Origin of the sequence: Chryseobacterium camelliae (genome assembly GCF_030818575.1) — a bacterium.
GTDB lineage: Bacteria > Bacteroidota > Bacteroidia > Flavobacteriales > Weeksellaceae > Chryseobacterium > Chryseobacterium camelliae_A.
In genome coordinates this window covers 2,075,792-2,133,462 of sequence record NZ_JAUTAL010000001.1, presented here as the reverse complement: position 1 = coordinate 2,133,462, position 57,671 = coordinate 2,075,792, and the positions used below count along the sequence as shown (strand labels likewise).

General features: G+C 42.6%; 45 protein-coding genes, 2 tRNA genes, 3 rRNA genes and 1 pseudogene (2 of these 51 running past the window's edge). 34 read left to right on the top strand and 17 right to left on the bottom strand.

From position 1 onward, the window contains the following. The 6 genes from QE404_RS09660 to QE404_RS09635 form a co-directional block, all read right to left on the bottom strand. Positions 1 to 890: the 5' portion of a helix-turn-helix domain-containing protein gene (locus tag QE404_RS09660; protein WP_307449892.1), read on the bottom strand. It extends 4 nt beyond the left edge of the window; only the first 890 of its 894 coding nucleotides appear in the window; its start codon is at positions 888 to 890; its stop codon lies off the left edge, out of view. A 147-nt stretch (positions 891 to 1,037) separates the two neighbouring features. Then, positions 1,038 to 2,153, bottom strand: a complete 1,116-nt coding sequence (locus QE404_RS09655) for an alanine/ornithine racemase family PLP-dependent enzyme (RefSeq protein ID WP_307449890.1) — start codon at positions 2,151 to 2,153, stop codon at positions 1,038 to 1,040. Position 2,154: 1 nt separating this feature from the next. After that, entirely contained in the window at positions 2,155 to 2,601 is a 447-nt protein-coding gene (locus QE404_RS09650) for a GNAT family N-acetyltransferase (RefSeq protein WP_307449887.1), read from the bottom strand. A gap of 9 nt (positions 2,602 to 2,610) precedes the next feature. Further along, positions 2,611 to 3,516, bottom strand: a complete 906-nt coding sequence (locus QE404_RS09645) for a universal stress protein (protein WP_307449884.1) — start codon at positions 3,514 to 3,516, stop codon at positions 2,611 to 2,613. 162 nt (positions 3,517 to 3,678) lie between these two features. Next, positions 3,679 to 3,981, bottom strand: coding sequence for a hypothetical protein (locus QE404_RS09640; protein WP_307449881.1), 303 nt, complete (start codon positions 3,979 to 3,981; stop codon positions 3,679 to 3,681). Between the two features lie 106 nt (positions 3,982 to 4,087). After that, positions 4,088 to 6,574, bottom strand: coding sequence for a hypothetical protein (locus QE404_RS09635; protein ID WP_307449878.1), 2,487 nt, complete (start codon positions 6,572 to 6,574; stop codon positions 4,088 to 4,090). A gap of 276 nt (positions 6,575 to 6,850) precedes the next feature. Between QE404_RS09635 and QE404_RS09630 the strand changes: the two genes are divergently transcribed. From QE404_RS09630 to rrf, 15 genes are all read left to right on the top strand, one after another. After that, complete coding sequence (locus QE404_RS09630; protein ID WP_307449875.1) at positions 6,851 to 7,372, top strand: DUF1440 domain-containing protein; 522 nt, start codon at positions 6,851 to 6,853, stop codon at positions 7,370 to 7,372. 288 nt (positions 7,373 to 7,660) lie between these two features. Next, positions 7,661 to 8,665 carry an SDR family NAD(P)-dependent oxidoreductase gene (locus QE404_RS09625; RefSeq protein ID WP_307449872.1) on the top strand — a complete coding sequence of 335 codons (1,005 nt, stop codon included), beginning with the start codon at positions 7,661 to 7,663 and terminating at the stop codon, positions 8,663 to 8,665. A gap of 17 nt (positions 8,666 to 8,682) precedes the next feature. Further along, entirely contained in the window at positions 8,683 to 9,072 is a 390-nt protein-coding gene (locus QE404_RS09620; protein WP_307449869.1) for a DoxX family protein, read from the top strand. Positions 9,073 to 9,238: 166 nt separating this feature from the next. Further along, positions 9,239 to 9,565, top strand: a complete 327-nt coding sequence (locus QE404_RS09615) for a nucleotide pyrophosphohydrolase (protein WP_307449866.1) — start codon at positions 9,239 to 9,241, stop codon at positions 9,563 to 9,565. A gap of 10 nt (positions 9,566 to 9,575) precedes the next feature. Continuing rightward, complete coding sequence (locus QE404_RS09610; RefSeq protein ID WP_307449863.1) at positions 9,576 to 11,744, top strand: DNA/RNA helicase domain-containing protein; 2,169 nt, start codon at positions 9,576 to 9,578, stop codon at positions 11,742 to 11,744. 389 nt (positions 11,745 to 12,133) lie between these two features. Then, positions 12,134 to 12,979, top strand: a complete 846-nt coding sequence (locus QE404_RS09605; RefSeq protein ID WP_307449861.1) for a helix-turn-helix domain-containing protein — start codon at positions 12,134 to 12,136, stop codon at positions 12,977 to 12,979. Between the two features lie 85 nt (positions 12,980 to 13,064). Further along, positions 13,065 to 14,249, top strand: a complete 1,185-nt coding sequence (locus QE404_RS09600) for an FAD-dependent oxidoreductase (RefSeq protein ID WP_307449858.1) — start codon at positions 13,065 to 13,067, stop codon at positions 14,247 to 14,249. A gap of 191 nt (positions 14,250 to 14,440) precedes the next feature. Further along, positions 14,441 to 15,469 (top strand): hypothetical protein, encoded by a 1,029-nt coding sequence (locus QE404_RS09595; protein ID WP_307449856.1) that lies wholly within the window; start codon positions 14,441 to 14,443, stop codon positions 15,467 to 15,469. Between the two features lie 3 nt (positions 15,470 to 15,472). Continuing rightward, positions 15,473 to 16,420, top strand: a complete 948-nt coding sequence (locus QE404_RS09590) for a hypothetical protein (protein WP_307449854.1) — start codon at positions 15,473 to 15,475, stop codon at positions 16,418 to 16,420. After that, the gene (locus QE404_RS09585; protein ID WP_307453847.1) at positions 16,417 to 17,661 is read left to right on the top strand and encodes a hypothetical protein; all 1,245 of its coding nucleotides are present in this window, start codon (positions 16,417 to 16,419) and stop codon (positions 17,659 to 17,661) included. The genes QE404_RS09590 and QE404_RS09585 overlap by 4 nt, the downstream gene beginning before the upstream one ends. A gap of 624 nt (positions 17,662 to 18,285) precedes the next feature. Next, positions 18,286 to 19,802: ribosomal RNA gene (locus tag QE404_RS09580) — 16S ribosomal RNA — on the top strand. Between the two features lie 273 nt (positions 19,803 to 20,075). Beyond that, a tRNA-Ile gene (locus QE404_RS09575) sits at positions 20,076 to 20,149 on the top strand. 98 nt (positions 20,150 to 20,247) lie between these two features. Beyond that, positions 20,248 to 20,321 (top strand) — tRNA-Ala (locus QE404_RS09570). Positions 20,322 to 20,526: 205 nt separating this feature from the next. Beyond that, a 23S ribosomal RNA gene (locus QE404_RS09565) occupies positions 20,527 to 23,278 on the top strand. A gap of 178 nt (positions 23,279 to 23,456) precedes the next feature. Next, positions 23,457 to 23,565, top strand: a 5S ribosomal RNA gene (gene rrf / locus QE404_RS09560). The 16S, 23S and 5S rRNA genes sit together here with 2 tRNA genes alongside, the layout of an rRNA operon. Before the next feature lie 331 nt (positions 23,566 to 23,896). Here rrf and QE404_RS09555 read toward each other — a convergent pair. After that, the gene (locus tag QE404_RS09555; RefSeq protein WP_307449850.1) at positions 23,897 to 24,367 is read right to left on the bottom strand and encodes an Lrp/AsnC family transcriptional regulator; all 471 of its coding nucleotides are present in this window, start codon (positions 24,365 to 24,367) and stop codon (positions 23,897 to 23,899) included. Between the two features lie 128 nt (positions 24,368 to 24,495). On the opposite strand from QE404_RS09555, the gene QE404_RS09550 reads away from it, so the two are divergent. Both QE404_RS09550 and QE404_RS09545 read left to right on the top strand, forming a co-directional pair. Then, a complete protein-coding gene (locus QE404_RS09550) occupies positions 24,496 to 25,905 on the top strand; it encodes an MFS transporter (RefSeq protein WP_307453844.1) in 1,410 nt (469 codons plus the stop codon). 49 nt (positions 25,906 to 25,954) lie between these two features. Beyond that, the gene (locus QE404_RS09545; RefSeq protein ID WP_307449845.1) at positions 25,955 to 26,713 is read left to right on the top strand and encodes a metallophosphoesterase; all 759 of its coding nucleotides are present in this window, start codon (positions 25,955 to 25,957) and stop codon (positions 26,711 to 26,713) included. Between the two features lie 58 nt (positions 26,714 to 26,771). Here the strand turns inward: QE404_RS09545 and QE404_RS09540 are convergent, their stop codons facing one another. From QE404_RS09540 to QE404_RS09525, 4 genes and pseudogenes are all read right to left on the bottom strand, one after another. Next, positions 26,772 to 29,033, bottom strand: coding sequence for a glycoside hydrolase family 3 C-terminal domain-containing protein (locus QE404_RS09540; RefSeq protein ID WP_307449843.1), 2,262 nt, complete (start codon positions 29,031 to 29,033; stop codon positions 26,772 to 26,774). A 160-nt stretch (positions 29,034 to 29,193) separates the two neighbouring features. Beyond that, on the bottom strand, positions 29,194 to 30,003 hold the full coding sequence (gene metQ / locus QE404_RS09535; protein WP_307449840.1) for a methionine ABC transporter substrate-binding lipoprotein MetQ: 810 nt from the start codon (positions 30,001 to 30,003) through the stop codon (positions 29,194 to 29,196). Positions 30,004 to 30,141: 138 nt separating this feature from the next. Further along, positions 30,142 to 30,799 (bottom strand): annotated as a pseudogene (gene metI, locus QE404_RS09530) (methionine ABC transporter permease MetI). Beyond that, a complete protein-coding gene (locus QE404_RS09525; RefSeq protein WP_307449835.1) occupies positions 30,792 to 31,820 on the bottom strand; it encodes a methionine ABC transporter ATP-binding protein in 1,029 nt (342 codons plus the stop codon). Before QE404_RS09525 ends, metI begins: the two are co-directional and overlap by 8 nt. Before the next feature lie 451 nt (positions 31,821 to 32,271). Here QE404_RS09525 and QE404_RS09520 point away from each other — a divergent pair, with 451 nt between their 5' ends. The 11 genes from QE404_RS09520 to QE404_RS09470 all read left to right on the top strand — a co-directional run bounded on the left by QE404_RS09520 (position 32,272) and on the right by QE404_RS09470 (position 46,128). Beyond that, complete coding sequence (locus QE404_RS09520) at positions 32,272 to 32,568, top strand: GNAT family N-acetyltransferase (protein WP_307449833.1); 297 nt, start codon at positions 32,272 to 32,274, stop codon at positions 32,566 to 32,568. A 47-nt stretch (positions 32,569 to 32,615) separates the two neighbouring features. After that, a complete protein-coding gene (locus tag QE404_RS09515; RefSeq protein ID WP_307449829.1) occupies positions 32,616 to 33,644 on the top strand; it encodes a pirin family protein in 1,029 nt (342 codons plus the stop codon). A gap of 129 nt (positions 33,645 to 33,773) precedes the next feature. Continuing rightward, positions 33,774 to 35,897 (top strand): type IA DNA topoisomerase, encoded by a 2,124-nt coding sequence (locus QE404_RS09510; protein ID WP_307449827.1) that lies wholly within the window; start codon positions 33,774 to 33,776, stop codon positions 35,895 to 35,897. 1,115 nt (positions 35,898 to 37,012) lie between these two features. After that, on the top strand, positions 37,013 to 38,587 hold the full coding sequence (locus QE404_RS09505) for an alpha/beta fold hydrolase (RefSeq protein ID WP_307449824.1): 1,575 nt from the start codon (positions 37,013 to 37,015) through the stop codon (positions 38,585 to 38,587). 219 nt (positions 38,588 to 38,806) lie between these two features. Then, the gene (locus tag QE404_RS09500; protein ID WP_307449821.1) at positions 38,807 to 39,229 is read left to right on the top strand and encodes a PaaI family thioesterase; all 423 of its coding nucleotides are present in this window, start codon (positions 38,807 to 38,809) and stop codon (positions 39,227 to 39,229) included. Positions 39,230 to 39,302: 73 nt separating this feature from the next. Beyond that, on the top strand, positions 39,303 to 39,647 hold the full coding sequence (locus QE404_RS09495; RefSeq protein ID WP_307449819.1) for a phage holin family protein: 345 nt from the start codon (positions 39,303 to 39,305) through the stop codon (positions 39,645 to 39,647). Between the two features lie 287 nt (positions 39,648 to 39,934). Further along, a complete protein-coding gene (locus QE404_RS09490) occupies positions 39,935 to 41,929 on the top strand; it encodes a S9 family peptidase (RefSeq protein WP_307449816.1) in 1,995 nt (664 codons plus the stop codon). 81 nt (positions 41,930 to 42,010) lie between these two features. Beyond that, on the top strand, positions 42,011 to 42,616 hold the full coding sequence (locus QE404_RS09485) for a DNA-deoxyinosine glycosylase (protein ID WP_307449812.1): 606 nt from the start codon (positions 42,011 to 42,013) through the stop codon (positions 42,614 to 42,616). A 306-nt stretch (positions 42,617 to 42,922) separates the two neighbouring features. Then, complete coding sequence (gene queA, locus QE404_RS09480) at positions 42,923 to 43,972, top strand: tRNA preQ1(34) S-adenosylmethionine ribosyltransferase-isomerase QueA (RefSeq protein ID WP_307449809.1); 1,050 nt, start codon at positions 42,923 to 42,925, stop codon at positions 43,970 to 43,972. A gap of 105 nt (positions 43,973 to 44,077) precedes the next feature. Next, a complete protein-coding gene (rlmN, locus tag QE404_RS09475) occupies positions 44,078 to 45,112 on the top strand; it encodes a 23S rRNA (adenine(2503)-C(2))-methyltransferase RlmN (RefSeq protein WP_307449806.1) in 1,035 nt (344 codons plus the stop codon). A 77-nt stretch (positions 45,113 to 45,189) separates the two neighbouring features. Continuing rightward, positions 45,190 to 46,128, top strand: coding sequence for a sterol desaturase family protein (locus QE404_RS09470; RefSeq protein WP_307449803.1), 939 nt, complete (start codon positions 45,190 to 45,192; stop codon positions 46,126 to 46,128). Between the two features lie 11 nt (positions 46,129 to 46,139). On the opposite strand, the gene QE404_RS09465 is transcribed toward QE404_RS09470, so the two are convergent. Genes QE404_RS09465 through QE404_RS09455 form a run of 3 tightly spaced genes read right to left on the bottom strand, consistent with a single transcriptional unit; the run spans position 46,140 to position 47,584 of the window. Next, positions 46,140 to 46,649 carry a hypothetical protein gene (locus QE404_RS09465; RefSeq protein WP_307449801.1) on the bottom strand — a complete coding sequence of 170 codons (510 nt, stop codon included), beginning with the start codon at positions 46,647 to 46,649 and terminating at the stop codon, positions 46,140 to 46,142. Between the two features lie 5 nt (positions 46,650 to 46,654). Beyond that, on the bottom strand, positions 46,655 to 47,101 hold the full coding sequence (locus tag QE404_RS09460) for a hypothetical protein (RefSeq protein WP_307449798.1): 447 nt from the start codon (positions 47,099 to 47,101) through the stop codon (positions 46,655 to 46,657). 3 nt (positions 47,102 to 47,104) lie between these two features. After that, the gene (locus QE404_RS09455; protein WP_307449796.1) at positions 47,105 to 47,584 is read right to left on the bottom strand and encodes a hypothetical protein; all 480 of its coding nucleotides are present in this window, start codon (positions 47,582 to 47,584) and stop codon (positions 47,105 to 47,107) included. 222 nt (positions 47,585 to 47,806) lie between these two features. Here QE404_RS09455 and QE404_RS09450 point away from each other — a divergent pair, with 222 nt between their 5' ends. The 4 genes from QE404_RS09450 to QE404_RS09435 all read left to right on the top strand — a co-directional run bounded on the left by QE404_RS09450 (position 47,807) and on the right by QE404_RS09435 (position 52,573). Further along, positions 47,807 to 49,816, top strand: coding sequence for a sensor histidine kinase (locus tag QE404_RS09450; protein ID WP_307453842.1), 2,010 nt, complete (start codon positions 47,807 to 47,809; stop codon positions 49,814 to 49,816). 2 nt (positions 49,817 to 49,818) lie between these two features. Beyond that, positions 49,819 to 50,556, top strand: a complete 738-nt coding sequence (locus QE404_RS09445; RefSeq protein WP_307449790.1) for a LytR/AlgR family response regulator transcription factor — start codon at positions 49,819 to 49,821, stop codon at positions 50,554 to 50,556. Between the two features lie 89 nt (positions 50,557 to 50,645). After that, positions 50,646 to 51,524 carry a hypothetical protein gene (locus QE404_RS09440; RefSeq protein ID WP_307449786.1) on the top strand — a complete coding sequence of 293 codons (879 nt, stop codon included), beginning with the start codon at positions 50,646 to 50,648 and terminating at the stop codon, positions 51,522 to 51,524. Positions 51,525 to 51,595: 71 nt separating this feature from the next. Then, complete coding sequence (locus QE404_RS09435) at positions 51,596 to 52,573, top strand: polyprenyl synthetase family protein (protein ID WP_307449784.1); 978 nt, start codon at positions 51,596 to 51,598, stop codon at positions 52,571 to 52,573. An 87-nt stretch (positions 52,574 to 52,660) separates the two neighbouring features. Here QE404_RS09435 and QE404_RS09430 read toward each other — a convergent pair whose 3' ends face one another. Continuing rightward, positions 52,661 to 52,954 carry a hypothetical protein gene (locus tag QE404_RS09430; protein ID WP_307453840.1) on the bottom strand — a complete coding sequence of 98 codons (294 nt, stop codon included), beginning with the start codon at positions 52,952 to 52,954 and terminating at the stop codon, positions 52,661 to 52,663. A gap of 138 nt (positions 52,955 to 53,092) precedes the next feature. Here QE404_RS09430 and QE404_RS09425 point away from each other — a divergent pair, with 138 nt between their 5' ends. After that, a complete protein-coding gene (locus tag QE404_RS09425; protein WP_307449778.1) occupies positions 53,093 to 55,525 on the top strand; it encodes an alpha-ketoacid dehydrogenase subunit alpha/beta in 2,433 nt (810 codons plus the stop codon). A gap of 160 nt (positions 55,526 to 55,685) precedes the next feature. On the opposite strand, the gene QE404_RS09420 is transcribed toward QE404_RS09425, so the two are convergent. Further along, positions 55,686 to 56,075, bottom strand: coding sequence for a winged helix-turn-helix transcriptional regulator (locus QE404_RS09420; RefSeq protein ID WP_307449775.1), 390 nt, complete (start codon positions 56,073 to 56,075; stop codon positions 55,686 to 55,688). 173 nt (positions 56,076 to 56,248) lie between these two features. On the opposite strand from QE404_RS09420, the gene QE404_RS09415 reads away from it, so the two are divergent. Continuing rightward, positions 56,249 to 57,310, top strand: coding sequence for an NADH:flavin oxidoreductase (locus QE404_RS09415; RefSeq protein WP_307449773.1), 1,062 nt, complete (start codon positions 56,249 to 56,251; stop codon positions 57,308 to 57,310). 111 nt (positions 57,311 to 57,421) lie between these two features. Here the strand turns inward: QE404_RS09415 and QE404_RS09410 are convergent, their stop codons facing one another. After that, positions 57,422 to 57,671, bottom strand: partial view of a C1 family peptidase gene (locus tag QE404_RS09410; protein ID WP_307449770.1) — the 3' end only. 956 nt of this gene lie beyond the right edge of the window; only the last 250 of its 1,206 coding nucleotides appear in the window; its start codon lies beyond the right edge, outside the window; its stop codon occupies positions 57,422 to 57,424.

Here is a 57,671-nt window from a genome sequence, read left to right as displayed (position 1 = left end):
GTGTTTATCACAGTCCGGCTTTCTTTTTTTCTGTATTCATTAGGCGAATATTTTTTTTCTGCTTTAAAATATTTTCCGAAATGTGACCTGTCACTGAATCCAAGGCCGTAGGCAATTTCTGCAATGGAGAGGGTCGTATGGAGCAGCAGCCGTTCCGCTTCCAGGATTACACGGTTTTTAATTAGTTGCCCAGCTGTCATATCGAGGCGCTCCCGTATGACGGCGTTAAGGTAATTTGGGGTGATGCTGAGTTTTTCCGCATATTCGGAAGTGCTTTTCAGTTCCCTGAAATTCAGGTTAACCAATTCTGAAAACTTGTCTGCCAGTTCTTTCTTGCGATCCGGAGCTTCCTGAATAGGATGGACAGGACGTGTATTCCGGATGTATTTCAGCATCATCACTTTAAGCTGGAGGCATGCTATCTCTTTGAACAGGCTGTTTCGGGAAGAATATTCTTTTTTCAGGGCCTCGAAGCTCTGCCACAGGTCTTTCCTTTTTTCAGCGGTAAGTCCTGTGATACTAGGGAAAAGATCTTCCAGTGCCGTATCGCTTTTAATAAGTCTGTTGCCGGTGTAAATGTAATTGTAAAACGATTTCGTGAACAGGATAACACTGCCTTCACAGGCTTCGGTGCCGGTAAAGCTGTACGCCTGATGGTAGTTGATGAAAAAAAAGCTGTTGGGGCGGATTTCAAAAATCTGGTGGTCGATCTGAAGGCTGCCTTGTCCTTTGCTGAACATCAGCACCGCATAAAACTTGTTTTTAAAATGGCTGCCATCTATGGCTTTACAGAGAAATTCTGAAACTGTAAGAAGCACAAGCTCCCCCCTGAGTATTGAATGAGTACCCAGTTGATTTAAAGTGAAGGTCCTGATATCCTGGTTCAGCATACTATGGCGTGCATGAATGATGTATAAAGATAGGCAGAATCTTTTATGAACGGGCCAATCAGCACCATTTATGGTTTGACTGTTACCTAAACATCCGAGATTATATGATGGAAAAAATAGTGATGAATACTAAAGATCAGTTACTGATCAATTCCTGAATTCCAATATTTTAAGCTCGTTGCCTGCCACGTGGTGAACGACTTTTTTATCCACATAATCGGAATTCATCGCCCTGAGCACGGCCATGTAATTCATGGTGAATTCGAGGGTATCTCCCACCTTAAATCTTGAAGCATTGTTTCCGAGGTCTAAAATCATCATATCCGAGCTGGCACCAATGATCTCTACTTCCGGGTCGACCGGACGGATGTTTTTCTGGTCAATATCCAACAGCCCGACATCTGCAATGGCTCTTACTGTAGTTTTTCCGATGTCTTTTTTGTTATATACCGGCGTATCTCCGGTAAGGTTGGTCCCGGCCGTTCCGGCCGGAACCACCGGCTTTTCCCTGATCTCAATAATTTCTACCGTCAGGGTAAACACATCCTGATACATCCCGCTGATCACAGAATCTCTGTAAACATCCGTTCCGAAGAAGAGTGTTTCACCGATCCTGAAATGATTGATGCCTTCAGGAACCTGGTTTTTAAAAAGCAGGGGGATCGTCACGGAAGATCCGGCAGATACGTAAGGGATTTTCCTGCCGTACATGTGTTCCACGATTTCTTTGTACCGGTTCAGCTTGAAAAGCTTCTTTTCATCAGGGAGGATGCCGTTCAGGCAGTTGAGGTTCGTTCCGATGCCGACGATTTCTATATTCGGCAGGTTTAAAATTTCCCCGAAAAACTTGGGCAGGTCTTTGGCCATGATGCCTTCGCGCAGCTCACCCATTTCCACCATGATGACGATCTTATGTATTTTCTGCTGCTGTACGGCTTCTTCAGACAGGGCTTTTATGGTATTCAGTTCCGTATTGAAGCTAACATCGGCAAACTGTACGATACAGGCGGCCAATCTCCGTGCGGGAGGTTTGATGTATATCGTTCGGGTATCCGGAGAAAGGTCTTTAATTGTTTTAAGGTTGCTCAGCCTGGAGTCACAGAGGTCTTTACCGGTCATCTGCAGGACGACTTTCAGGAATTCCTCATGGCCGCACAATAATTTGGCTACAATAGCCCAGTGGATTTCATGATCGGCAAAGAGCTTTTCCAGATATTGATAATTATGAAAAAGTTTATGGGAGTTTAAGGTAATGTATGACATATTATTTTTTTAAGCGCATTTCAAGGTATTTGCTGGTAAAGCCCAGCTTTTCATAGAGGTGCCTGGCCGGGTTATCCGGTTCGCAATGGAGCGCGATGTCTCCGTCTGCGGTTTCAATGGCTTTCTGCATCAGCTGTTTTCCGATGCCCTTACCGCGCTGTTTTTTGTCTGTGGCAATGTAGACGAGGATGTATTCAGGGATATACCCCTGCATTCCGGTTTTGTTGAGGACTACGCAACCGGTCATTTCGCCGGTGACTGAATCTTCAGCCGTAATGATGATGCCTCCCGGGCTGTGGTTTTTTCCCAGGGCATAGTCTATGGCTTTTTGTATGTCGGGTTCAGGATCACCGTATTGTTCCAGGTGTCGGAACAGGAAATTGGCGATCTGTTTCTGGGTGTTGTCTGCTGCTTGCTGTCGTTCGTTGTAAATATATAGTTTTGTCATTATCATTTTTTATCCCGGAATAGGAAGCGTAATATCATAAGGAGTATCCTGTCCGGTATCTTTTCTTTGTTCTGTCTTAGGTTTGTAAAATAGAAGGGCCACATCTGTGGTGTTAATAATTTTTCTTAAAAAGTTTTCCGCAAAAAGGGCTTTCCAGCTCTGTTCGTCCTGATAATTCAGGATAATGATATCGGCTTTTGCCGCTTTTGAGAACGTAGCAATCACGGTGGCTTTATCCGGAGCTTCAAAAAACTCTGCGGTGTAGTCTGCCGATCTTTCATACAGCTTCTTTTTTAGGCCTATAAACTCTTTTTTCAGTTCATCGGAAGTTTCCGTATCACCAATGCCCAAGAGTTCTATCGTGCTGTCATTCCTTTCGGCGATAGATAAGGCAAAGTCCAGTTTGTCATCCAGGTTATGGGTAACCCTTACCGGAAAGACCATCTTTTTAAACCGGTATTTTTTAAAGCTTTTCGGGACCATCAGCACAGAGGTGTTCGCTTCAGACAATATGCTGTACGAGTTGGAGCCCAGGATAAACTGTTTGATTTTCTGTTCTCCAGAAGTTCCTACAACAGTAAGGTCGGTATTATCTTCTGCAATCAGGTCATTGATGCTCTGGATGAGGCTTCCATGCCGGATTTCTGTTTTGATGTTAAGTGTGCTGCATCTTTCAGCAAGTCCCTTCTGTATTTCAGCCAGGTTGTTTTCAGCCAGGCTGATGCTTTCCTGTGTTACCTCATTGCCTATGACCTGCTTGTAGCTTCTGTCGATCAGGTAAAACTGGTCTACGACATGAAGTACGGTAAGTGCAGCCTCATGCCGTACGGCAATATGGAAGGCCATTTCAACAGCATTTCCTGATTTTTCGGAAAAGTCTGTGGCAACAATTATATTTTTGATTTTGGTGGGCATAGATTTCATGATCGTTGAGTGGTGCAAAGTTATAAGGGTTAAATACTAAACTGTGTGAGAAAACCGTGCTAAAGTGGTCTGTTTTACTGTTGTGTGATATCTAAAAACCAGATCGGTATTTTACTATTATGAATAAAACCCTTTCGGTAGATGCATAATATGCTAATGTACTTTGGTAATGGTTCCGTGGCCAATCAGATCAGGACCTTCAAAGAAATCGAAGTCCTGGCCTTCATATAAGCTGCTGATGATCTCCTCTGCATTCAGAAGGGCAATTTCCGCCTGTACGGTATCTCCGAGGAAAACGAGTTCTGTATCCGGGTAAGTCTGTACGCAGGTAATCATGTCCTGCTGAGGAGGGAACTGTATGGCCGGCCGGTAGCCAGAGGATACCGGTGTGCTTCTGCCACCCTTGCTTTCGGGGGCAAAACTGAGCTGAGCTGTAAAATGGGATTTTATTTTCATTGTAATGGGTAGTTTTTTCCGGTGAAGGGACCGGGATTTTTAAAAACATGAAGATGACAAAAATCACAACTGCTGCCTGTAAAATCAGCAGCAGTGATTAAAATTATCAGATCACATATTTTTTAATGCCTTCCATAATGCCCTGCCACAGCATATTAAAGAAACTTCTCTCAGGATCTCTTTTCTTTTCGATCAGGACATATTCCGGTTCGCCGGTGGATTCATTTTTCACAAACCAGTTGGCTACCGTGGACAAAAGTTTTCTTTCATTGCCTTTTTTGTTGAGGAGGTTCACATACATATCGCTGTATTTAAAATAGAACTTCCCGGCAATCCCGGCATTGCTTCCGTAATAGTCGAATTTAATATAGTCTATTTTACCGTCGAGCGTTACATTGAGGTACGGACGCACAAAAAGGTTTACATTGTCTGCGGACAGCTTGCTGATTTTCCCGTCAATGGTAAACTGATCCTGTGGATTGCTTACGTCGAACTTCCAGTGCACATCGGTGCTGGCATTATTGTAAAAGGCAAAATTCACATCAGCCTTTACCGTGGTAGGCCTTCCTTTGATTTTCGCATTGTTCACATCACTGATTTTACCATTGAAATCATTGAAGGTGATTTTTCCGGGAATATTATTGTTCTCCGCATTCTCCTCGTATTCAAGGTTTGAATTGGTGATGTTGATGCTTTTAACGAAGAGCGGGATTTTAACGCCTCTCAGCTTTTTGCTGAACAGGTATCGTGGGCTGTTATCATCCGGTGGGGCAAGGTCATGGTAAATATTGCAGTGGATGCCATCGATGTTCACCTGGCTGATATCAATGACCGGGTTCTTAAACAGTTCCGACTGGCGGTCGGTAATTCCGATCTTTCTGGCACGGATGGTATACAGGTCGGTTTCCTTTGCGATCACTCTGCTGAACGCAGCCCTAGAATATTTTGGAAGATAGGCCAGGTTGCGGATCTCGGTATAATTTCCTGAATTTTTCACGTCGCCTACCTTTAATGAATAGTATTTTCCTGCATCTAAATTGATATTGCGTGCCGTAATCAGGTGTCTGGCCGCTTTAAAGGGCAGTCCGTTTTTCAGGTATTCCTTACCGGAAGTTACTTTATCCAGCCTTGCATCCAGCTGCGCTACCGCAAGATGGGTTTTTCCCTGTTTAACTTGAGTGATTTTCGCTTTTGATATGTTAATAAAGCCTAACTGTGCCGTAAAATCAGGATCTGCCGAATTTTTTTGGCTCTTTTTAGCTGCCTTGCGTATGGCAGATACGATTTTAATGTCCGGCGACTGAATGTCTATTCCGCCTAAAAGGATGTTGAGTTTTTGCCCTACATATTTTGTACGGTTGTTAAGAATCCTGATTTTATCTGTACGGATGTTGAACAGGTCTTTGTCTGTACTCTTGCCTAAGGCAAGCATTTCAAACTGCTCTATCAGGATGTCTGCATTGTTGGATGAGATCCGTTTGATTTTAAGGGCCTGGTGCGGACTGGCTTTGAAGTAAATGTTATCCGCCTCAATATCATGGTTGGTAAAGCGGAACGGTATTTTTTCCTTGACCGTATTTTTATCAAAGACAATATTGCTGAGCTTGAAGTTGAAATTGTCAACCGAAGCGGTTCTATCCTGATTGGCTTGCAATACCATGATTTTCCCTTTCTGGAAATCGATGTTTTTCATCCCGATTTTCATTTCTATTTCTTTCGGGTTCTTCTCTTTTTCCACCGTGTTTTTTCCTGTGGACATTACTTTAAGATCCGGCCGGTTGAAGATGACATCAGAAACAATCAGGGAATCCTGATTGATCATAAAATCTTTGGCGAGTAGACGTTCAGATGAAAAATCGAATACGTTTTTAGCGTTGTACTGCTGAGGCTTCCGGGTCGGTTTCAGATGAAACTTTTGAAGGTAAAGTGTTTTATTGGCGGCAAGAATGCGGTCTGCATTAATTTCGTAAAAGTCGTTCACACCAATCTTTACGGTTGTTGCATTCACTTTGAATTCCTTAAATGCCAATGGGATTTTAGCGTCATTATCGCTCTGGCGGATGTCTTTCAGGCGTACATTGATGTCTTTCCCCTGGAAAACAGGCTTTCCGTCAGCACTGATGATGTCTGCAAATACGTTGTTGAGTTCAATATTATTAATGTGAATATCCTTCTGTGCTTTTCTGGCGGTGTCCTTGGCCTTTTTTGGTGCCAGTTTTATATTAAGCTGCGCATCGGAAAGTACGAACTGATCGGCATGATATGCTTTCTTGAACAGGGCTTTCCAGATGCCGAAGTCACGGATCTGGATTTTTTTTACTGTACCGTTGATCTGGGTGATTTTCGCATCATCAGGATTTTTGGTGGATATGCTAAGGTCTGTAGCGGTGAAATTTCCGGAAAGGAGGCTTAGGTTAAAATCCTTGAGCTTCAGGTGATAAGGCGTTTTGCTGTTGACAACATCCGGCAGTTTCCGCTGAAGATAAAAGTCCAGTGCAAAAGGAAATATCAGGATCAACACTACGATACCAATACCGGTTCCTAAAAGCCATTTTTTTCGGTTGTTTCTTTTTTTAACAGGTTTTTCTTCCATCACCAATGAAATTTTCACATTTCCTTAACAAATCAAACGGTATTCCAATTTATTTTAATTTTGACTTTAAAAGTGACTATATTTTTAAATATTTCCGGACTTATCCCGCAAACTCTTTAAATAATTCATGGCAGATGCATTTTCAGATGCAGATAATCAATTTCAGAATATCATTTTTAACACTCAGTTTTGTTATGAAAATCCAGGATCAATTCTTACGGAATGATTTATGCACTTTGCTGATTACCCATATTCACCAAAAACATCAATATACGTATGAATACCCCGACAAAAACAATTCTTATGGGAGCTGTAGCCGGCCTTTTGGCTTCCTGGATCAAATCCATTGCAGAACCGCCCTTACAAAAAATAGGAGAAGATTATTTCCCGCCCGAGCCCGGACAGCTTGAACTGAAGGGTGCCGACGTTACCCATCAACCCGAAAATATGCCGCCGGCAGTACTGGCGAAAAGCGTTTACAAAGAATATACCCACCAGGAGCTTTCCAGTGAACAGACCCAACAGGCCATGACCGGTATCCACTACACTTTAGGCGCCGTGATAGGGATAGCCTATTTTTTAGCGCTGAGGAAAAAAGGCCGTGTAATCCCTGCCCAGGGGCTGGTTGCCGGAACCGTAATCTGGGCTGCAACACACGGATCCCTGGTTCCGGCACTGGGCCTTCAGGGTAAAGTGAGCGAAATGCCTGCTTCGTGGTGGGTATGGGAATTTGGTTCCCACCTGGTTTTCGGGGTAGCGCTGGAACAAAGCAGAATCATTTTCAATAAAGTGTTCTGAGGATCCACAGGAAGCGAATTTTCGAAAGGGCAAAGATGAAGAGTAAAATGATCGAGCCTAAGTTTGGCTAATCAGGTGGTCTGTTTTGCAAAAGGCGATTTTGCAATGCTGCTTTTTAATGGTCTTACACGATATCAACAGTACCATTACATATCGTATTCCAGCTCTCAGCCTGATCGGTCCTCTTCGCTTTCCTCACGCTGCCTGGTATTTGAAGATCTGCCTCTTTCTGGCATAATAATAGGTAAGTATTAGGAAACAACATTCACAATCTAAAATCATTCACCAATGAAATCAGAAGATATTTCAGGAAAAAGCCTCAGCGGTAAAACCGTGGTCATTACCGGCGGAACCAGCGGGGTAGGAAGGGCTACCGTAGAAGCATTTGCCCTGGAGGGATGCCATATCGTAGTTGCTGCCCGCGGCAAAGAAGCCCTTGACGAAACCGTTGCCCTGTGCAGGGATCTGGAAGTAGCTGTTATCGGGGTGCCTACAGACGTATCCGTTGCGGAAGAAGTAGAAAACCTGGTGCAGACTGCATTACAGTTCAACGGAAGGATAGACATCTGGGTCAATAATGCAGGAGTGATGTCCAGCGGAAAATTCGAGGAGATCCCTATGGAAGTGAATGAACAGGTGATCAAAACCAACCTTTTCGGATATATGCACGGGGCGTATAGTGTGCTTCCTGTTTTCAAAAGACAGCAGGAGGGAGTCCTCATCAACAATATATCCATCGGCGGATTCATGCCTGCGCCTTATAGTGCGGTCTATTCATCCACTAAATTCGGGATCAGGGGCATGATGGAATGCCTGCAGGGGGAAATTTCAGACTTCGCAGACATCCATATCTGCAATATCTATCCTCAGATCCAGCGGTCTACCGGGAATATGCATTCTGCCAAGTATTCCGGGCTGGATTTTAAAATTCCTCCGTTCGCAGCTGATCCCAGAGATACCGCAGCGAGCATCGTTAAACTGGCCAAGAACCCGAAAAAAGAAAAATTCCCGGATGCCACGTCCTTATTCCTGAAAACCGTATACGGGCTGTTTCCAAAACCGGTCATCAACGTAGCTTCGGCAGGCATGAGACTGATGATGAAAATCAAAAACGCACCGGATGACAACGGGAACGTGCTGCAACCTTCCCAGGAACCGCATCGCATCTATGGTGAAACCATCCTTCCGGTTCCTTCCCGCAAAACCAAAATAGCCCTTCTGGCCGGTCTCGGTCTTGGCATTGCCTATATGCTGATGAAAAAGAATTCCGGTTCCGAAGAAACCTGTGATTAACCTTTAACACACAATATATGAACACCAACACATTAAAAAATATCGGAAAATATGCATTGGGCGGAATGCTCATCACGGCCGGTATCGGTCACCTTACATTTGCCAGAAAAGCCTTCCGTGCCCAGGTGCCGGAATGGGTACCCCTTGAAAAAGATGATACCGTTTTCTATTCCGGAATCGCGGAAATTGCCCTGGGTGCATCCATCATCGGAGCTTCAGAAGAGCAGCAGAAACTGATCGGCAAGGTAGCCGCAGGATTTTTCACCGCCATCTTCCCCGGCAACATTTCACAATACGTCAACCGAAAAGACAGCTTCGGACTCAATACAGACCAGAAAAGGCTCGGCAGATTGTTTATGCAGCCGCTGCTGGTGGCCTGGGCGCTGGGAACGATGCAGAAGAAATAATATGATTTTATATGAATCTTATAGTGGCTCCAATTTGTATTGGAGTTTTTTTATTTATTACTTATATTGACATATAATATTTAATAAATTTGCTAAATAATACCATAATTAATATAGCTTTCTAGAATTCTTATATTAGCTTAAAATTATTTCATTAAAACTGATCATGATAGACATAAAAACATTAGATGCAATTTTAAAATTCCGTGACGAAAGAGACTGGGAAAAATTTCATAATTCAAAAGATTTAGCTGTAGCATTATCAATTGAAGCTTCTGAGTTGTTGGAACTTTTTTTATGGAAGGAAAATGAAAACTTCAATAAATCTAAATTTGAAGATGAATTAGCAGATGTTATGATGTATGCAATTCTTTTAGCTAATAAAAATAATATTGATCTTAATTCTATCATTCTTTCGAAACTTGAAAAAAATAAACAAAAATACCCTGTTGAAAAAGCAAAAGGCCGCTCTGATAAATATGATGAATTATAAAAGATTCTAGATGAAAGATTTTAAAATTAATCAATACGATTTTAAGTTGGACGAGCTCAAAACAAAAATTGCTCAGGATCACGTAGATTATTTATCATGGCCATTAGTATACTTATTAAAAAATAATGGTTCCAAGAAAGCATATGTAGGTGAAACGACAGATATTGCTAATAGGTTAAGAACACATTTAAAATCACCTGCAAAGATTACATTGTCATCGGTGGATATTATTACTAGCAGGTTTTTTAATAAATCTGCTACTTTAGATTTGGAATCTAATTTAATCAAATATATGTCTGCTGATGGACAGTATGTATTACAAAATGGCAATCTTGGAATTGCGAATCATCATTATTATCAAAAGAAAGAAACTTATTGGAAGCTTTTTGAAGGTATATGGAATGAACTAAATGCGTTAGGAATAACAAAGCACTCTCTTTCCTATATAGATAATTCCGATTTATTTAAATACTCACCATATAAATCCCTTTCAAAAGAGCAGATTGAAGGATTAAAAGTGATCTTAAATTGTTTGTTGGATCCATCTGCTAAAGTTTCAATAATAAATGGTGGTGCAGGCACAGGGAAGACAATTATGGCAATATTCTTATTTAAATTATTAAATACAGATTTCGCAGATTTTAATCATTCGGATTTTGATGAAGAGGATGACAAACTTTTTGTTTTACTTAAAAAAGTTAAGGCTAAATACAAAAAAATAGATATGGCATTGGTTATTCCAATGGCATCATTTAGGAAAACAATTTCTAAAGTTTTTAAAAACATAAAAGGTTTATCAGGTAATATGGTTGTAGGACCTTCAGATATTATTAAAAAGACATATGATGTATTAATTGTTGATGAAGGACACAGATTAAGAAGAAGAGTAAATTTAGGATCTTACTATGGTACATTTGATACTAATTGTTTAAAATTGGGACTTAATAAGTTTACTGCTTCAGAATTGGATTGGATAACCATTCAAAGTGAAAAATCTATCATCTTTTATGATCAATACCAGTCCATAAAGCCTTCGGATATTCTTAAAGAAAAATTTCTAGATTTAAAAGCCAGAAAAGATGTTCGTGTTGAACATTTACAATCACAACTCAGAGTTTTAGGTGGAAATGAATATGTAAAATTTGTAAATGATATTTTTGATGGAAATACTGTGTTAAATAAATATTCTGCGTTACAATATGAGTTTCTGATCTTTGATGATTTAAAAGAGATGATTCATGAGATTAAAAAAAAAGAAAAAGAATTCAAATTATCAAGGATCGTTGCCGGCTATGCTTGGGAATGGGTTTCAAAAAAGAACGGTGATCAATATGATATTGTAATTGAGGAAAACAAATTACGCTGGAATAGTGTAACAAGTGATTGGATCAATTCAAAAAACTCACTGGAAGAGGTAGGGTGCATACATACAGTACAGGGATATGATCTAAATTTTACAGGTGTAATCATAGGTCCTGAATTTGATTACGACTTTGATAAGAAAAAGTTTGTGGTATATAAGAACAAATATAAAGACAAGAATGGTAAAAACTCAATTAAGGATGAGACGTTTCTTTTAGAATATATAATCAATATTTACAGAACGCTTTTATTGAGAGGAATAAGAGGAACTTATTTATATGTTTGCAATGATAATCTTAGAAAATTTTTTAACCAGTACGTAAAAAACTATAGTCAGGAAAATAAAGGTGCAAAAATTAGAATACTAGAGTTTAAAACTGAAACTTCAATACCTTTGTTTGATTTGGAGATATCTGCAGGATCATTTTCAGAACTACAGGAATTGGAAAATATAAAATACATTGATGTTCAAGAGAAGTTGAATCCCGATGAATATTTCGCCTGTAAGATTGTAGGAGAATCAATGAATAAGATTATAAAAAATGGGAGTATTTGTTTGTTTAAGAAGTACATTGGCGGATCCAGAAATGGGCTTGTTACTCTAGTAGAAAACAGGAACGTTTTTGATGAATCAGGCTCACGTTTCACAGTGAAAGAGTATATGAGTAAAAAGTTATTTGACGAAAATGGGTGGCAGCATGAAGAAATTACACTTTTACCCAAATCATTTAATTCAGAAATTAAGCCGATTATTCTTAGAGAAGAAGAGACCATCGATCTTAAGGTAGTTGGAGTATTTATAAGAGTTATTAGTTAATTTTCATCTAACAAGTTGACCTATTAACAATAATATCATATTACCAAAACCCATCAAAATTCTTAATATCTATACTAACCACAGTTACGGATAAGCTGACTGCTTAAACGGCTATTCGGCGACTCAATAATACTGCTTCCCTGAGGCAGTATTTTTTATTGGCACATGTGGTAGATTTTTCATCCACAAATAAACTATATAGATCCTAAAATCAGATTCATAGACTTGCAGCCAGCCAACTAAGCTGTGAAGGGTTTTAAAGGGAAGACTTAGCCCAATACACTATTATCAGAGGCTTGCAAAGAAAGTTGTACGAATATTTTAAAAAAAATTATTTCGCAAAACAAAAAACTACGGTATTTTAGTATTCTTATTCAAGAGCCCTTTCTATGAAAAAGATGATTCCTTCCTATCGCAATCAATTGGAAAATTCGGCAGTCAGGCTGATGCCTTTGTCTGTTTTCAATGAGAAACAGTCAGAAATTCATCGGGATGATCATTACATGTTTATCATCCAGAAAAAAGGCGATTTTAAATTGGAAGTGGATTTTAATACCATTGAACTGCTGGGACCCTCACTTTGTTTTGTAGGACCGGGGCAAATTCATCAGTATGTTGCTCAGAAAGATAATGAAGGATGGTTTTTGTTTGCAGAAGCTGGAAGCATTTCCGAATCGTATCAGGAAACAATGGATATGCATCAATGGCTTCATCAGTCTGTGAACGTTAATGACAACGATTGGATCTTTGACCTGCTTGTCCTGCTTGCAAAGATAGAAGAAGATACAGCACGATCTCCAGCCATAGAACGATCATTGACAGATGCTGCCGTAGGAACAATTGTTTCACGAATTTCAGAAGTGCCCGGGTCAGGGTTCAGGCAGGATTGCCAGAGATATTCTATTACCAGACAATTCAAAAAGCTGGTTTCCGATCATTTCAGAAATATCAAACAAGTACAGCAGTATGCTGAGTTATTGACCATCACCCCATTGTATCTGAATGAAGCCGTGAAGGAAGTTACAGGATATCCTGCCAGTTTCTGGATACAGCAGAAAATAGTATGGGAAGCCCGGCGCCTGCTGGTGTATACTACTATGGATGTGAAGCAGATTGCATTTGAGCTTGGTTATGATGATCCTGTTTATTTTTCACGTTTCTTTAAAAGGAGAGCGGGAAAGACTGCCTCAGAATTCAGGACAGAAAACCATGATTTATCCCATCATCACCGTTAAATAGCCATCGGTTCTGCAATTCAACCCTCATAATTTTGTTCCGTCAATCATAACCGAAATATTACAGGATTGATGCTTAAAAATTATGATACAACAAAACAACAACAAACGTATTGCCATTATAGGAGCAGGGTTAGGCGGCTTATGCCTTGCTCAGGGGTTGAAGAAAAATGGTCTGAATGCAACTGTTTTTGAAAAGGATGCATCCCTTAATGCCCGGACTCAGGGCTACAGGATAAGAATCAATGAACCCGGCAGGAAATCTTTGGAAAAATGTCTTCCGAAGAATTTATACCAACTTTTTATTGATACCTGCGCGGCCAGCTGTAGGGGAATGAATGTGCTGACCACTTCCCTTGAATCCTCAAAAAATGATCTGGTAGAATCCTGGAGTGACGGCGTAAAAGAAGTACCTGACCTGAAACCCAACCGGCTGACGCTCCGTGAAATCCTATTGCATGGATTGGAGGAAAACATCAGCTTCGGAAAAGAATTGGCAGACTGGGTAGAATTGGAAAATCACGAAGTGAAACTCATCTTTACTGACGGTACAACCTATACAGCTGACCTGGTAATAGCTGCAGACGGTGTTCACTCTAAAATAGGAAGAGAATATTGTAAGGACCAAAAAATCAACACCGGAAATATAACGATCTATGGCAGAACCTTTTATTCTTCTGAGGCTCTGAAAGTAATTTCACCGAAACTCCAGAAAGGGACATCTGTCATCATTGAAAAGCAGTATTCGCTGATCGTAGATGCTATGGTATTTGATGGTTCTAAAAAAGATGCTTCCTGGGATATCATAAGTCCTGTTTCAGATTATTTCTATTGGGCTTTTATAGGAAATCCTGAGGCTTTCGGACTGTCACAGGCAGATTTTTACAATTATACAGCAGAAGAGATCTTTCATCGTATTCATCAGCTTACCTGTAACTGGCATCCTCAGTTGAGGGCATTATTCGATCATGCTGACCAAACATCCTTATCTGTTACTCCTATACGGTCATCGTTGCCTAAAGAGCCCTGGCCATCAGGAAATATTACCGCACTGGGAGATGCCGTACATACCATGAGCCCTGCAGGAGGCGTAGGAGCCAATACAGCATTTATAGATGCTGCACTTTTAACGGAAAATATAATGGATAAAAACAATTTCTCAGCAGCCATTGCAGATTACGAGGATAAAATGAGGCTGTACAGCAATCGAGCAGTGGAAATATCTTTGCAAGGCGGCGAAATCCTTCACGGTAATGATGAAAAAGAATGATTAACAAATCATTTTGTAGTCAGAAACAGGAACAGGGTCAGTGAATTTTATTTCATTGACCATTTCTTTGATAACAAATCATACCCAGACAAATGCCTCTTTACGGTTTTCCGTAATTTTTTTCTGCAGGTTATTTGTAGTTTCGGAGCATAATAAAGAGCAGTTTTGCTCTTACCCCTAAATCAATAACTATGAATAAAAAATTGACTCCTGCGGATCTCTTTTTGGGAATACTCGCGTTACTGCTGATCAGCGTCAGCTTCTATCAGACCTGGCTGGGTCTGGAACAGATCTTCGGGCCTGCCTCACTGGTGATTGCCCTGGTTTTATCTTTGCTGTTGTTGTTCCTGTGCTGGATGCTCCGGGCGGCCAAACTGGATGGGCGGCCTACCGGAAGCCTGGTAGGGATCTACATCTTCATTGCCTCCTTTTGCTTCATTGCCAACTTCAATGCGCTTTATACACGGTTCATGAAAACGGATATTTATGCGAATGAAGTGCGTGACATCAATAAACAGTATGCCGCATTGGAAAATGAAGTAGAATCCAAACTCAGCTATAAGTATAATAAAGCGACCACCCAGAATATTGAGATCAAGAAAAAGCAGCTGATGGAGCAGATCAAGGATCCCGGGAATACGGGTATCGGCTCTCGTGCCCAGTCGCTGATCCGGGATATCGAAAACCTTACGGGACAAAAAGTAGATTTGCTTACCCCCGTTGGCAATGACTATGAAGACCTTTCCAACAGGATGGGCCAGCAGATCGATAACATCATTTCCGATCTGTCTCCTGAAGAGCGAAGCCTGAAAACGGATATCGGAAAAGCTTCCCAAAAGTGGGATGCCATCATCCAGAACCTTCTGAATTTATCCAAAAAAGAAAAAGACCAGCAATCCCAGGGCGTTATTGATGAATCCCTGACGGAGTACAACCGTTTGGGAAGCCGTGCACAGACTGTATTAGGAAACGGCAAGATCCATTTTGAACCCGTTGTTTCGCAGACCCAGGAAGTGGGAAAGATCGGTTTTGCATTTGAGCATGCCATCAAACACTTCGGAATGTACCAGTTTGTGGTACTGGCCGGATGCATCCTGCTGGATTTTGTTATCGTTATCATTATCCTACTGGTAACCAATTCGGACGGACACCGCGGAAACAGTGGCGGCAGCGTATTCAGCAATAAAAGAAGCGGTAAAACCTTAATCCCCAACCAATAAACCATGGAAAACGGTAATGAACAGCTCAAGCCCCTTGCACTGGAACAGGAGCATGAGGCAGAATACCAGCCTTTGAGGCCCCTGTTATTCGATCCTAAAGAAACACCTCAGGATGATTTTGTGCCCGTAGCCAAAACCATATCCAATGATATCAAAAATAAGGACAGCAATTTCATTTTCTTCTTCGGGACTTCGGAATCCGGAAAGTCGGTTATCCTTTCTTCCATGCTGTATTACCTTAAATCCTATGCCGGAGTCCTTCGACCGAAACTGGGAACCCCCAATACCAAGGAAGCCAACGTCCTTTTATCCGACTTTTTCGAAAATATCCGCCAGGGAATACTCCCGAACCGGACGACCAGGGATCACGTTACGCGGCTTGATCTGGTCTTTGAACCTAATAACAAATCAAAACGGGTAGTGCCCATAGACCTTACTTTCCTGGAAACCTCCGGGGAAAACCATAATGAGATCAGGAGGGGAGGGAATTACCACAGCAGCATCGAATCTTTCCTTAATGCCAATGTTCCTATCACCTTTGTTATTGTTACCAGCTATGAATCTGCCCACCGGGAAGACAGCCTGATCAACGAATTCCTGGATGAACTCGAGCGCAAAGGCAAGAACCTGAGGTCGGTAAATGCCGTATTGGTGATTTCCAAATGGGATAAGTCCGGAAGGATGGATGTGGAAAGTGCTGAAGAACTGGATAACTTTATTATTGAACGGTTACCGATGACCTCGCAGCGCATCAATACCTATGGTTTAACCAAAACCTATTATACGGTGGGAAGCGTGCAGAACAGTACAGGTGAAGAACGGATCAGCCTCTTGAACCTTTCTACCGCGGAGGTATTGTCTAAATGGCTGTACAAAAGCATCGTAGGATATGACCTCGATTATGAAGGGACTTTTTGGGAACGTTTAAAATTCAGTTTTTCCGGATCATGAATACGATGTACTTTTTCTCCGCATTCGGCACCTTCGGGAATCCTAATGGATTCAGGCAGTCCTTTTTTCTGGGCGGAAATCCGGAAACCGTAAAAGATATCCGGACTTTTGACCTGAAAACAGATGCCATCAAGCTCTTCCCGGATACCCGCATTTATGCATTGCGCAAAGACCACAGCGGCAGCCGCAATCTGCTGTCGTATGCCATTTATACTTTTGCCAAGGAACAGAATTCGCACCGGGGCGGGACATTCATTGGGTCAGGACTGATCTTTGCCGGTAAGACCGCTTCCGAAGCTTTAACAATAGAAGTGTTGAATGAATTTCATGATGGCCTTGAAAAAAATAATGTTTCCGAAGGCAGCATCAGCATCGTCCATTCTGATCAGTTTACCATTCATAAACCAAAGGACTTCGATAAGATTGCCTTTAACCTGCGGGAGGTCGATGATCTTAACTTCAGCAGCACGTCTGGAAAATACCTGGTTGTGTATTCGGAAACGGATGTTGCCCAGTTGCAGATACTTTTCAGGAAAGCGGTGGAGCTTCTTCATTCTTACGATACCATTTATTTTACACAGAGCCATGAGATCGGACAGTTTGTAAGAGATAAGGGCCTGTTTAAGATTGTCGATAAACAAGGCTTTGAACAGGAAATCAGTAAGCTTCATGAAGAAAGAGCAAAACTCGTTCAGCAATCCATTGACCGTCTTATGAACGAAAAGCAGCAACTTGAACAAGAACGTAAAAGAGTGGTGGACGATATGAATGATCGCATCAGCCGCAATGAAGCCCGCCACCGGGAAAATGAGAAGAGCATCAGGGAGTCTAAAGAGAAAATCCAGACAGTAACGCTGGAATATCATAAGTATGCAGGTAAAATGGATGAGCTGATCAACGCGCTGAGAACGGAAGGGAAAATGGAAACTGTGAAAAAGCAGCATGAGGATCAGCAGAAAGCTTTTGCAGAAACTATTATCAAAAATAAAGACATCCCGTTTATAGATTCTTTATCATCGTCATTTAAAAGCAGGGAAGTATCTGCTTCTCATGTGCATCCCATGGATGTTTGGGAAGTGGATGAATCTCGGCAGAGATCGCGTAGGAGTAAAAAATCTTCTGTTGATGGTTTTAAAATCGCTACAGTGGTATTGTTGCTGCTATTAATAGGTTCCTATCTGTTTTACTTTTTTTGCCTTGATGGAGCATTAAAACTGGGTATTCCAAGCTTAACTGACTGATATGGTTGCTTATATCATGATGAGGCTTATTTTAACATTGATGGCTGCACAAAATTGAGACTGATCTTATCCTATTTTAAGAGCGAAATTTTTTAACCTAAAGGTCAGTCGATTAACCCTGAAATAGGACATTATTGTCAACTTTATGTTAAATAAATTTGGAAGATGTAGTTAGTAGTTTCTATCTTTGCCCCACTGAAAACGAGAGTATATCAGTAGCGCAGAAGAGCTTTTAGATAAGCGGTATTATTTTATTAGGACTACTTTAAAGAGGTACATGTATAACGGAATATATTTTAAAAACTTTTTCAGAAAAAAAGTTGCAGGGAATAAAAAGTTTTGTATCTTTGCAGTCCCCAATTGAGGGGAGCGCAGGAGTAGGTTGATAGAGTGTTAAGAGAGGGTTAAGGTTAAGAAAAAAAACTTTAAAATTTCTTTCAAAAACATTTGGTCAAATCAAAATAAAGTTTTACTTTTGCACTCGCAAATACGGAATGAAACACTGACAGAAAGAAGTAGTTTTGTATAAAGCGGAAGAAATGAAGATCATTGACATACAATATAACAACCAAGTAAGGAAAAAACTAAAGCGTTAAAAAACTTTGAGTGAGTCAAGACAAACATACAATGGAGAGTTTGATCCTGGCTCAGGATGAACGCTAGCGGGAGGCCTAACACATGCAAGCCGAGCGGTATTTGTCTTTCGGGACAGAGAGAGCGGCGTACGGGTGCGGAACACGTGTGCAACCTGCCTTTATCTGGGGGATAGCCTTTCGAAAGGGAGATTAATACCCCATAATATATTGATTCGCATGGATTGATATTGAAAACTCCGGTGGATAGAGATGGGCACGCGCAAGATTAGATAGTTGGTGAGGTAACGGCTCACCAAGTCGATGATCTTTAGGGGGCCTGAGAGGGTGATCCCCCACACTGGTACTGAGACACGGACCAGACTCCTACGGGAGGCAGCAGTGAGGAATATTGGACAATGGGTTAGCGCCTGATCCAGCCATCCCGCGTGAAGGACGACGGCCCTATGGGTTGTAAACTTCTTTTGTACAGGGATAAACCTACTCTCGTGAGAGTAGCTGAAGGTACTGTACGAATAAGCACCGGCTAACTCCGTGCCAGCAGCCGCGGTAATACGGAGGGTGCAAGCGTTATCCGGATTTATTGGGTTTAAAGGGTCCGTAGGCGGATGTGTAAGTCAGTGGTGAAATCTCACAGCTTAACTGTGAAACTGCCATTGATACTGCATGTCTTGAGTAAGGTAGAAGTGGCTGGAATAAGTAGTGTAGCGGTGAAATGCATAGATATTACTTAGAACACCAATTGCGAAGGCAGGTCACTATGTCTTAACTGACGCTGATGGACGAAAGCGTGGGGAGCGAACAGGATTAGATACCCTGGTAGTCCACGCCGTAAACGATGCTAACTCGTTTTTGGGTTTTCGGATTCAGAGACTAAGCGAAAGTGATAAGTTAGCCACCTGGGGAGTACGTTCGCAAGAATGAAACTCAAAGGAATTGACGGGGGCCCGCACAAGCGGTGGATTATGTGGTTTAATTCGATGATACGCGAGGAACCTTACCAAGGCTTAAATGGGAATTGATCGGTTTAGAAATAGACCTTCCTTCGGGCAATTTTCAAGGTGCTGCATGGTTGTCGTCAGCTCGTGCCGTGAGGTGTTAGGTTAAGTCCTGCAACGAGCGCAACCCCTGTTACTAGTTGCTACCATTAAGTTGAGGACTCTAGTAAGACTGCCTACGCAAGTAGAGAGGAAGGTGGGGATGACGTCAAATCATCACGGCCCTTACGCCTTGGGCCACACACGTAATACAATGGCAGGTACAGAGGGCAGCTACACAGCGATGTGATGCGAATCTCGAAAGCCTGTCTCAGTTCGGATTGGAGTCTGCAACTCGACTCTATGAAGCTGGAATCGCTAGTAATCGCGCATCAGCCATGGCGCGGTGAATACGTTCCCGGGCCTTGTACACACCGCCCGTCAAGCCATGGAAGTCTGGGGTACCTGAAGTCGGTGACCGTAAAAGGAGCTGCCTAGGGTAAAACAGGTAACTAGGGCTAAGTCGTAACAAGGTAGCCGTACCGGAAGGTGCGGCTGGAACATCTCATTTTAGAGCGTCTTTCGGGACGATAAACAAAATTAGTGTCTTAATGACACAAGAACTTACTTAAAGTTCAAGCTTTAGTTTTTTTATTGGTTGCTATATATAATAGATGAATGATAATCGATGAGTGATGAAAACATCACTAATCAGCCATCAATTACCTATTATATAAAATATAAACCCACTAGAAATTAGTAACGGGAAAGAGATTGAGAAATGAAAGAAGGTAATGCGGTATGAAAATATCAATTATTACTGATCAATCATCACTCATAACAGAGTCTCGTAGCTCAGCTGGTTAGAGCGCTACACTGATAATGTAGAGGTCGGCAGTTCGAGCCTGCCCGAGACTACTAATTATAGGGAATTATAGATTATAAATTATAGATTTTAGAATATAACGCAAGTTTGATTTAAAATTTATAATCTAGAATTTAAAATTTCTACTAGAGGGGAATTAGCTCAGCTGGCTAGAGCGCCTGCCTTGCACGCAGGAGGTCAAGGGTTCGACTCCCTTATTCTCCACGGATTATACGAAGTACGTGAGTACAAGAGTATAATGTAAGCGGGTAATAAAAGGATATGTGTATTCTACATAATGACGGAGCCGTCATTAATACATATTACTTGATTACTTAATTACAAGCAAAAAGATCATTGACATTAACGGTAAAGACATCACAAAGAGAAAACCGAGCACTTATAAGTGCTTGAGTAACCTAAAAATAGGAAAGAAATCGTTAAGGGCGTATGGCGGATGCCTAGGCTTTCAGAGGCGAAGAAGGACGTGGTAAGCTGCGAAAAGCTCGGGGGATTGGCACACACGAATTGATCCCGAGATGTCCGAATGGGGCAACCCGGCATGTTGAAGACATGTCACCTCTTAGGAGGAGCAAACCCGGAGAACTGAAACATCTAAGTACCCGGAGGAAAAGAAATCGAAGAGATTCCGTAAGTAGTGGCGAGCGAAAGCGGATTAGCCCAAAAGCTTTTATATGTTTAATAGAATGTTCTGGAAAGAACAGCCATAGAGGGTGATAGCCCCGTATATGAAAGGCATACATAAGTGATAAATGAGTATGGCGGGACACGTGAAATCCTGTCTGAATATGGGGGGACCATCCTCCAAGGCTAAATACTCCTGAAAGACCGATAGTGAACAAGTACTGTGAAGGAAAGGTGAAAAGCACTTCGAATAGAAGGGTGAAATAGAACCTGAAACCGTACGCCTACAAGCGGTCGGAGCAGATTAATTCTGTGACGGCGTGCCTTTTGCATAATGAGCCTACGAGTTAATTTTACTAGCGAGGTTAAGGACTTAAGGTCCGGAGCCGGAGCGAAAGCGAGTCTGAATAGGGCGCATAGTTAGTAGGATTAGACGCGAAACCTTGTGATCTACCCATGGGCAGGTTGAAGCTCTGGTAACACAGAGTGGAGGACCGAACCGGTTGACGTTGAAAAGTCTTCGGATGACCTGTGGGTAGGGGTGAAAGGCCAATCAAACTGGGAGATAGCTCGTACTCTCCGAAATGCATTTAGGTGCAGCGTCGTATATAAGTTTATTAGAGGTAGAGCTACTGATTGGATGCGGGGGTTTCATCGCCTACCAATTCCTGACAAACTCCGAATGCTAATAAATGTTCTACGGCAGTGAGGGCATGGGTGCTAAGGTCCATGTCCGAAAGGGAAAGAACCCAGACCAACAGCTAAGGTCCCTAAATATATGCTAAGTTGAAACAACGCGGTTGGACTGCATTGACAGCTAGGATGTTGGCTTGGAAGCAGCCATTCATTTAAAGAGTGCGTAACAGCTCACTAGTCGAGCGGTCCGGCATGGATAATAATCGGGCATAAGCATATTACCGAAGCTATGGGATTAATTAAATTAATCGGTAGGAGAGCATTCTATCGGCGCCGAAGCAGTATCGTGAGGTATTGTGGAGCTTATAGAAAAGAAAATGTAGGCATAAGTAACGATAAAGGGGGCGAGAAACCCCCTCACCGAAAGACTAAGGTTTCCTCAGCCATGCTAATCAGCTGAGGGTTAGTCGGGACCTAACGCGAACCCGAAAGGGGTAGTGGATGGACAATGGGTTAATATTCCCATACTTGCTCACACTAAAAAGGGGACGGTTCAATGTAGCTACTGGAGACTGACGGAATAGTCAAGGCCTAGCCTTCGGGCGAAGCTGCTGTAGTGAACTTGGATCCAAGAAAAGCCGAAGTGAAGCAACCCGTACCAAAACCGACACAGGTGGTCGAGGAGAGAATCCTAAGGTGCTCGAGTGAGTCGTGGCTAAGGAACTAGGCAAAATAGTCTCGTAACTTCGGAAGAAGAGACGCCAACAGCAATGTTGGCCGCAGTGAAGAGGCCCAGGCGACTGTTTATCAAAAACACAGGACTCTGCTAAATCGAAAGATGCTGTATAGGGTCTGACACCTGCCCGGTGCTGGAAGGTTAAGGAAGGGCGTTAGCGTAAGCGAAGCGTTTGACTGAAGCCCCAGTAAACGGCGGCCGTAACTATAACGGTCCTAAGGTAGCGAAATTCCTTGTCGGGTAAGTTCCGACCTGCACGAATGGTGTAACGATCTGGGCACTGTCTCAGCCACGAGCTCGGTGAAATTGTAGTATCGGTGAAGATGCCGATTACCCGCAATGGGACGAAAAGACCCTGTGAACCTTTACTATAACTTCGTATTGACTTTGAGTAAGTAATGTGTAGGATAGGTGGGAGGCTTTGAAGCAGGCACGCTAGTGTTTGTGGAGCCAACGTTGAAATACCACCCTTTACTTACTTGGAGCCTAACTTCTTTCAGAAGGACATTGCGTGGTGGGTAGTTTGACTGGGGTGGTCGCCTCCAAAAGAGTAACGGAGGCTTTCAAAGGTACCCTCAGCACGCTTGGTAACCGTGCGTAGAGTGTAATGGCATAAGGGTGCTTGACTGTGAGACCAACAAGTCGATCAGGTGCGAAAGCAGGACATAGTGATCCGGTGGTTCCGTATGGAAGGGCCATCGCTCATAGGATAAAAGGTACTCCGGGGATAACAGGCTAGTCTCCCCCAAGAGCTCACATCGACGGGGAGGTTCGGCACCTCGATGTCGGCTCGTCACATCCTGGGGCTGGAGAAGGTCCCAAGGGTTGGGCTGTTCGCCCATTAAAGTGGCACGCGAGCTGGGTTCAGAACGTCGTGAGACAGTTCGGTCTCTATCTATTGCGGGCGTTAGATGTTTGAGAGGGCTTGATTCTAGTACGAGAGGACCGAATTGAACAAACCTCTGGTGTATCAGTTGTACCGCCAGGTGCACCGCTGAGTAGCTATGTTTGGAAGAGATAAACACTGAAAGCATATAAGTGTGAAACTCGCCTCAAGATGAGACATCTTTTAAGGGTCGTGGGAGATGACCACGTTGATAGGCTACAGGTGTAAAGTTGGTAACAGCATAGCCGAGTAGTACTAATTACCCGTAGATTTATAGCCTATTCATAAGTAATGAGTAATAGGTAATGAGCAATCATGCTTATCATAACTTAGCTTAAGTATTTATAAGTGCGCTACTGGTTTTGCCTTTGTGATGAAATTTACCGATAAAAAGCAGTATGCTTTATGCTGTAAGCCTTATGCTTATAGCCTACTGCCTACAGCTATATACAACCTTTAGGGTGGTTTTAGCGGTGGGGCTCACCTGTTCCCATTCCGAACACAGAAGTTAAGCCCACCAGCGCCGATGGTACTGCGACAAGCGGGAGAGTAGGTCGCCGCCAGTTTTTTTTAAACCTCATACAGCAATGTGTGAGGTTTTTTTGTGCCCTGAAGTCAGGGAGGACACAAGAATCAAGAGCCAGGATACAAGAATCAAGAACCAGGACTCTACTCCATGATCTAAAGAGAAGGTTAGATAATAGTTACCGGATCCAGGAGAAATAGATATTGATGCCTGTACTTTCTGAATTGAGAAGAATGATTTAAAAAAGCTAGACAATAACCCGAAAGAACTCAAAAAAAATCTTCTACATCCTACAATCACCCACTATACTTATTACTCATAACCCTAAGACCCTAGCACTCTCAAACTCTATCTCACTACAGCTCTCAAACTTACAAAATCCTCCCACTCTCCTTTATACTGTTCATCACAAAAATACTCTTGGTCTGGCCGATACCCTCAATTTCAGACAGCTTGTTGACGAAGAACTCATGGAATTCATCCATATTCGGAGCGAGGATTTTCAGCATAAAATCAAAATCTCCGCTGATATTGTAGAATTCCACTACTTCCCTGAAATGGCTGACTTCTTCAATAAACCGGGTGGCCGTTTTCTTATTATGTGCATTGAGGGCGATCATACAGATCACCATCATGCCTTTACCTACCTTTTTCCGGTCCACAACTGTTGTATATTCCTTGATAATTCCAAGGCGTTCCAGTCGCTTGATACGTTCATGGGTGGGAGTTGCACTAAGGTTAATCCGTGCCGCGATATCCCGTACACTCAGTTTGGCATCTTTCTGCAGTAACCGTAGAATCGCAAGATCTTTATTATCCGGACTGTAATTTTCTGTTGACATTTGTTCTGTTTTAAAAATGAAATAAATACCTGGAAGGATAAATGTTCTTTTATAATTGGATTATGATCTATTATGTTCCAAATTTAGGTTATAATTTTTATACATGTACTGTAAAAACTAATTTTGCAGTGAATTTATATATTATGGAGGCAAAGAAAAACCTGATTTTAATACTCGCATCGGTAGGGACATTTGTAGAAGCATTGGATATTGCCATTATCAATCTGACAATCCCTTCGATCCAGGAGCAATTCAACATTGGTCCGGAAACTGTTCAGTGGCTGCAAACCCTCTATGTATTATTTTTCGGGGGATTTTTGATTATCGGTGGTAAACTTGCTGACCAGGTCGGAAGAAAGAAGATATTTCTTGCCGGTTCTGCTTTATTTATGCTGACATCTTTGGGAGCCGGATTATCTTCTGATTTCAGCAGCCTTGCTATTTTCCGTGCCTTCCAGGGGTTGGGTGCAGCCCTGATCATGCCTTCTGCCTTGTCTATCGTTACCCATACATTCAAAGGAACGCAGGAAAGAAATCGTGCAGTAGGAATTTTCAGCTCATTTGCCGCGATCGGATCTGGGAGTGGGCTTTCATTGGGAGGGATCATCAGTACTTACCTAAGCTGGCATTGGGTATTTCTTATTAATGTTCCGGTTCTTCTCATCACGCTTATCTTTGCATTCAGGTACCTTCCTGAAGATCATAAGGGAGACCAGCCAGCCAGGACAGATTTACTTTCAGGAATATTAATGGTGGCAGGATTGCTGAGCCTCACATATGGCACACATGAGTTCATCTATATTTTTGAGCAACCATTCCTGGTGGGCGGATCTTTGCTTGTATCGATACTACTCTTAGTTGCTGTGATCCTCCGGTTACGGCACACTGAAGAACCACTAATTGATCTGAAGATATTAAAACACAGGTCTCTCAATGTTTCCAATACTGCTTTTTTTGCCTTGGGAGCATTCTTCATAGGTTTCCTGTTTTTGATTTCCCTCATGCTTCAGAAAGATATGGGGTATACGGCCGCGGCATCAGGCCTGTTGCTGGTACCGTTCAGTATCATGTCTGCCTTACTGGCTAAATTCATATTACCTCTGATATCCAGAAGGCTGAATTCCGGACAAATGGGAATCCTAGGATGGAGTTTTATGCTTGCGGGAGCGATACTCCTCCTCTTATCGGTGCATTTTGATCATCCTTTAACCATCGTTCTTATGGGGGCTGCCTGCATCTCAGGAATTGGAATGACTTTTTGTTTTACTGCCTTATCCGTACTTGGAATTCAGGATGTAGAACCGGGACATTACGGAATAGCGTCGGGCATGGGCTCTACGAGTTATTTCCTGGGTGCCGGGATCGGGCTGTCATTCATGTCCCTTATGAATCAGATTTTTCCTTCTGATCATGCCGTGGGCGACCTGAACTTCATGATCCTTATACTGTATGCCATCATTAGTATCCTTCTTCTGAGCTATTTTGCCTTCAGGTATTCAAAATTAAAGAAAGCTGATATCGCTGTAAGTTTGGACTGATTTAGTATTTTTATGCTGTCATATTCGGGCTATTCTTTATTTTAGCGGCATGAAAATACAGGTCATCAGTGATTTGCATCAGGAGTTTGGTCAGACGGATCTTTGTTTCGATTCTGCAGATGTCGTTATCCTGGCGGGAGATGTTAATGTGGGAATTAAGGGGATTGAGTGGATTAAAAGTAAGATTCCGGACCGTCCTGTGATCTATGTACTGGGAAACCATGAATATTATAAAGGATCTTATCCAAAAACACTTAACAGGATTAAAGACGCTGCGCTGGGATCAAATGTTCATGTGCTGGAAAACAGCAGTGTGGATATCGATGGAATCCGTTTTCATGGAGCGACTTTATGGACGGATTTTTCTATTTTTGGAAATCCTGTACAGTACGGTATGCTTTGCCAGTCGCAGATGAACGATTACAAAATGATCCGCCGCGATCCTTCCTATTCAAAAATGAGGACATTGGACACATTTAAGATCCATCAGATTTCAAAAGCCTGGCTTGAGGAAAGCCTGGAAAAAGCATCAGGGCTAACCAGTGTTGTAGTCACTCATCATGCACCGTCCATTCATTCGGTGCCGGAAGAATACCTCCAGGACCCGGTTACTGCGGCCTATGCCTCCAACCTTGAAGACCTGATTATGAAATACAGTCCGGACTATTGGATTCACGGACACATCCATACGCCATGCAGATATGCGATAGGCGAAACCGAAGTAATTTGCAATCCTCACGGATATATCAACGAACCTGACAACGGTTTTAACAAAAAACTCATTATAGACATCCTAATCAATAGATAACAATATAAAAAAAGAGCCTGTTACAGGCTCTTTTGTATGGTATAGGATATTGGATTATTTACTGTAAACTAAATTTTACTTTTGTCTTGATGGCATCAGAGGCGTTCCCGATCTGGGCTTCAAAATCTCCCGGCTCTGCTACCCAGTCGTGTTTCCCGGCATCAAAATAGCTCAACGCTGTTTTGTCAACGGTAAAGCTTACTTCTTTGGATTCTCCCGGATTCAGGTATACTTTCTCAAAGCCTTTCAGCTCTTTGGCAGGTCTTGGAACCGAAGATTTAAGATCGCTGATATACAGCTGTGCTACTTCAGCACCAGCCCTTTTACCAGTATTCTTTACAGTTACCGTAAACGTAATGGTATCATCCGGTCCTATTTTCGTTTTATCTGCCTTAGCTTTTCCGAATTCAAAGGTCGTATAGCTTAGTCCGTGTCCGAAGCTGAACAAAGGCCTGATCTTTTTCGTATCATGCCATCTGTAGCCAACAAAAATACCTTCGTTATAAGTAATGTTGATGGGATTTTGCTGATCTTTTCCTTTGCCAGCGGCCAGTTCCTCTTTATTGCCCGGATATTCACCCAGCTGATGGGCGGCATTATCCTCCAGCTTTACCGGGAATGTGAACGGCAGCTTTCCCGAAGGATTGGCATCTCCTGCCAGAACAGCAGCCAGAGCATTTCCTGCTTCAGAGCCCAGGTACCATCCCTGAACCACGGTGGGAACCTCTTTAATCCACGGCATGGCTACCGCGTTTCCGGATATCATCACCACGGCCAGGTTTTTATTGGCTTTGGCCAGTGCTGCAATCAGCTGATCCTGATTGTACGGAAGTCCGTAGCTTTTTCGGTCATTACCTTCACTGTCCTGGAAGTCACTTTTATTCAGTCCGCCTACAAAAATAACAAAGTCTGATTTTTTAGCCAGTTCCACCGCTTCGTTCATCAGCTCGGATGCAGAACGGTTGTCTTTCAGATCCTGCCCGGATTTTACTCCGTTGTATTCCCCGCCTACATCACCTACATAACCTCTTGCATACTGTACATCTGCCTGCTTACCGAAGCGGTTTTTAATCCCGTCCAGCGGTAGTGTTTCATACTTTACTTTAAGGGAAGACGATCCTCCGCCTACCGTCATGATCTTAATGGCATTTTCACCGATCACTGCTATTTTCTTGGTCTTATTCAAGTCAATAGGCAGGATATTCCCCTGGTTTTTCAGCAAGACGATTCCTTCTTCGCCGATTTCTTTGGCTATGGCTTTGTGCTCTTCGGAACCAATATTCCCGAAAGGCTTGTTCTTATTCATGGTCGTTTTATACGCCAGGCGCAGAAGACGTGTAACTTTATCATCCAGTTCTTTAGTGCCAACTTTACCGGATTTGATGAGCTGAAGGTAAGGATCGGCAAGGTAATAATTATCGTAGGCGTTGGATTTCCCGGCAGAAAGCCCGTTCGTCCAGCTTCCGAATTCAAGGTCGAGACCGTTATGAATGGCCTGTTCCGTATTATTGACAGCTCCCCAGTCCGAGACCACCACCCCTTTATATTTCCATTCCCCTTTCAGGATATCATTCAAAAGGTATTTGTTCTGGCTGGCGTATTGGTTTTTGTACATGTCATAAGCTCCCATGATCGTCCAGGAGTCGCCTTCTGTTACCGCTGCCTTGAACGCCGGAAGGTAAATTTCATACAGGGCACGGTCATCTACATTAACATTGCTTGTATGGCGGAACATTTCCTGGTTGTTCATGGCAAAGTGTTTTACGGAAGTGGCTACGCCGTTAGACTGAACCCCCTGGATGTATGGAACAACCATTTTGGAAGTCAGGTACGGGTCTTCACCCATATATTCAAAATTTCTCCCGTTCAGCGGAGTCCTGTAAATATTGACCCCGGGCCCGAGGATGATATCTTTCTTTCTGTAACGTGCTTCCTCACCTAAAGCTTTCCCATAGTTCCAGGACATCTTTTTATTCCAGGTGGCTGACAAAGCAGTTAGGGCAGGATAAGCGATGATGGAGTCATTGGTCCATCCGGCTTGGTTCCATTCGTCCCATAATACTTCGGGGCGTACCCCGTGAGGGCCGTCAGTAGTCCAGAATTCAGGAATTCCCAATCGGGGAACTCCGGCAGAGCTGAACTTGGATTGTGCGTGGAGCATAGCGATTTTTTCTTCCAGCGTCATCCGCGACAGGGCATCCTGAATGCGCTGCTCAACGGGCTTGGAATCGTCCAGATAAACCGGCAGAGAAGTATTTTGAGCCATGGAAGAAGCAGAAAATAGAGTGATTAAACTTATGACAACAGTTTTCTTAAACATAAAAACCTTATTTTATTGATGAACAACAAAAATAAGGAAATTTTTATTATCTCAAATTGAGAAAATGTAAATCAGGCAAATCCACTTATATTTAACATCCAATCTCACGATCAATCATCAATTATTACCCATTACTCATTACTTATTACCCATCTACATCCTACCATCCCTTCACCGCACCTCCTTTAAAAACCTCCTGTGCTTTCCTGTCTACTTCATCCGACTGGTAGGCTTTAACGAATTTTCTCACGTTCTCAGCATTTTTATTGTCCTGACGTGTCACAATCGTGTTCACATACGGTGAATTTTTATCTTCTTTGAGGATGCCGTAGCGTTTGATGTCCAATCCTGCCTGAGCAGCAAAGTTATTGTTGATGACTGCCACCACTACTTTCTGGTCGTCCAGTACCCTCGGCAGCTGTGGTGCTTCAATCTCTATGATATCCAGGTGTTTGGGATTATCTGAAATATCAGTCACCTTAGGGAGCAGTCCGGTACCTTTCCTGAGTTTTAGCAGTCCGTTGCTCTGGAGCAGCAATAAAGATCGTCCGCCGTTGGTCGGATCATTGGGGATGGCAATCGTACTGCCGTCACGGAGCTGGCTGATATTACTGATCTTTTTAGAATAGGCAACAATAGGGTATACAAAAGTATTTCCCACGACAGCAAGGTGATATCCCCTCTGTTTAGACTGTTCGTTAAGATAGGGGACATGCTGAAATGCGTTGGCATCAATGTCACCGTTGTTGAGTGCTTCGTTGGGAACCACATAATCATTAAATGAGATCAGTTCCACGTCAAGATTATATTTTTCTTTGGCTACTTTTTTAGCCGTTTCGGCAATTTCCTGTTCCGGTCCGAAAGTAATGCCAACGCGGATAAAATTCGGATCATCATTTTTGGGGGAACGGCAGGAAGTAAAGCTTATCAGTATGGCTGTAAAAGCACTTATAATCGTTATTTTTTTCATTGTTTATTTTTTTCTGTAAACCGTAAAAGCAAAAAGGAACTTAAAAAGTCCACTACCATCAGCTTAAACTAAGCTGTTGAAGAAGATGGCATCCTAAAACTCTAAAACCCTCTCACACTAAAACTCTCTCTCTCTAATTCACCTATGGTCAAACCTTTTTGCCAGCCTGTCACCGGAAATCTGGATGATGAATACTAAGGCAACCAAAAGGACAAGCACGACATTCATGATCACGGCATCATAGCCGATATATCCGTACTGGTAACCGATCTGTCCCAGTCCTCCGGCTCCCACGGCACCACCCATGGCCGAATAGCCTACCAGTGTAATGAGCGTAATAGTTGCATTGTTGATCAGGGAAGGTAAAGCTTCGGGAAGCAGTACTTTGCGGATGATCTGGAAAGGAGTGGCTCCTATGGCTCTTGCGGTTTCAATCAGTCCGTGAGGAATTTCAAGAAGGCTGTTTTCCACACAGTCGGGCAATAAAGGGAGCGGCACCTATGCTCAGCGGCACCAGGGCTGCATTCATTCCTATGGAAGTCCCCACCAATACCCGGGTGAAAGGAATCATCCAGACAATCAGGATAATGAATGGGATAGACCTGAAAATATTCACTACTACTGATAAAACCCTGTTGTAGACGGTATTTTCCAACAGCTGCCCTTTCCTGGTGAGGAAGAGGGAAATCCCTACAGGCAGTCCGATGGCAAAACCAAAAAAGCCCGAAACGAAGGTCATGTAAACCGTTTCCCATATTCCCTTAAGCAACAGGGAAACTTCTGTATCACTAAGCATATCCGCGTACTGTATTTTGAATTTTATTCCGGTTGAAATAATAAATTGCCTTTTGGTTTTCTTCTTCTTTGCCCTGAAGCTGGAGCAGCAGTTTTCCGACGTTGGCATCTCCGAAATACTCCACATCTGCTTTCAGAAGCTTATAAGGAATATGGTATTCATGGTAGATAACTGACAGCAGTTCTTCTACGCTGATCTGTTCGTTGAGCTCTATTTCCACCAGGGGATATAAACCTTCCCGAGGCTCTTTTTTTAGTGTTTTGCTGAATTCTTGTGGGATCGTCATGATATCTGAATTAATGAATTGTCTGATGACCGGATGGCTCCGGTTGGTAATAATGTCACTTAATGTACCTTTTGCAATAAGCTTTCCCTGATCAATCACTGCAACATGGTTACAGATGGATTTGATCACTTCCATTTCGTGTGTAATGAGCAGGATCGTAATGCCGAGGCGCCGGTTGATATCTTTCAAAAGTTGTAGGATCGATTGTGTAGTGGCCGGATCCAGGGCACTGGTAGCTTCGTCGCAGAGCAGGAGATAGGGATCATTAGCCAGGGCCCTTGCGATGGCCACCCTCTGTTTCTGTCCTCCGGAAAGGCTTTTAGGATATTCGTTTGCCTTATCTTCAAGTCCTACAATCTTCAGAAGTCCGTTTACTTTTTCGCGGATTTCAGAAGACCGGGTATGATCCAGTTCCAGCGGCAGGGCAACATTCTCAAAAACCGTACGGGAAGACAGCAGGTTGAAATGTTGGAAGATCATCCCGATTTTTTTTCGTTCCCTGGCCAATTGTCCGGCCTTTAGCTGTGTGAAATCCGTTCCGTTGATCATCACCTGTCCGCTGTCTGGTCTTTCCAGCAGGTTGACCGTACGGATCAGGGTGCTTTTCCCGGCTCCCGAAAATCCGATGATCCCGACAATATCACCTTTGTCTATACTGAGGCTTACATCATCCAGCGCCTTGAACGACTGCTTTTTCCGATGGAATGTTTTTGAAATGTTTTTAATCTCTATCATGGGTATGTTAATCATGTTTCAATAAAAAAAGGCTTTACTATGGAGTAAAGCCTTTAGAAATAGGTCATCATAAAGTAAGGTTAACTCCGGAAATTCCTATATAAAGGCATACAGCAATACATCATCTTATGATTGATGGTCATATTCCCTATAATATCGTATTTCAACGGTGATCCTGATTTCATATCCTTACCTGATTATGCTGGCAAAGATAAGACATATATTTTTATTAGTCCATAAATTAAGTAGACTTTTTAGGCATTTTTTTATGTTGAATATTTAAATAATTGATAACCAGAATGAATTTTCATCGGTATTACCTGGAAATCAAAATAAATGATTCTCTCGGATAACAGGATACAAAATTTTTAACCGAAATTACCATAGATCATGAGCCAGCAGCTGCGAAGTCCTTAATTTTATCAAAATCTAAAATCTAAAATCTAAAAATATGGAAAGAACTGAAGTTGTTTTAGGAAACGTAAAAGGAGAAATCCAGCTTTTTTCTGATGATCAGAAAGCAGGTAAGATGGATATCTCGGTGATCGGTGAAAAGCTGACGGTTTATCATACTGAAGTCAATAAAGAATATGAAGGCAGGGGTTTTGCCAAAATACTGCTGGAAAAACTGGTTTCCTATGCCAGGGAGAATCACCTCAAGATTGTCCCGTTGTGTCGTTATGTTCATGCCCAGTTTAAGCGGCATCCGGAAGAATATAATGACGTTTGGTTAAAAGAAAAACTATAACCGGTCATCTTAAAAAGACAGCATTAAATTTTAAAATTGTACTGAACATGAAATCATTGAACTTCTTGGTAATCGGCAAAGACCAGGTCATCCTGGACACTTTAAAAAGGATCATTGAAAAAAACGAAGGCTGGAAAGCTGTTCTTATTAATAATGAAAGCCTTAGCCGTGACGCTATCAGGTCCTATCACTCCGATATCGTTCTGCTGAGTTCCGGGCTGCAGGATGCATTTGAACAGGAAATTAAAGTTTTCTGTGGGGAACTAGATCAAAATATAAAAGTAATCGAACATTACGGCGGAGGAAGCGGACTTTTGCTGAGCGAAGTGGAAGAATGCTTTTCGGAAACTCAAAATCCCGGAAACAGGATCCTGCATAAAGCAGATTCCAGGGAAAAAACGGCACTTGACTGGCTTTCAGGAGGGAAAACCTTCAGCTTTGGCGATTTTTATGATCCGGAACGCGTCCATTTCGGTGCTTTAAGAGTACTGAACGACGATGTTATAAAATCCGGAAAAGGTTTTGGCACCCATCCGCACGACAATATGGAAATCATCAGCATAGCGCTGGAAGGCACCCTGATCCACGAAGATAACCTGGGTAACAGAACAGAAATAAAACCCGGTGACATCCAGGTGATGAGCGCAGGAACAGGCGTAATGCACAGTGAATTTGGCAAAGATGAAGGCGGCTTCGGGAAATTCCTCCAGATTTGGGTGTATCCGAAAAAAAGAAATGTTGCTCCCAGATATGATCAGATCACGTTGGACCTTACGAAAAGCCACAACAGCTTCCAGCAGATCCTTTCTCCCGATCCTGAAGATGACGGTGTATGGATCTATCAGGATGCGTGGTTCCACCTGGGCCGTTTTGATCATGATATCCAGACTCAGTATCAGATCAGGAAAAAGGGGAATGGGGTGTATGCTTTCATTATTGAAGGAAGTGCAGAAATCGATGGCCAGAAACTGGACAAAAGGGATGGCTTCGGAATTTACGGGATTGATGACATATCAATTAAGTCAACATCAGAAAATACAGAAATTCTTCTGATGGAAGTGCCGATGGCGTGGTAAAGGATCACGGCAAATAGCGTTTCATCATTATTGTTTTAGAAGTAATTACCAGGATTGTTGGTGACCGTTTTCTTTAAGTCAAAAAAAATCCCGATTTTTGTCCTCTTCAAAAAAAATCCGGAACCGTTCATGAAGCTTTGTATTGCCGAAAAACCCAGTGTTGCCAGAGATATTGCCAAAGTCCTGGGCGCCACCATGCCTAAACAGGGCTATATGGAGGGAAACGGCTATTGTGTGACGTGGACGTTCGGGCACCTGTGTACCCTCAAAGAACCCCATGATTACGGCCCGCAATACAAATCGTGGAACCTGTTCCTGCTGCCGATCATTCCCGGTAACTTCGGGATCAAGCTGATCCCGAACAAAGGTGTGGAAAACCAGTTTAAAGTCATCGAAAAACTCGTAAGCGAATGCGAAGAGGTCATCAACTGCGGGGATGCCGGGCAGGAGGGGGAATTGATCCAGCGCTGGGTCCTGCAGAAAGCAAAATGCGATAAGCCTGTTAAGCGCCTGTGGATCTCATCCCTTACCGAAGAGGCTATTAAAGAAGGTTTTTCAAACCTGAAACCCGCGGAAGAATACAGGAACCTGTACCTGGCCGGCAATGCAAGGGCTATAGGGGACTGGCTTTTAGGAATCAATGCAACACGCCTGTTTACGAAGAAATTCGGAGGCAATAAGGCGGTGCTGTCCATCGGCCGGGTACAAACGCCTACACTCGCCATGCTTGTCCAGCGGCAGAAGGAGATTGATGCCTTCACGGTGGAGGAATACTGGGAACTCAAAACCAGATACCGTGATGTTGTATTCAATGCTGCGATCGACCGTCTAAAAACGCTGGAACGGGCAGAAAAAGGACTCGAATACCTGAAGCAGAACCCGTTTGAAATTGTTTCATTTGAAATCAAAGAAGGAAAAGAAAAAAATCCGAGGCTGTTCGACCTCACCGGGCTGCAGGTGGAAGCCAATAAAAAATATGGCTATTCTGCGGAAAATACTCTGAATTACATCCAGAGCCTGTACGAGAAAAAACACGTTACCTATCCTCGTGTAGATACGACCTACCTATCCGAAAGCCTTTATCCGAAGATCGGAGGGATTTTAAAGAGCATGACCTTCTATCAGGAATGGATATCGCCTTTACTGGAGCAGCCAATCCCAAAATCCAAAGCCGTCTTTGATGACGCCAAGGTTACGGATCACCACGCCATCATTCCTACGGAAGTTCCGCCTTCCCAGAATTTGACCCGAGAAGAAAAGCTCATTTACGACCTTGTAGCCAAACGCTTCATTGCCGTCTTCTATCCGGAATGTAAAATTTCAAATACGCTTGTTGAAGGCAAAGTGGGCACCATTCCGTTCAAGACCAGCGGTAAACAGATCCTGGAACCGGGCTGGAGAGCTGTTTATGCCAAAGAACCCAAGGAAGAGCCTACCGATAAGGAAAAGGAAAAAGAAGAGGAACAGACCATCCCCGAATTCAAGGTAGGGGAGACCGGACCGCATGATCCCATGATCCATCAGGGAAAGACTTCCCCGCCAAAACCCTATACCGAAGCAACACTGCTGAGAGCCATGGAAACCGCAGGCCGGCAGGTGGAAGACGAAGAACTGCGTGAAATGCTGAAAAACAACGGGATCGGAAGGCCTTCCACCCGAGCTAACATCATCGAAACCCTGTTCAAACGCAAATACATCGAGAAAAAAAAGAAAAACCTGATTGCTACCCAAACCGGAATCCAGCTGATTGATACCATTGAAGATGAACTGCTGAAAAGCCCTGAACTCACCGGTGAATGGGAATCCAAGCTGCGTAAAATAGAAAGCGGGGAGTATGAGGCCAACCTGTTTAAGGAAGAACTGATCCAGATGGTTACTGCGCTGACCAAAAAAGTAGTGGACGGAAAAGCTAAGGTTATAAGTCTTCAGGAGGATGAACCGGAAGTCAGGGAAAAGAAGAAAAGGGAACCGTCCGTAAAAAAGGAACTGCCCACCTGGGAAGAGACTCAATGCCCGAAGTGCAAAGAGCATCATCTCATCAAAGGAAAAACCGCCGTCGGATGTTCGGATTTCAAAAACTGCGGGTTTAAAGTAACGTTTGAAATATTCGGTAAAAAATTATCTGATAAGCAATTGATGGATCTTGTCATTAAAGGTAAAACCTCAAAACTGAAAGGTTTTACCGCCCATCCGGATTCAATAACGGAAGGAGTCCTGTCTATAGATGAAAATTTCACCGTAAGCCTTGCTTAATGTTTGCTGAATTACAGAGGAATAGGTTAATACTATCCTTATTGGTTTAAACATATTTCACGTATTTTAAAAATCGTAGGTTTTTTAAAAGCTTATGTGCTCTTCCTGTTTTCAAAGCTTTTATCTTCATAATTCTCATGTGCCAAAAACTTTTGTGACTGTTATGGTTTTTATTCTCTCGAAGATCAGCAGATTAAGCAGATTTTTTTCGTGCACATAAAAACCGTAGATTTTTAAAAAACTTCTGTGTTCTTCTGTTTTCAAAGCTGGCTTCTTAAGATTCTTAAGTGTCAAAACCTTTGTGACTTTTGTGGTTACCATCTCACTCAAACTCTCAGTAACAAACCATGCTTTTAATCTATCGCAGATATGAAGATTACGCAGATTTTTTCACACATTTAAAAACCGTAGGTTTTTTAAACTTCTGTGTTCTTCTGTTTTCATAGTTGTTGTACTTCATGATTCTCATGTGTCAAAAACTTTTGTGGCTTTTGTGGTTTTTTAATCTCTCGTGGATTAGCAGATTATTTTTCCCAAGTGGATTACACCACATTAATCATTATCAAAAACCACCCCGTCAAAAATTCTTTGAATTTTCGCCACCCCCTCCTAGTGAGTGGAATTTTGCAGCTGGTATGTTTGCAATCTGCAAAGGATTTTTCGTGCACATAAAAACCGTAGGTTTTTTAAAAGCTTCTGTGTTCTTCTGTTTTCAAAGCTGGACTCTTAAGATTCTTAAGTGTCAAAACCTTTGTGACTTTTGTGGTTACCATCTTACTCAAACTCTCAAACTCTCTGACTCTATATCCAGTTACAACCCCATGCTTTTAATCTCTCGCAGATTTGCAGATTATGCAGATTTTTTTTTCACACATCTAAAAATCGTAGATTTTTAAAAAACTAATGTGCACTTCTGTTTTCAAAGCTGGCTTCTTAAGATTCTTAAGTGTCAAAACCTTTGACTTTTGTGGTTAAGTTACAATCAACTTCCATTAGCAAAGAGCCTTTCAACGTATATGTTTTGAAAACTTTAACTAAACCATCCCTTCATTTAACCTTTCTTTGGTGCGCTCTGAACAGAATTTTTTCAGAAGTTTGCGGTAAAAATAAAAGCGATGAAAAAACTCGGCTTTCTGATGGCAGTCGCTGTAAGCTGTATGGTGAATGCACAGGTTATTACAGGGATTGTTTTGTCCAAAGAGGAAAACAAACCGGTACCGTATGCCAATATAGGGGTTGAAAAAGACCGGCTTGGGACCGTTTCCGATGCTTCAGGAAAATTTGTGCTGGATGTATCGGCTGTGGACCAACGTAAAAATATCCGGGTTGAAATCGCCGGCTATGAACCTTTTTCCATGAATGTGGCGGATTTCATCAGGCAAAACCCGCATCAGATTGTGCTGAATGAAAAAGTAACCCACATCAAAGAGGTAAAGCTCAGCCCGAAAAAGCTGGTCGACAAGAACTGGGGCAGCAATACGAAAAACAAAAGCGTTAATTACATCGTGAATCCGGAATTTAACAAAGAAAGCTTTTTTGGGGAAACCGCTTTACAGTTTACCACCAAAAAAAGAGCAAAGATTAAACGCATCAACCTGAATGTGGCCCAGTTTAATTCCAATGAGCCGGTTGTGATGAGATATTCCATTTACAGTGATGAGAACAATCTTCCCGGGAAAAGCATCCTGCAGGAAGATATAACGGCAGAACTCACCGCAGACCAGATCAAAGACGGCGTATTCTCTCTGGACGTTAACGACAGGAATATCTGGGTTCAGGGTAAATTTTATGTTGGGATCCAGTTCCTGAAGGCATTTGACGGAAATGTAAGGCTGAGTGCAGCGCTGTTTAAAACGGGCTACCTTAGGCAGTTTTACGGCGACTGGGAAAAAGTATCTATTGCAGCACCAGCCATTAATATAGATGTTAAAGTAGATAAGACGGCGAAAAATGAAAGTGATGAAAGCAGTGATTTCGGCAGCAATGCGACAGCTGGAAAAGTGCTCCATCTGAATGATGCCGATATTTATTATGAATCATACGGAAAGGGCGAACCTCTGTTCCTGCTGCATGGAAACGGCGGAAGCATCAGTGATTTTTCAAAAGAGATTCCTGAGCTGTCCAAACATTTTAGGGTCATTGCCATGGATACCCGCGGACAGGGCAAAAGCACGGATGCTACTACCGAACCGTTAACCTATATAAAGTTTGCTGATGACGTAAAAGCGCTGGCAGATCAGCTGGGTATGAAGAAAATTAACATTCTGGGCTGGAGCGATGGCGGGAATACCGGGCTTGAGTTTGCCATCAAATACCCGGATCGTGTAAACAAAGTCATTACCAGTGGTGCCAATGTCGTTCCGGAAGGCCTTGGAGATCAAGAGGTGCAGAATATGAAAAATGAAGTGGCTGCAAAAGTGGCCCAGCATAAACCTGAATCTGAAATCCGGCTCATACAGCTGATGATTGATGAGCCAAAAATCACCAAAGAACAGCTGAACAACATCCGCGCAAAGGTATTGGTAGTAGCCGGCGAGAACGACATGATCCTGCCTTCCCATACCGAATATATTGCCAAAGAAATCCCGGGTTCAGAAATTAAGATCTATAAAGGGGCTTCACACGGCGTTCCGGTAGAAAGAGCTGAGGAGCTTAGTAAAGACGTGATCGAATTTATAAAGAAGAAATAAACAGCCAGTTTTTTGTGAACCGCATGGCCTGCCTCGATCAATTAAAGATCGAGGCAGGCTTTTTAGTAGATGATCTGATCAGCTATTGTACAAAGCCAATGTCTTTGTGATACGTAATGCGAACCTTAAAGAAGTATAATCATTCATCCTGAAGATTTTTCCGGTTCAAAAGCTTTCATCTTTTTTTCGGTTGCATTACTTTTGTATTAAACCCAAAAAATGACACCTGAAAAAAGACAGCTGATCACCGATAGTTTTAACCGCTCCGAAACCCTGCGTTTCTATAAAGCTGAGCTGCTGGAAGCAGAAACGGATTTCATTTCTATGAAGATCCCGAAAATGGACCTGATGACCAGAAAGGCCGGCATGTTCAACGGCGCTATGATTGCCTCTCTGGTAGACGTTTCTTCCGGTTATGCTGCGGTAAGCCATTATGAAGAAGACTGCTATGTGGTCACCGTAGAATTAAAGGTCAATTACCTGAGGCCGGCCATCGGTGAAGCATTGGTGTCCAAATCCTATGTGATTAAAGGGGGAGGAAAAATCAGTGTGGTCCGGACCGAGATCTATACGGTGGATGAAAAAGGGGAATCTGAAAGCCATGTCGCTACTTCGCTGGTAACGATGATGAAAATCAGGTAACGATTAATACCGGGTTTTCCGGACTGTTGGAATGTATTTTGCACATTAAGATCCGTAAACTAAAAAAAATAATATGAACTTAATTATCCGTCTTCTGATTACTGCCATAGTCGCATTTCTGCTGACTAAAATCCTGCCGGGAGTCCATTTTACAGGATTCTCATCTGCTGTCATTTTTGCGATCGTACTGGCACTGCTGAACTTAATTGTTAAGCCTGTCCTGAATATTTTAGGGTTGCCTCTTACCATTATTACCTTAGGATTATTTACCCTGGTGATCAATGCCATTATCATTCTTATTGCTGATTATTTTATTGACAGCATGACGGTAGATGGTTTCTGGTGGGCATTCCTGTTCAGTATTTTGTTATCGGTGATCACTTCACTGGCCAACTCACTGTTTTCAGATAATGATTAATATAACATACTGACCTGTATAGTAGATCCGTCAATTCAGTTGGCGGATTTTCTATATCTATACCAGAACAATATAAAGTCCGGCCAATTGCGGGGGGACAATGAAGATTCAATCCATCTTATAGAAAAAAACAAGCATGCCCTATCAATATCCATTATCAAATTTCAAAATTAATCCATTTTCAAATTGGTCCGTTTCCAAATTTCCCAATTCCTTCTCCTCCGTCAAAAGGCCTCCGTTTCATCAAAATTAATTACCTTTGGCCATCTTTGATTAAAAAGGAATTTATGAAACTTAAGAACAGTCTGCTGGCTCTGGCAGCACCGCTTTTAATGAACGCACAACAAGTAATGACCCCTGAAATCCTCTGGACTTTAAAAAAAGTCGGGGTACAGGCTGTGTCACCGGATCAGTCTTCACTTATTTACAAAGTGGGACAGGTAGATCTGAAAACGGAAAAGACCAAAAACGAAAGTTATTTTCTTAATGCCGTAAACCATCAGTCCGTAAAAACGGATTTCGGGAAAAAAGCAGTGATCCAATGGGATAAAAATGGGATCTACGCTCAGGAAGGTGACCAGATCCTGCTTTCAAAGGACAATGGGAAGACTTGGACCAACTTTTATACAATAGGTGAGGCTGACAACATCGTAATTTCTCCTGACGGAAGGAAGATTGCTTTCAGCAGGCAGGTCCTGGTAGAAAAAGTAATGGGGAAAGACAAATATCCCGATACACCGAAAACTACGGCACAAGTCTACACTGATCTGAACCACAGGCACTGGGATTATTTCAATGAAGGGAATTACAACCATATTTTTGTAGTACAGACTTCGGAAAAAGTGGAAGCAGCCAAAGACCTGCTGGAAGGTAAAATGTGGGATTCACCGCAAAGGCCTTTCGGAGGGGCTGAAGATTTCATCTGGAGTCCGGACTCTTCCCAGTTGCTGTATGTGACTAAGCCTAAAAGCGGGAAAGACTATGCAACCAGCACCAACACGGATATTTTTGCCTATGACCTGGCCTCGGGTTCTACCAGGAACCTGACCGAGTCTAATAAAGGGTATGATGTGAACCCAAAATTCAGCCCGGACGGAAAATCCCTGGTGTGGCAGAGTATGGCACGGGACGGATATGAAGCGGATAAAAATGACATCAAGATCATGGACTGGAAATCCGGTAAAACGGAAAATCTGACCAAAAACTGGGATGAAAGCGTTTCCGGGGAAGTCTTCTGGGGAGCAGATTCTAAAACCATTTATTTTACGGCGGCATTCCGTGGAACCAAACAGCTGTTCTCCCTGGATCCTAAAAATTCCAGAGTACAGCAGATTACCCGAGGCGATTTTGACGTAAATGAAATTTACACCGATAATAAAAATGCGCTGTTGGTATCCAGAACAGATATCAACCATGCATCCGAACTTTTTACAGTTAATGTAAAGAACGGTGATATGAAGCAGGTGACCGATGTGAATAAAGACATCTATGCTACCCTGGCTCAAGGGAAATCTGAGCTGAAAATGGTAAAAACTTCAGACGGTAAAGAAATGGGCGTATGGTTCCATTATCCGCCTAACTTCGATCCCAACAAAAAATATCCTACGCTGGTGTACTGTCAGGGAGGTCCGCAATCCGCGCTTACCCAGTTCTTCAGCACCCGTTGGAATTTTGCGCTTATGGCAGCCAATGGATACATTGTTGTAGCGCCGAACAGAAGAGGAATGCCGGGATGGGGAACGAAATGGAACGAGGAAATCTCCCGCGACTGGGGCGGTCAGCCGATGAGGGATTACCTTGCAGCAACCGATTATGCCAAGACATTGCCATACGTGGATGGAGACAGAGTAGCGGCAGTAGGAGCAAGCTATGGGGGATACAGCGTATTCATGCTGGCGGGAATCCATAACAACCGTTTCAAGACATTTATTGCCCACGACGGATTGTTCGATATGAAGTCCTGGTATCTGACCACCGAAGAGCTGTGGTTCGCCAACTGGGACCTGGGATCACCGTGGGAAAAACCGCTTCCGAAAGCGTATACAGAATTCAATCCGAGCAATTTTGTAGATCGATGGAATAAGCCGATTATGATTGTTCAGGGCGGAATCGATTATCGGGTGCCTTATGAGCAGGGACAAGAAGCTTTCCAGGCTGCACAGCTGAGAGGGCTGAAATCCAAATTGGTTTATTTCCCGAACGAAAACCACTGGGTGCTGCATCCGCAGAACGGACTGGTCTGGCAGCGGGAATTCTTTGACTGGCTGAAAGAAACGCTTTAATGAGTCCTTATCCCTGAGCGGATATCAAATTGATCCAAGGATTTTCGGGGAATATTTTTAATAAGGAACAATAAAATACTTATGAAAACGGACAGCTATTGTCCGTTTTTTGCTTTCAACAGTGCTGAAATAGCATTAAGATACAGAATAAGAACCATGCATGACAGAATATCATCCTTTGCACCGATCGTTGATAAAGACTCAGAGATTTTAATTCTGGGTTCGGTTCCCGGAGTCAGATCTCTAGAGAAGCAGCAATATTATGCGCATCCCCAGAACAAGTTCTGGAGGATTATGTTTCAACTGCTGAATGAGGATTTCACGGAAGACTATAGCCAAAGGATCGCCATTTTGAATAAACACCATATTGCTCTGTGGGATGTCATCGATTCCTGCGAAAGGAAAGGCAGCCTGGATTCTGAAATCCGGAATGAAGAAGCCAACCGCGTTGATGAACTGCTTAATGACCATCCGAACGTCAGAGCTGTTTTTTGTAACGGCGGCAAATCCTATAAAAATGTACAGAAAATGTTGGGCAAAAACTACAGGATTCCTATATTCCTGCTGCCTTCCACCAGTCCGCTGCATACCGTTTCACTGGAACAAAAACTCGAAAGCTGGAAAAAAATTACAGAATACCTTGATGAGTGTAATGAAAACATACAGCCCTCCGATGGTAAAGCATGAAAATGAAAAGCTGTTTCAACTCACCTGAACAGCTTTTATACATACCCAATGGATTAAACAACTTTATACAGCACCTATTCAATAGCATGCAATCCATCACCCATCACTTATTACCCATTGCCCATTGCTCATTGCTCATTACTTATTACTCATGTTTTCTTACTTTTTTCTCTTTTTAAAGCCCCTGTGAGGCGTTTTTTGTGAATCATTAAATAAAACTTGACAAAGGGGTATGCTATGTCGTATATTTGCAGTCCGAAAATTACACACTGTAATTTGATAAATTTTTAAACCGTAATTTAAAAAATGAAAACATCAGATTTTAATTTTGATCTTCCTGCGGAATTATTGGCAGAGCACCCGTCTGAGCACAGAGATGATGCGAGACTCATGGTTTTGAACAGAAAAACGGAAACCATTGAGCACAAGCTGTTCAAAGATGTGGTAGACTATTTCGATGAGGGGGATCTTTTTATCTTCAACAATACCAAAGTTTTCCCGGCCCGTTTATATGGAAATAAGGAAAAAACAGGGGCTAAAATCGAGGTATTCCTGTTAAGGGAGCTTGATAAGGAAACCCGCGTTTGGGATGTCCTGGTAGATCCTGCAAGGAAAATCAGAATCGGAAACAAACTGTTCTTTACTGAGGACGAATCTTTGGTAGCGGAAGTAATAGATAACACTACATCCAGAGGAAGAACGCTGAGGTTTTTATTTGACGGTTCTTACGAAGAGTTCAGGGCAAAACTGAAAGAGCTGGGTGAAACCCCGCTTCCGAAATACATCAAAAGGGACGTTGAGCCGGAAGATGCAGAAAGATACCAGACGATCTATGCTAAAGTAGAAGGAGCTGTAGCGGCCCCTACAGCAGGTCTGCACTTCTCTAGGCACCTGATGAAAAGATTGGAGATCAAAGGGATCGATTTTGCTGAAGTAACCCTTCACGTAGGATTGGGAACATTCAACCCGATTGAAGTAGAGGACCTTTCCAAGCATAAAATGGAATCTGAAGAGATTTTCATCGATGAAAAGAATGCCCAGATCATCAACAACGCCGTTGATGCCCATAAAAGGGTGTGTGCTGTAGGAACCACCACGATGAGGACGCTTGAGACTTCCGTTTCCTCCAATAAGAAAATTTCAGCTTTCCACGGCTGGACGAATAAGTTCATCTACCCGCCACACGAATTCGGCGTAGCTAACTGTATGATCACCAATTTCCATACCCCGAAATCTACGCTGATCATGATGATTGCAGCATTTGCAGGAAAAGACTTCATCATGCATGCTTACGAAGAAGCCGTAAAAGAGAAATATAAATTCTACTCTTACGGAGACGCGATGCTTATTTTGTAATACATTTAATTTTAAATTATGAATTATAAATTTTAGATTATATCCTAACTTTTGTGAAGGATTATAATCTAAAATTTATAATTTAAAATCTATAATCATATTATCTTGAAAGATATTCGTACTTTATCACTCGACCAGCTGAAAGACTATTTTGTCTCCCTGGGTGAAAAGCCGTTTCGTGCGAAACAGGTCTATGATTGGCTGTGGAGCAAAAATCTCCATTCGATTGATGAGATGACGAATCTTTCGAAGCCCCTCCGGGAAAGAATTTCCGAAGAATATACGATCAATCCCGTTTCTGTGGACCAGCTTCAGAAGAGCACAGACGGAACCATTAAAAACGGAGTAAAACTCCACGACGGATTACTTGTGGAATCGGTCCTGATTCCAACCGAGACGAGGACCACTGCCTGTGTATCTTCCCAGGTAGGATGCTCCCTGAATTGCGAATTTTGTGCAACGGCAAGGCTCAAGAGAATGAGGAACCTCGAAGTTGCGGAGATCGTAGACCAGGTGGCCCTGATCGACAGCCAGAGTAAAATGTATTTTGACCGGCCGCTTTCCAACATTGTTTTCATGGGAATGGGGGAGCCGATGATGAACTACAAAAATGTGGTGGAGGCCATCCGTAAGATTACCCAGCCGGAAGGCCTGGGAATGTCTCCCAGACGGATTACCGTTTCCACTTCCGGGATTCCGAAAATGATTAAGATGCTGGCTGACGAAGAACTGAAAGTAAAGCTCGCACTCTCCCTGCATTCCGCCATCGAATCCAAGCGTAATGAGATCATGCCGTTTTCCGATAAGTTTCCTTTGACGGAAATTATGGAAGCACTCCAGTACTGGTACCAGAAAACAGGTTCTGTGATTACCTTTGAATACTGTGTCTGGAAAAATATCAATGATGGGGATGAGGATATAAAAGCACTGATCAGATACTGTAAACAGGTGCCTTCCAAGGTTAACCTGATCCAGTACAATCCTATCGGTGACGGAAAATATGACCAGTGCAATAAACAGGCGGAAGAAAACTATATCCGTCAGCTGGAAAATTCCGGAATTACCGTTATGGTAAGGCGAAGCCGCGGCGGCGATATTGATGCAGCCTGCGGACAGCTGGCCAATAAGGCAACCGATTAAATTTTCATTAAAAACAACCGAAAATTTTCTTAAAAGAATCTTAAAATCATACCTTTGCAGGATAAAATCTGTATAAGATGATGGATTACTTTTGGGGGGAAGACGGATTGGAGCATATTTATTCCTGGTCTATTCCCATTCACGCGACCGTTATTCTTGCCGAGATGATTTACAGTCATGTTTCGGAAGCTAAACTCTACAGTGGCAAAGATGTGGCAACCAATGTCTATCTTGCCCTGCTGAACTTCGGGCTGGACTTTATCATGAAAGCTTTCGCCATGGGCGTTATGTTTTTCTTTTTCAACCACAGGTTTTTTTCCTGGGAGTTCAATATATGGTATTGGCTGATCTGCTTTGTCGTAACCGATTTTGCTTACTATGTGCTCCATTATATCGATCATCATTCCAGGGCATTCTGGGCCGTTCATATTACCCACCACAGTTCGGAGTTTTTCAATCTGACCACAGGATTCAGAAGTCCGGTACTTCAGCCGCTGTACAGATACCTGTATTTCTCGCCGCTGGCGTTCCTCGGTTTTAATCCGTGGCATATTATGGTCGTATATGCCATAGGGCAGGTGTATGGAACCTGGGTACACACACAGGCCATAAAAAGCATGGGAATCCTGGAGTATATCCTTGTGACCCCATCCCATCACAGGGTGCACCATGCCTGTAACATCAAGTACCTCGACCGCAATATGGGCATGTGCCTGATCATCTGGGACAAGATGTTCGGGACTTTTGAGAAAGAAGATCCGAATGTACCCATAAAATATGGCATCTACCCAAAAATGCCGGATAACAGGCCGGATACTGTCCTCCTGTATGAATGGAGAAAAATCTGGAAAGACATCAGGCAGCCCGGACTGAAGTTTTCAGACAGAATCAATTATATCTTCAATTCACCGGGATGGAGGCATGATGGAACCGGAAAAACGGTACGGCAGTTTCAGAAGGAATATCTTGCTAAAAAGGCGGTTAAGAAGCAGAGTCTTAATAAAAAATCAGCCTGATCTATCTCATTTCAGGGATTCTGTTTTCCTACAAGGTTACCCACAACATTTAAAATTTCAGCTTTATAGAGCTGATGAACTTTTGATTCTGTGCTGAGCGTGCTGAAATCCTCACTGATGCGGTAGTTTTTGACCAGTTCAGTCTTTTTTGCACCTAATGCATAATGTATTGATCCTGTATTGCTTTTGACAATAATAACCGCTTCATTAAAATGCATCAGTTTTTGTGGCCTGAAAAAACGGGTTTTCAGCAGGATTATTTTCTGTTGCTTATCGAATATGATACAGATATTGCAGCGGTATACCAGTGTATACATACTCACGAGCAAAAAATAAGTCAGGAATATCCATGCCAGGACACGGATGCCTTCACTCAGCTGTGTGTAAAAAATGCATACGCCAATGATGGCCGAAACCGTACAGGATAGCAACCACAGATACTTTTTGACCAACGGTCGGTCAGGAAAGAAACTCAGCTGTTCCCGGGTTTCGGAAACAGCATATTTATTTCTTGCAGACATCGGTATTATCCGGTAATGGCTTCAATTTCATTCAGGAGCTCCTGCATTGACTTTTTGGAAAATCCCTGAGAAATCATCACTGCGTTCTCCTTACCTTCGGACCGGTACCATAAGTTCAGTGCGGTATTAACCGGGATAAAAATGTAGATCAGACGTGAGATTTCAAAGCTCAGATCGGAGTCCAGAGGAATTGCGGCAGCAGGTTTTACAAGGCCTTTCTTAACCAGCATTTGCCGTGAATTCATATCGATCACTACTTTTTCATTCATTACTGATACCAGGCAGAGCAGGGAAAAGATGCCTGCAATCCATCCCAGGGCAGGGAGGTGTGCTGTAAATCCTATAATCGCAACAACAGCGAGGCCCACAATAATAATTCCTGAAAATCCGTATTGTCTCTTAAGTTGATACGTATTCCCTTCTTTGATAAAATAACGAAATTGCTGTTCCATAATTTAATTCATTTGTATTCCGTCAACACTCATTTTACGACAGGTGACAGTGATCATAGAGCTGTCATAATCACCGGTGTATTGTTCACTCAGTGTATCCAGGGAAGCTTCATGGCATTGGATGATTCTTTCAGATTTTCTATCTGATGTTCCGGCAATGCTGATCGTGGCGGTAAAATTAGATCTGCTCTGGTTAAGCAGTTTCAGAAAGTCAGGTTTCAGTTGTTCGGTTTCCATAGTAATATAAAAATACTGTGCAGGCTTCGATTCCGTTTTGGAACTGGCCTGGGCTGTTCCCACCGATGGATAATATTGCATGGAAGCTGATCTCAGGGGAGTGGCCAGCGTCTTTGTTCCATTGCTGATTGTGAATTCGATTTTCTTGGAAGTCTCTGCCGCTTCCTGTGCATGGTACCTATTAGATAAGGCCAATATAAAAACAGCAGCTGCGATCATTTTTGCTTTAGGCATCAGGTAATTCATAAGACTATTTTATACTAAATTACAGATTTTAATGAAAGATTGAGCGGCTTCAATTTTTAAATGGTAACTTCTGATTGGTCAATTGCAGATATGAATTATTATTCTTCCTGCGATGGCCTTATATTGTCTTTTTCTGATCTATTGGGTATATCTTGTTTTACTTAAATTTATTCATAAAGTAACTGTAAATTAGTTACATTTGCCGGAAAATTATATTTTCTGATGAAATATTTTGTGTCAATTCAAAGGAAAAAAACATACAGGTCTATCGTACTTTTGGTATGCTGTTTTTGGGGATTTCTTATATTTTCCCAGGAAAGATCAGCGATCGAAAATATGTCCTGGAAGGGATATGATCTTCGTTTCAGGGATAGTGCACAATGTTTTCGCATATTGGAAACAGCAGCCGTCGTGGCAAAAGAGCAGTTGAGCAGAAAGGATGAGGCCATAAATTACGCTCTCACCGCATTGGCCTACAGACGTTTTTCTAATCTTGACAGATTCAGGGGTTATTCGGAAATGTCTTATGAAACAGCCAGCACCACAAGAGATCATCGTGCACTGGCCTATGCTAATATGGTGATGGGTTACCTGAACACTTATATTGACAATTCCACGGAAGGAGATGCGCTGAACTATTTCCTCACTGCCTACCGGTTATTTGACCGGCTGAAGGAATACGGAGTCTGTGCCAGGATCCTCTCGGATGTCTCTTATCTGTTTTCACCACATGATATGGTCAAATGCAGGAAGTATGCTTATGAAGCCCTTCGGTATGCCAAATTAAGTGCTGTCCCGGACAATATCCTCCATGCAAGGCTTGCTGTCGGCAGTTATCTTTTAGAGCTGTCCAATGCGAATCATAAGTATGGGCAGCAGGCGATATCCTATTATGAAGAAACAATAAGGATAGCGGAAGATTATGAAAGCCAGATTACGATTAAAAGCAATATTGCCATCGCCTACCTGAATCTGGCGACTCTTGAAATTAACAGGCTTGATTCTGTTCCGGAAAACGTTTTTTTTTACCATATACAGAAAGCAACAGATATATCCAGGAAATATAAAATGAAATCTATCTACCGGAATCTGATGGGCCTGCAGGGGGAGTATTATCAGAAAAAAGGCAGATATGATGATGCAGAAGAGTTCTATAACAGGGGATTGGTGGAAGCAGCCAAACTGCCTTATAAGGATAATAATCTGATGTCAGAGTTTTACCGGAGCCTGAAAAGCCTTTCTGCAAAGAGGGGTGATTTTAAATCGTATTATCATTATGATACGCTCTTTATTCCCTATTTCAAGGCAGAATATAACGATAAGGCACAAAAGATGATTCAGTATGCAGACGTAAAGTTTGAAACGGAAAAAAAGAAAAATCAGATCCTGCTGCTGAAAAAAGAAAATCAGCTTCAGAAAAAAAATACCCTACTGGGATTTGCCATTGCCGGGATTTTACTGATAGTACTGATTCTATTGTATCTTTCTTTTTATTACAGGCAACAGTATTTCCGGAAAACAGAAGATCATTTAAGACAGGCACAGACTAACAGCGAGCTTAAGCTTAAGTTGCTTGAAAAAGAAAGCCTTGAAAGCCTTACGGAAAAGCTTTCCCTTGAAAGAAGGCTGCTGCAATCCCAGATGGACCCTCATTTTATTTTTAATGCCCTTGGGAATATCCAGGGAATGATTCTGCAGAATGACCAGAACAATGCAGTGTCTTATCTCGGTAAGTTTGCGCGGCTTACCCGTCAGGTCCTGGAACATTCCCGTCATGAGTTCATTACCCTTGAAGAAGAAATCCTTACCCTGAAAGATTATATTGAATTGCAAAGGGTCCGTTTTAATAATGCCTTCGATTATGAAATACATTGTGATAAAGATGTGGAGGTTCAGTCGCTTATTCCCTCCATGCTGATACAGCCCTCTATTGAGAATGCCATAGAACATGGCCTGAAGCCGGCTATGTCAGAACGGCAGGGCTGTTTAGTTGTCAGTTTCAGCCAGAATGATCAGAAACATGTGATCATATGTTCTGTTATGGATAACGGCATTGGCCTCACCGAATCAAAACGCCGTAAAAACCGGGACAGCCATGTTTCTCTCGCAAATACCATTACCCATGAAAGGCTTGCTGTAATGTCTCTGGAAAACCCGCATACCGGGTTCAGCATCAGAGAAAATGCAGAAGGGGGATGTACCGCTACCATCATAATTCCTATTTTTTCTTAGTTATGTACAAGACTATTATTGTTGAAGATGAATATCATCTGCAGAAAGGGCTATCTATTATGCTGCAATCTGTAGCACCTGATACGGTTCAGGTGATAGGATATGCCGGTGAAGTCCGGCAGGCAGTGTCCATGATAGACGATCAGAAGCCGGATCTTATTTTTATGGATGTCATGCTGAATAACGGCAGCGGCTTCGATGTCCTGGAAAAAATACAGCATAAAGACTTTCACCTGATATTCACGACTGCCTATGAATCTCATGCGATACGGGCATTCAAATTCAATGCGATCGATTATCTACTTAAGCCTGTGGATATTGACGAACTGAAGCTGGCCATAAAACGCATTTCCGGAAGAGGGAAGTTTATGGAGGATATTCAGCTTAAGCAGCTTGCGGAGTCGACCAGTAAAATTCAGAATACCATTATCATTCCTACCCAGGAAGCTATGCATGTGGTAAAAATAGAGAATATCATCCGTTGCGAGTCTTCCGGCTCCTATACGTTGTTTTTTCTTGCTGACCAGAAAAAAATCATGGTTTCCAAATCACTGAAGTATTATGAGGAGCTGCTGTCAACCCCGGTTTTCTTTAGGGTACATCAGTCCCATCTTATCAATATCAATTACATTTCGAGTTACTCAAAAGAAGGCATGGTCCATATGGCAGACAATACCCATATCCCTGTTTCCAGATCCAATAAAGAGAAATTTTTTGCCTTCATGAAAAAAGGCTGGTAGTGGCATAATAAGTAAATGAGCGGTTCTTTAACAGCCATAAGCTTGCCCGGAAAGCAGCACATTTCTGATTAAAGTTTTACCTTTACATTATGAAAAAGATGATTCCGGCTGTCCTGTTGCTCATCCATCTTCAGGTCTCTGCACAAAGAACGGATTTTCTGAAAATCGGGAAATACAGGATCAGCCATCTGAATGAGCAGCTTAAAGAAAGTTCAGGGTTGGACCTTGTGGACGGAAAGCTGTATACATTTAACGACAGCGGCAATACGCCTGACCTTTATCAGATCGACCGCACCTCGGGAAGCATTATCCGAAAGCTCCCTGTGAAAGCGGAAAACAAAGACTGGGAAGCACTGGCTAATGACGGACAGAATTTCTATATCGGTGATTTCGGCAATAACGCAGGAACCAGAAAAGACCTGATGATTTACAAAGTTCCGTTCAGTGAAGAAACCCTGGATGCAAATGTTCCTGAAACCATTCAGTTTTATTATCCTGAACAGAAGGATTTTTCGCAGGATTATGGACATACGGATTTTGATGCCGAAGCCATGATCTACCTTAACGGTAAACTGCATCTTTTTACCAAGGAATGGGGATCGAAAGCTACATCCCATTATGAGATCGATCCGGATATTTCCGGAGTACAGGAAGCAAAAAAGAAAGAGTCTTTCAGGACAGGATTTATGGTAACTGATGCCGCTTACTTTGACCATCAACTGTATCTGGTTGGCTATACCAAGAAAACCGAAGTTTTTCTGGAGATTTTTAAAGAAACGGAGCCTGGCGTATTTTTTAATGAGGCCCCCCGTAAATATTATCTGGGAAGCGCTTTATCCATCGGGCAGATTGAAGGCATCACCGTGGATGGTAACGGAATCTATATTTCCGGTGAACAATTCAAAGTTTCCATAGGCCACGCAGCACAGAGTTTGTATTTCATTCCGAAAGAAAAGCTTAAAGATTAATTTTCTCTTTAAATTGAATGAAAAAAATTATCTTTGTGAATTAATAACTCTTTACCCATTATTCACCGATTGTGGCCAATATTGTAGAAGAAATCAAGCGACCCATCAACGAGGAAATGAAGCTTTTCGAGCAGAAGTTTTATGAGTCCATGCAGAGCAAGGTCCCGTTGCTGGATAAAGTCACCCGTTTTATCGTCACTACCAAAGGAAAACAGATGCGCCCCATGTTTGTGTTTCTGTGTGCCAAGCTTGTTGGTGAAGTGAACGAAAAGACCTACCGCGGTGCGTCTATGATCGAGCTGATCCATACGGCAACCCTGGTTCACGATGATGTGGTGGATGAAAGCTTCAAAAGGCGTAACTTTTTTTCCATCAATGCATTATGGAAGAATAAGATTGCCGTTCTGGTAGGGGATTACCTCTTGTCCAAATCCGTATTACTGTCCACAGACCATAAAGATTACGACCTATTGAGCGTGATTTCCCGCACCATCCGTGAGATGTCAGAAGGCGAACTGCTCCAGCTGGAAAAAGCCAGAAAACTTGATATCACAGAAGAGGTGTATTATGAGATCATCCGTCAGAAAACCGCTACCTTAATTGCTGCCTGTTGTGAAATCGGAGTATTGTCTAATAGTGCGGATGAAGCTTTGGCTAAAAAAATGATGGATTTCGGGACCTATACCGGGATGGCGTTTCAGATTAAAGACGATCTCTTCGACTATCTGAGTTCCAATGTCATCGGAAAGCCGGTAGGAATTGATATTAAAGAACAGAAAATGACCCTTCCTCTCATCCACAGCCTTGAGAAGGCGGATGAAAAAAGCAGGAAATACTTCTTTACAACCATTAAAAGGTACAATAACGACCAGAAAAGGGTTAAGGAACTGATTGCTTTTGTTAAGAGCTCAGGCGGACTGGATTATGCTATTACGGTCATGAAAGATTTTCAGCAGAAAGCAAAAGACATCCTTAATGAGTTCCCGGATTCTGAGGCCAGGAAATCCCTTCACAGCATGCTCGATTACGTAATTGAAAGAAAATTTTAAAATTCATACAGCCGGACTCCCGTTCCGGTTTTTTTATTGCTGTTATTGTTAATAAACTATGTTATTTTTAAGAATAATGTAAATTGATTACATTATTTTTACGATAAGGATTAGAACCGATAATACGATGCATAATAACGCAGTTAAAAATAAATAATCTGCAATTTTCTCAAACTGAATATTCCTGGTTTCCTTTGCTGTGCGGATGGACAGGAAGGAAAAAAAGCAGCTGAATGCAAAAAACAGGCATGCAACACCGGCAAATTCATCCAGATGGGTGGTCTGGCTTATTTTGCTGATCTTAAGCGAGGTAATGATCACCAGCGAAAATCCTAACAGATTGCTGGAAGCATTGAGGATGTGTGGCGATTTCTTTTCCATGGCATACAAATTTCCCCAAAATAAAGCACAATTTTCCTTATTATCAAATTTTTAAAAAAGATTATTAAAAATTAAAATTAATTTAAAAAGTGTATATTAGCAAAATACTTCAAGAACGTAAAAATTTTATATTGGGCTATGCAGACAACCTATATTGAAACACAGCAGATCTCTTTTCAGGACTTTAAAAATCAGATACTTGAAGACTATAAATTGGGAAGGATTTCCCGTGAAATGTCATATCTGGGAAGAAGGGAAGTGCTGACAGGAAAAGCTAAATTCGGGATTTTTGGGGATGGTAAGGAACTTCCCCAGCTGGCGATGGCTAAAGTATTCAGAAACGGGGATTTCCGTTCCGGATATTACCGGGATCAGACCTTTGCATTGGCTGTACATGCTTTAACGGTAGAAAGCTTTTTTGCGCAGCTGTATGCGGATACAAGCGTGGAAAGAGAGCCTGCCTCTGCCGGAAGACAGATGAACGGGCATTTTGCCACCCGTAGCCTTAATGAAGACGGAAGCTGGAAAGACCTTACGGCTCAAAAAAATATCTCCTCAGATATTTCTCCCACTGCCGGGCAGATGCCGAGATTGTTGGGATTGGCGCAGGCTTCCAAAATATATAAAAGCGTAACTTTTGAAGGTTCAGAAAAATTTTCAAACGGTGGGAATGAAGTAGCCTTCGGGACTATTGGAGATGCTTCTACGGCAGAAGGCCATTTCTGGGAAACCCTGAATGCTGCCTGTGCCCTTCAGGTACCGATGATCGTGTCCATCTGGGATGACGGATACGGGATTTCCGTACCTACCATGAAGCAGAGGGCAAAAGCGGATATTGCTGAAATGCTGAGCGGCTTCCAGAGAAAAGAAGGCGAATTCCAGGGCTGTGAAATCATTCAGGTAAAAGCCTGGGATTACCCGGCACTGCTGGATGCCTACGCGAGGGCTGAACAGTTTGCCAGAATGGAGAGCGTGCCGGTAGTGGTGCATGTGGTGGAAGTGACCCAGCCACAGGGGCATTCCACGTCAGGATCCCATGAAAGATATAAAAACGAGGAAAGGCTGGCCTGGGAAGCCTCCTTTGACGGATTGGTGAAATTCAGGGAATGGATTTCCAACTATTCTATTGAAATCGACGGACAGGAGGAGATCATCGCTTCCGCTGAAGAGCTGGACGCCATTGATGAAGAGGCCAAAAAGATCGTTAAAGCAGGGCAGAAAACCGCCTGGGAAAATTACCAGAATGCCATCAGGGAGCTTACACAGTCCATACTGCCTTTGGTGGAAAACCTTAAAACACAGAATACGGAGATTGAAGGTTACGTAAGCCAGTTTACCAAACTGGTTTCCAAAGCCAAGAAAGATGTGTTCCACCTGGCAAGGAAAGCCTTGCTGGCAACCAGAGGAACAGAGTCTGCAGAGAGAAATCAGCTGATGCAGAAATACCACGAAGTATTCGAAACGGAAAAAGACAATTATTCTTCCCATTTATATTCCCAGTCTGAGTGGAAAGCAACGAATGTTAAGGAAGTAAAGCCTGTGTATTCAGACAGCTCTGAAGAAGTTGACGGCAGGGTAGTGGTAAGAAATAACTTTGATAAGATTTTTGAAAAATATCCTGAAACCCTCGTCTTTGGAGAAGATGCCGGAAATATCGGTGACGTGAACCAGGGGCTTGAAGGCATGCAGGAAAAATACGGAGAACTCCGTGTAGCCGATACTGGGATCCGCGAAGCTACTATTCTCGGACAGGGAATCGGGATGGCCATGAGAGGCTTAAGGCCGATCGCTGAAATCCAGTATCTGGACTATATTCTCTATTGCTTACAGGGAATCAGCGATGACCTGGCTACCGTTCAGTACAGGACGAAAGGCGGTCAGAAAGCACCGGTAATCATCAGGACCCGGGGACATAGGCTGGAAGGCATCTGGCATTCCGGATCTCCGATGGCAGGCATATTAAACCTATCCAAAGGAATCCTGGTGCTTGTACCGAGAAACCTCACCAAAGCTGCCGGATTCTATAATACCATGCTTCAGGCTGATGAGCCTGCAGTAATTGTAGAATGCCTTAACGGATACCGTCTGAAGGAAAAGCAGCCGGACAATATAGGGGAATTTACGGTTCCGGTAGGCCAGATTGAAGTGACAAAGGAAGGAAACGACGTTACCTTGGTAACCTACGGTTCTACCTGGAGAATCGTCATGGAAGCAGCCAAAGAACTTGAGAAACTCGGCATTTCCGCAGAAGTAATCGATGTTCAGTCCCTGATTCCTTTCGACCTGTCCCATGAGATCGCTGAAAGTGTAAAGAAAACCAACCGCTTAGTGGTTATTGATGAAGATGTGGAAGGCGGAACTTCAGCGTTCATCCTGCAACAGATCCTGGAAAAACAGAAAGCTTTCCGATACCTGGATTCTGATCCGTTAACGATTGCTGCCAACGACCACAGGCCGGCATATGCAAGTGACGGAGACTATTTCAGCAAACCGTCCGCAGATGATATGGTAGAAAGGATCTACGCCATGTTTAATGAAACCAATCCTCAGAAATATCCTGCGATATTTTAAGGAAACTTAGATAAATTTTGAACCGCTTTCTTTAGGAGGCGGTTTTTATTTTGGAGTTTTGCTTATAAATGCAGCTCGTTTTATATCAGGTTTTTAAAATTGCTGATAACAAACAATATGCTGAAATAAGATGTATGTAACTTCAAGACTATAACAGTATTTAAACTAAGGCCCGGCTATGGTTTGCTTCATCAGTCAAAGAATTACAACTCTTCCCGCCATCTTTCCCCTTCACCTGGTATTTCTCCTCCCATTCTTCCAGCAGGTACAGAATCGGCAGCAGGGCAAGCCCTTTTTCTGTTAAAGAATATTCCACTCTTGGCGGCAGCTCCTTGAACTCTTCCCGGATCACAAGTCCGTCAGCTTCCATTTCCCGGAGTTGATCTGTGAGTACCTTTCTGGAAATAACCTGGATCCTTACGGCCAGTTCTCCGAAACGTAATTTCCGGTCTTTGATCACCAGTACGATGATCGGTTTCCATTTACTGCCTAATGCGGACATGGCTTTGCCTAGAGGGCAGCTGTATTCCATTAATTCATTCTTTTTCATTGGAGAGGCTTTTGAGATTATAGAACATCGATTTCGGATGTGTAGCTTCAAAGTTACTTCAATGTTACTATCATCAGTTACTGCAAAGTTACCAGTTTTTTTGATATATGAGATACAAATAAGAACTATTATTAGTTACTTTGTGTAACAATTATAAAACAGAGCTTATACCAATGAGTACAGAATTATTATTCAAACCTTTTCAATATAAAAATTTACACCTGGATAACAGGATTGTTATGGCTCCTATGACCAGGGCACAATCCGATAACGGAGTTCCTACACAGCAGATCGCCGAGTATTATTCCAGAAGGGCTGCAGCAGGCGTGGGTCTGATCATTTCTGAAGGAACGGTGATCAACAGGCCGGCTTCCAAGAATATGCAGAACATCCCGGATTTTTACGGAACCGAAGCGCTTGAAGGATGGAAAAACGTTATTGATTCCGTTCATGCTAATGGCGGTAAAATGGGCCCTCAGATCTGGCATGTAGGGGATACGAGAAGTTCGGACGATTATCCGTCAGTTCCGATGGAAAAAGCTTCGGATATGACGCTGGAGGATATTCAGGATACCATTGCACAGTTTGCCGCTTCAGCCAAATCCGCAAAAGATCTCGGTTTCGACTGCCTGGAAATTCATGGTGCCCACGGATATCTAATCGACCAGTTTTTCTGGGAGGCTACGAATACCAGGACCGACGAATATGGAGGGAAAACCCTAAAGGAAAGAAGCCGGTTTGCCGTAGACATTGTAAAAGCAATCCGTGCAGCAGTAGGAGAAGACTTTACCATTATCATCCGACTTTCACAATGGAAGCAGCAGGATTATAACATAAAGCTGGCCCAAACTCCGGAAGAGATGGAAGAGTGGCTGCTGCCGCTGAAAGAAGCCGGAGTGGATATCTTCCACTGTTCCCAACGCCGCTTCTGGGAAGCTGAATTTGAAGGTTCCGACCTGAATTTTGCAGGCTGGGCTAAAAAGATTACGGGACAGCCTACCATTACTGTAGGCTCAGTAGGACTGGAAGGAGACTTTATGGCTGCATTTGCCGGCGAAGGAACTGGTACAGCCGATTTATCTGAACTGATCCGCAGGCTGGAAAGAGGCGACTTCGATCTGGTAGCCGTGGGAAGAGCCATTTTGCAGGATCCTGAATGGGTGAAGAAAGTGAAAGAAGGCAGAATGGAAGAACTGTCAGATTTTTCTCCTTCTAGCATGTCCACTCTGTACTAAACAGCGATAAAAAATTACCTATCTATTCATTTTATTTGAAAATCCCCGCTTACAAGCCGTAAGTGGGGATTTTACTGTTAAATATATTAAAATTGTGCTAAACTTTCAGAATTAAAGACCGACACCGGTATTCGGTTTCAGTTGTTTCAGGATATTTTTTGGAATAGCATTTTTGTTAACCAGAATGGCCGTTGATTTATATTCCACATAAGGTCTGGTCACATAAATATAGCCTTTGAAATCATTGGTTACACCCCATGAATTTTTAACCATATAATACTCTTTACCGGTCTGGTCTTTGGCAAGGCCTACAATGTGCATTCCGTGGTCATCAGTAGTGGAAAGGTCGTTAAGCGCTTTC

Excerpts from the sequence above, each read along its gene's own strand:
- QE404_RS09655 (WP_307449890.1), bottom strand. The coding sequence starts at position 2,153 with ATGTCATACATTACCTTAAACTCCCATAAACTTTTTCATAATTATCAA.
- QE404_RS09650 (WP_307449887.1), bottom strand. The coding sequence starts at position 2,601 with ATGACAAAACTATATATTTACAACGAACGACAGCAAGCAGCAGACAAC.
- QE404_RS09645 (WP_307449884.1), bottom strand. The coding sequence starts at position 3,516 with ATGCCCACCAAAATCAAAAATATAATTGTTGCCACAGACTTTTCCGAA.
- QE404_RS09640 (WP_307449881.1), bottom strand. The coding sequence starts at position 3,981 with ATGAAAATAAAATCCCATTTTACAGCTCAGCTCAGTTTTGCCCCCGAA.
- QE404_RS09635 (WP_307449878.1), bottom strand. The coding sequence starts at position 6,574 with ATGGAAGAAAAACCTGTTAAAAAAAGAAACAACCGAAAAAAATGGCTT.
- QE404_RS09630 (WP_307449875.1), top strand. The coding sequence starts at position 6,851 with ATGAATACCCCGACAAAAACAATTCTTATGGGAGCTGTAGCCGGCCTT.
- QE404_RS09625 (WP_307449872.1), top strand. The coding sequence starts at position 7,661 with ATGAAATCAGAAGATATTTCAGGAAAAAGCCTCAGCGGTAAAACCGTG.
- QE404_RS09620 (WP_307449869.1), top strand. The coding sequence starts at position 8,683 with ATGAACACCAACACATTAAAAAATATCGGAAAATATGCATTGGGCGGA.
- QE404_RS09615 (WP_307449866.1), top strand. The coding sequence starts at position 9,239 with ATGATAGACATAAAAACATTAGATGCAATTTTAAAATTCCGTGACGAA.
- QE404_RS09610 (WP_307449863.1), top strand. The coding sequence starts at position 9,576 with ATGAAAGATTTTAAAATTAATCAATACGATTTTAAGTTGGACGAGCTC.
- QE404_RS09605 (WP_307449861.1), top strand. The coding sequence starts at position 12,134 with ATGAAAAAGATGATTCCTTCCTATCGCAATCAATTGGAAAATTCGGCA.
- QE404_RS09600 (WP_307449858.1), top strand. The coding sequence starts at position 13,065 with ATGATACAACAAAACAACAACAAACGTATTGCCATTATAGGAGCAGGG.
- QE404_RS09595 (WP_307449856.1), top strand. The coding sequence starts at position 14,441 with ATGAATAAAAAATTGACTCCTGCGGATCTCTTTTTGGGAATACTCGCG.
- QE404_RS09590 (WP_307449854.1), top strand. The coding sequence starts at position 15,473 with ATGGAAAACGGTAATGAACAGCTCAAGCCCCTTGCACTGGAACAGGAG.
- QE404_RS09585 (WP_307453847.1), top strand. The coding sequence starts at position 16,417 with ATGAATACGATGTACTTTTTCTCCGCATTCGGCACCTTCGGGAATCCT.
- QE404_RS09555 (WP_307449850.1), bottom strand. The coding sequence starts at position 24,367 with ATGTCAACAGAAAATTACAGTCCGGATAATAAAGATCTTGCGATTCTA.
- QE404_RS09545 (WP_307449845.1), top strand. The coding sequence starts at position 25,955 with ATGAAAATACAGGTCATCAGTGATTTGCATCAGGAGTTTGGTCAGACG.
- QE404_RS09540 (WP_307449843.1), bottom strand. The coding sequence starts at position 29,033 with ATGTTTAAGAAAACTGTTGTCATAAGTTTAATCACTCTATTTTCTGCT.
- metQ (WP_307449840.1), bottom strand. The coding sequence starts at position 30,003 with ATGAAAAAAATAACGATTATAAGTGCTTTTACAGCCATACTGATAAGC.
- QE404_RS09525 (WP_307449835.1), bottom strand. The coding sequence starts at position 31,820 with ATGATAGAGATTAAAAACATTTCAAAAACATTCCATCGGAAAAAGCAG.
- QE404_RS09520 (WP_307449833.1), top strand. The coding sequence starts at position 32,272 with ATGGAAAGAACTGAAGTTGTTTTAGGAAACGTAAAAGGAGAAATCCAG.
- QE404_RS09515 (WP_307449829.1), top strand. The coding sequence starts at position 32,616 with ATGAAATCATTGAACTTCTTGGTAATCGGCAAAGACCAGGTCATCCTG.
- QE404_RS09510 (WP_307449827.1), top strand. The coding sequence starts at position 33,774 with ATGAAGCTTTGTATTGCCGAAAAACCCAGTGTTGCCAGAGATATTGCC.
- QE404_RS09505 (WP_307449824.1), top strand. The coding sequence starts at position 37,013 with ATGAAAAAACTCGGCTTTCTGATGGCAGTCGCTGTAAGCTGTATGGTG.
- QE404_RS09500 (WP_307449821.1), top strand. The coding sequence starts at position 38,807 with ATGACACCTGAAAAAAGACAGCTGATCACCGATAGTTTTAACCGCTCC.
- QE404_RS09495 (WP_307449819.1), top strand. The coding sequence starts at position 39,303 with ATGAACTTAATTATCCGTCTTCTGATTACTGCCATAGTCGCATTTCTG.
- QE404_RS09490 (WP_307449816.1), top strand. The coding sequence starts at position 39,935 with ATGAAACTTAAGAACAGTCTGCTGGCTCTGGCAGCACCGCTTTTAATG.
- QE404_RS09485 (WP_307449812.1), top strand. The coding sequence starts at position 42,011 with ATGAAAACGGACAGCTATTGTCCGTTTTTTGCTTTCAACAGTGCTGAA.
- queA (WP_307449809.1), top strand. The coding sequence starts at position 42,923 with ATGAAAACATCAGATTTTAATTTTGATCTTCCTGCGGAATTATTGGCA.
- QE404_RS09470 (WP_307449803.1), top strand. The coding sequence starts at position 45,190 with ATGATGGATTACTTTTGGGGGGAAGACGGATTGGAGCATATTTATTCC.
- QE404_RS09465 (WP_307449801.1), bottom strand. The coding sequence starts at position 46,649 with ATGTCTGCAAGAAATAAATATGCTGTTTCCGAAACCCGGGAACAGCTG.
- QE404_RS09460 (WP_307449798.1), bottom strand. The coding sequence starts at position 47,101 with ATGGAACAGCAATTTCGTTATTTTATCAAAGAAGGGAATACGTATCAA.
- QE404_RS09455 (WP_307449796.1), bottom strand. The coding sequence starts at position 47,584 with ATGAATTACCTGATGCCTAAAGCAAAAATGATCGCAGCTGCTGTTTTT.
- QE404_RS09450 (WP_307453842.1), top strand. The coding sequence starts at position 47,807 with ATGAAATATTTTGTGTCAATTCAAAGGAAAAAAACATACAGGTCTATC.
- QE404_RS09445 (WP_307449790.1), top strand. The coding sequence starts at position 49,819 with ATGTACAAGACTATTATTGTTGAAGATGAATATCATCTGCAGAAAGGG.
- QE404_RS09440 (WP_307449786.1), top strand. The coding sequence starts at position 50,646 with ATGAAAAAGATGATTCCGGCTGTCCTGTTGCTCATCCATCTTCAGGTC.
- QE404_RS09430 (WP_307453840.1), bottom strand. The coding sequence starts at position 52,954 with ATGGAAAAGAAATCGCCACACATCCTCAATGCTTCCAGCAATCTGTTA.
- QE404_RS09425 (WP_307449778.1), top strand. The coding sequence starts at position 53,093 with ATGCAGACAACCTATATTGAAACACAGCAGATCTCTTTTCAGGACTTT.
- QE404_RS09420 (WP_307449775.1), bottom strand. The coding sequence starts at position 56,075 with ATGAAAAAGAATGAATTAATGGAATACAGCTGCCCTCTAGGCAAAGCC.
- QE404_RS09415 (WP_307449773.1), top strand. The coding sequence starts at position 56,249 with ATGAGTACAGAATTATTATTCAAACCTTTTCAATATAAAAATTTACAC.